The sequence below is a fragment of the Paludisphaera sp. genome, from assembly GCF_037189885.1.
In the GTDB taxonomy this organism is placed as follows: domain Bacteria; phylum Planctomycetota; class Planctomycetia; order Isosphaerales; family Isosphaeraceae; genus Paludisphaera.
The window spans coordinates 1-57343 of sequence record NZ_JBBCIR010000018.1; the positions used below are offsets into that span (position 1 = coordinate 1).

Sequence of the window (57343 nt, forward strand, 5' to 3'; positions counted from 1 at the left end):
CGCGACCTGGCTCAGGCAGGTCTCGCCGGCCCTTTCGCACTTCGAATCCCGTCGGGCCCTCTCGGTACCCGGGCCCGCTCGGTACCCGGGCTCACCCGGTGGAGCCGAGAGGGAGCTGGTAGAGCATCCAGTAAATCACGACGCCCGTGATCGATACGTACAGCCAGACCGGGAACGCGACGCGGGCGGCGCGGGCGTGGCCGGCGTAGTCGCCGCGGATCGCGCGGTAGAGCACGGTCCCCACCAGCGGCAGGGCGGCCAGCGCCGCGAGCAGGCTGTGCGAGGTCAGGATCGTCAGGTAGGCCCACTTCGTGAAGCCCTCGCCTGGGAACCTCTTGCTGCCGGCGAAGGCGTGGTAGGTCAGGTAGCTCCCCAGGAAGATCGCCGAGGCCAGGACGGCCAGCCCCATCGCCAGCACGTGCCCGCGCGCCGCCGGGCTGCCCCAGAGGGCCGCGAGTCGACCGGCGACGGTCGGCCGCGCGTGCGCCTCTTGCTCGGTCGCCGCGAGGTTCGCCGGGCCGGAGGGCCGACGGATCGCTCGCCAGCCGAGCAGCAGCAACACGGTGCAGAGGGCGTTCAGGCTCGCGTTGATCGGCGGCAGCGACCGAACCCACGGGGGGAGCGCCCGCCGCTTCGCCTGGACGATCAGGGCGTCGAGAGCCTGGGGATCGCCGCTCTCGAACAGGCCCACGAGCCGGCCGCGGTCGACGAGCGCCAGCCGGTCGCTGTGGATGACGGCTTCGTCGGAGCCGTCGGCGGCGGGGGACGGGTTCGTCATCGCCGTGACCAGGAAGTTCTTGCGGATCAGCTCCAGCGTCTCGTCCTTCGGCCCGGTCAGGAACCACCAGCGGTCGGGGTCGGCGCCGAAGGTCCGGGCGTACTCCGCCAGCACCTCGGGCGTGTCGTATTCGGGGTCGACGGAGATGCTCACGAGCTTCACGTCGGCGTCGCCCAGCCGGTCCTGCAAGCTCTTCATCACGCTGGTGATTCGCGGGCACGAGAGCTTGCAGCGCGTGAAGATGAACGAGGCGACCCACACACGATCCCGGAGCGTCGCGTCCGTCACCGCTTCCCCTGAACGCTCCACCAGCGAGAACGGGCCGATCGGGTCGCCCGCGTCGCCGAGGTTTTGACCGGCCGGGGATCCGGCCGCGGTCCGGCTTGCGGCTCGCACCCAGGCCAGGCAGAGCGCCCCGGAGAGGAGGATTGCGACGACGACGATCCACGAGCCCAGACGATATCCTGATGCCACGAGTCACCACCTGGCGCCCGCCGCGGTCCGACGCGGCGCCGCCTCTCGAATGAAGGTTGTGGGCGGGGGGAGGTCCGTCTCCGCCGGGGCCCCGGCTTCCACGCCGCGAGCGGATGTCGGCCCGGAGGGACTGCGGGGCGGGGGGGGCGGGGCGAGGTCGGCCTCAACCGTCCCAACCGACCCAACCGACGAGTACATCGTAGGCGGTATGCGCGCCGACGGCGATGCCGAACCCCCGCAGGATGAAGACCCAGGCGAAGAAGACGCCCGCCATCCAGCGGAAGATGAACGCGAACCAGGTGAACGCCTCGCCCGGATGCCCCGCGTGGTGGGCCAGAGAGAACAGCAACGCCGACCCGCTCGCCGCGAACGCCCCCGCCAGCACCTGCGGGGCCTGCATGGCCTTTAACGTGTAGAAGAGCGCCGGGACGAGCAGCAGCCGGAACAGCGCCTCCTCGTACACCCCCGCGCCCAGGAAGCCGATCAGCCGGGCCATCTCGTCGTCGGTCGCGCCGGGGTTCGCCTGGAATAGCGCGGCCGGAGGAGGCGTCCGCTCCATCAGGTCGAAGCCCACGTCGACCAGCCGGCTGACCCCGACCAGCGCGACGGCGAGGACCAGGCTCTCGATCACCATCCCCGCCAGGACCATCGGCGAGAACTTCCACCCCTCGGTCTGGGTCGCCTGCCAGCCGAGAAGCACCAGCACCAGGGACAGAGGCAGCAGCCAGTGGTCGGTGAGGCCGGCGGCGGCCAGGGAATGCCGCAGCCAGGCGTCGGCCCCGGTCCGGAGCGCCTGAGACTCAACCCCCCCCAGCCAGACGACGCCGAACTCGTAGGCCAGGACGATTGGCGCGATCAGCAGCAGCGAGGGGAGGGGCTTGCGCGTGGTCGACCAGTAGCCCGGGGTCGGCTCCTCAACCGGCTCGACGAAGACCAGCCGCCGCATCCGGCACCCGGAGCCGAACCGCCCGCGCCCCGGCTCTTCAAGGTCCGGCGCGTCCTTGGAACGCTTCACGGACGGTCCCTCCCAGGGCGCGCGGGGCCTTGCCACGGGGCGATGCTCCCGTCGGGGGTTCCCGCTTTGTTCGAAAGAATCGGAGCCTTCGAATCGAGCGAAGGGCCCGAAATCGCTGTTCCGCTTGTGGGGGCCGCCGCGGCCGGCTACGATAACCTTACCATACGGACGAGGGAGCGGCCCGACGCGGATCGTGGCCGGGCCGGAATCACACCAATCGCGGCCCCCCGACACGCCGTCCGACCCGTGGGTCGGACGGGCCTCGCCGTCGTGACCCGGCCAGTCCGGCCCGCGCGCGGCGGACGGATCGGGTCGTCCCTGGCAGCCCCGCCCTTCACGCCGCACGACGAAGTCCGGCGCGCCCTGGCCCTGGAGATGTTCGCGTGATCGTGCGACGGCGTCCCGTGTTCGGACCTTGGATCGTGCTGGCGCTGGCGGCCGGATGCTCGGACGCCGACTTCGCCGCCCCGCTCGCCTACGAGGAACAGCCGGGGATGACCCGCGAACTCGAGGGGAAGTCCCACCTGGCCGACAAGCCCAGGATCCGCGAGCGGGCCCGCGCCGTGATGGCCGAACTCTACGGGCCGAACCCGAAGGAGATCCACGTGCCCGAGGGCGCGCCGCTCTCGGCGGACGAATCGGGCGTGGTCGGCGGGCTGCTGGGGAATTTCGTCAGGACGGCCGAGGGGCCCAGGAAGCTGCCCCACGCCGGCGGCTTCGCGCTGTATCGTCGCCACTGCCTCCACTGCCACGGCCTGAGCGGGGCGGGGAACGGCCCCACGGCCCCGTTCGTCTTCCCGCCGCCGCGCGACTTCCGCCGGGGCCTCTTCAAGTTCACCTCCACCCCCACCGGCGCCCGCCCCACCCGCGACGACCTCCGGCGCTCCATCAATGACGGCCTCGAAGGCACGTCGATGCCGGCGTTCAAGGCGCTGCTGACCGAGGAGGAGGTCGAGCAGGTGGTCGACTACGTCACCTTCCTGAGCCTCCGCGGCGAGACCGAGCTGGCGATGATCGAGGAAGGCTTCCTCGGCGAGGACGAGGACCCGGACGCCCTGGAAGACGACATCGTCCAGGACCTCCTCTCCGTCGTGTTCGGCAAGTGGGAAGACGCCGAGGATCGGGTGGTGGACCCGCCGACCCCCCGAACGCCCCCCTCGCCCGAGAGCGTCTTGCGGGGCCGCGAGCTGTTCCTGGGGCGGACCAAGGAGAAGCTCGAATGCGCCGGCTGCCACGGCCCGAAGGGGCGGGGGGACGGCCAGAGCTTCGTCCCGCCGGACGTCTTCAACCGCGTCGTCTTCCGGGGCGACCCGAGCAAGATGGACGAGCGCGTGGCGCTCCTGGACGAGCCCACCCGGGAGCTGTGGAAGCAGAAGCTCGACGAATGGGGCAACCCCCTGCGGCCGGCGAACCTGACGGTGCCGGTCTACAAGGGGGGCCGCCGCCCGATCGACCTTTACTGGCGGATCGCCAAGGGGATCACCGGCGCGCAGATGCCGGCGCACTACCCTGGGATCGATCACGACCAGATCTGGGACCTGGTGAACTTCGTCCTGGCGCTCCCCTATCAGCCCGACCTGCTGGACGGGCCGGGCGTGGCGGCCGAGCCCGAGGCGGTGGCCGAGGCCGAGGCGGCCCGACGATGACGACGGGGCCCGCCGCGAGGGCGGCCGGGCCGGCGATGGGATATGCTGTGACCGAGGATGATGCTCCGGGCCGCCCCCCCGTCACGAGGGGCCGCCCGGGTCGCCGGATCGTGGGAGCCCCTTGATTTGCGATACTGGTCCCTGATCTTCGCCATCGCGGCCCTGTTCAGCGTGGGGGCGTTCGCCTACGCGCCGTTCTCGCCCGACTGGTGGCTCCCGAACCCGGCCGACGAGCCCGGCCACGTCGTCTCCAAGGCGGGCCGCGAGATCGACGCGCTCTTCCTCATCATCCTGTGGCTCAGCGGGATCGTCTTCGTCGCCACCCAGGCGGCCATGGTCTGGGCGCAGTTCCGCTACGCCGACCGCCTGGACGCCGACGGCAAGCCCGTCCGCCCCGCGCACTACTTCCACGGCAGCCAGCGGCTGGAAGTGCTCTGGACGATCGTCCCGGCCGGCATCCTGCTGTTCCTGGCGCTCTATCAGATGGGCACCTGGGCCGACATCAAGTTCCGCTCGGCCGCCCCCAGGACCCCCGTCCTGGCCGAGGTGACCGCGCGGCAGTTCCAGTGGCTGATCAAGTACCCCGGCCCCGACGGCAAGATCGGCACGATGGACGACCTGTTCACGATCAACGACCTCCACTTCGTCAAGGACGAGACGGCGCTGATCCACCTGAAGTCGGCCGACGTCATCCACTCGTTCTTCCTGCCCCAGATGCGGATCAAGCAGGACGCGGTCCCCGGGATGACCATCCCGGTCTGGTTCGACAGCGACCGCGCCGGGCGGTTCGAGCTGGCCTGCGCCGAGCTGTGCGGCTGGGGCCACTACAAGATGCGGGGCGAGGTCGTGGTCCACGAGACCCGAGAGGACTTCGAGGCGTGGCAGGCCGCCAGGCTCGCCGAGCAGGGGCGCAGCCAGGTCGGCGAGCCCGAGGACGATGACGAGACATCGGAGGGGGATCGGCAGTGAGCGACGCGCACGTCCACCCGCGCCCGCGCAACCCGCTGACGCGCTACGTCTTCTCGACCGACCACAAGGTCATCGCGATCCAGTTCCTGTTCACCGGGCTGTTCGCATTCGTGCTCGGCGGCCTGATGGCGATGGTGATCCGCTGGCAGCTCGCCTGGCCCTGGAAGCCGGTGCCGATCCTGTCGAAGTGGCTCTGGTCCGACCCCGCGCTGGGGGGCCAGATGCCGCCGGAGTTCTACAACAAGCTGTTCACGCTGCACGCCACGATCATGATCTTCTTCGTGATCATCCCGCTGCTGACCGGGGCGTTCGGCAACTTCCTGATCCCGCTGATGATCGGCGCGCGGGACATGGCGTTCCCGAAGCTGAACATGTTCAGCTACTGGATCCTCTGGCCGGGGATCGGCTTCCTGCTGGCGTCGTTCTTCGTGGAAGGGGGGGCGTCGGAGGCGGGCTGGACCGGCTATCCGCCCCTCTCGACGCTGGCCCACGCCGCGCCGGGGTCGCTCAACGGCCAGACGTACTGGCTGCTGTCGCTGCTCTGCGCCGGTGTGTCGTCGCTGACCGGGTCGATCAACTACATCACCACCGTGGTCATGCTGCGGGCGCCGGGGATGAAGCTGTTCCGGATGCCGATGACCGTCTGGTCGCTGTTCATCACGGCGTTGCTCCAGGCGGTGGCCCTGCCGGTCCTGACCTCCGCGCTGGTGATGCAGCTGCTCGACCGCCTGGCCGGGACGAACTTCTTCAGCCCGGTGGGCGGCTCGGCGGGCAACGGTCCGGCGGCCGTCGGCGGCGGAGCGCCGCTCTTGTTCCAGCACCTGTTCTGGTTCTACTCGCACCCGGCGGTCTACATCATGATCCTGCCGGGGATGGGGATCGCCTCGGACGTGATCAGCACGTTCTCGCGCAAGCCGCTGTTCGGCTACAAGCCGATGGTGATCGCGCTGGCGGCGATCGCCGGGATGGGCTTCCTGGTCTGGGGCCACCACATGTTCGTCTCGGGCATGAACCCCGCGCTCGGGGCGACGTTCATGGTCTCGACGATGATGATCGCGCTCCCCTCGGCGATCAAGGTCTTCAACTGGATCGGGACGATGTGGGGGGGGCGGATCCAGTACACCACGGCGATGCTCAACGCGATGGCGTTCGTCTCGATGTTCATCATCGGCGGGCTGTCGGGGATCTTCATGGCGGCGACGCCGGTGGACATCCACATCCACGACACCTACTTCATCGTCGGACACATCCACTACGTCCTGTTCGGCGGCAGCACGTTCGCCCTCTTCGCGGGGATCTACTACTGGTTCCCGAAGATGTTCGGCCGCATGATGAACGAGGGGCTGGGGAAGCTCCACTTCCTCCTCACGTTCGTCTTCATGACCGGGACCTTCCTGTTCATGCACATCGTGGGATGGCACGGCCACATGCGGCGCATCCCCGACCCGACCGTCTACGAGTTCCTGCGGGCGCCGGGCGTCGTCTGGATGAACCAGTTCATGACGGTCTGCGCCTTCGTCCTGGGGCTGTCGCAGCTGATCCTCGTAGTCAACTTCTTCCACAGCATCGTGGCCGGCGCCCCCGCGCCTGACAATCCGTGGAAGGCGAACTCGCTGGAATGGGCGACGACCTCGCCGCCGCCGCATCACAACTTCGACGAGCTGCCGCGGGTCTTCCACCCCCCCTATGAGTTCAGCGTCCCGGGGGCCGAGGACGACTACCTGCCGCAGACCTCCCCGCTGCCGCCGAACATCAACCTGGACCCGGTCATGGCCTGACCCGACCCGACCCGACCCGACCGGCCCGAACCGCCCGAACCGGAGGACGACGCCCCGGCGGCACCCGTCGCCGCCCCGCACGCGCAAGCCATGACGAAACTCGACCCCGCGCCGGAACCCGATCGCCAGCCGACCTCCGCCTACCGCGCCGCCCCCCACTGGGCGGCGGTGCTGGCGGCGGTGTTCACGCTCCCCTTGCTGTACGTCGGCGGGTCGGTGACGACCTATCGCGTCGGCATGGCCGTGCCCGACTGGCCGACGACATTCGGCATGAACATGTTCCTCTACAACTTCTGGAACGCCCCGTTCGGCGTCCAGGTCGAGCACTCCCACCGCCTCTACGGCGCGGCGGTCGGGCTGGCGACGATGGCGCTCTGCGTCTGGTTCTTCCTCCACGAGACCCGCGCCTGGATGAAGACGTTCGGCGTGGTGGCGCTGGCGATCGTCATCGTCCAGGGTCTGCTGGGGGGCTTCCGGGTCACCCAGAACTCGACCACGCTGGCCGCCCTGCACGGCTGCCTCGCCCAGGCGTTCTTCGCCATCACCGTCGCCCTCGCGACGTTCACCGGCCGCGACTGGCTCTCCGACGCCCGCCCCACGCCCGACGTCCGCCGGATCCGCGGCCTGGCCGCCTTCACGGTCGTCCTGACCGCCGCGCAGATCGGCGTCGGCGCCTGGGTGCGCCACTTCAGCGGGACGGCCGCCGCGATCTTCCACGGCGTCGTCGGCCTGGCGATCCTGGGCGTGGCCGCTCACCTGTATGTGCGGATCAAGAAGAACCCCGAGCCCAAGCCGTCGCTCAAGTCGGCGGCGCGGGTCGCGGAGGTCCTCGCTGGCGTGCAAATCCTGCTCGGCGTCGCCTCGTTCGTCATGCTCTGGCCGTTCGACGGCATGCCCCGGCCGGTCGGCTTCTACCAGGCCGTGACCCGGACCCTGCACCAGACCAACGGCGCCGTGCTGCTCGCCGCGACTCTGGTCGCGGCGCTACGGGCGTACCGCCACCTCTCCCCGGCGCCCGGCGCCGATCTCCCGGCATCCCATTCGTCCCCGACCGACACGGAGGCCGTCGCTTGAACACCGCCGCCTCGATGGGCGAGCCCGCCCTGAACGTCGCCGCGCCTCCCGCCGAGGCCGCGGCCCTGGAAGCCGTCGAGGGCCGGACCTCCGCGTTCCTCGAGCTGACCAAGCCTCGGATCGTCCTCCTGGTGGTCATCACGGCCGGCGCGGGCTTCCTGATGGGAGCCCGCGGCAGCGCCCACCCGACGACCATGCTGGCGACGCTCCTCGGCACGGCCCTGGTGGCCGGGGCCGCCAGCGTGCTGAACATGGTCTGGGAACGCGACCGCGACGCCCTGATGCGCCGGACCCGACGCCGCCCGCTGCCCACCGGGCGGGTCTCGCCGCGCGAGGCCGCCGCCTTCGGCGTGGCGCTGGGCGCGGCCGGGACGCTGGTCCTGCTGGCGCTCGCGAACGCGACGGCCGCCGCGGTCGCCGTCGCGACGCTCGCCCTCTACGCCTGGGTCTATACCCCGCTCAAGCCCCTGACCACCCTGAACACGGGCGTCGGCGCGATCCCCGGCGCGTTGCCGCCGGTCATCGGCTGGGCGGCGGCGACCGGGACGCTGAGCATCGAGGGCTGGACCCTCTTCCTCATCGTCTTCCTCTGGCAGTTCCCGCACTTCCTGGCGATCGCCTGGGTCCACCGCGAGGACTACGCCCGCGGCGGGATGAAGATGCTGCCGTGCCTCGACCCCGACGGCCGGATGACCGGCCGCCAGTCGACGCTCCACGCCCTGGCCCTGATCCCCGCCAGCCTGCTGCCGACGGTCGTCGGGCTCGCGGGGTCGTTCTACTTCGCCGGGGCCTTGCTGCTGGGGATCTACTACCTCGCCGCCTCGGCCCGGTTCTGGAGCGTCCCCACCGATTCGAACGCCCGGAAGCTGATGGGGGCCTCGTTCCTCTACCTGCCCGCCGTGCTGCTCCTGCTCCTGCTCAACCCCTTGCCCGCCTGACCCGAGGCGACCCGAGGCCCCACAGATATGACGTCCCCGGACGCCCCGACCCACCTCGAAGCCGCCGGGCACCCGCCCCACCGCCTCTCGGCCGACGCCGCCCCCGCGCCGGCGACGCCGGGGAAGGTGGGGATGTGGCTCTTCCTGGCGACCGAGGTCATGTTCTTCACCGGACTGATCGGCTCGTACATCGTCTGCCGAGCCGGCAGCCCGCCGACCTCGTACAGCAACCTGTACGCCCCAGCCACGCGGCTCGACCGCCTAAAGGAGACGCGCGGCGTCGTCTTGACGGACGTCGGCGCCGACGCGACGGCCGCGGCGGGCGCGATCGCCGCGGCCACCGGCAAGCCGGAGGCGGAGGTCGCCCGGATCCTCGCGACCGTCCCCCACGGCGTCGTGAACGGCCTGGACGAGGAGGGCGCCGACGGACTCGTTGCCGCGCTCGGCCAGCTAGGGGCGAAGGCCGAGGCGATCCCGCTCCGGATGTCGAGCTGGCCCCGGCCCTACGACGAGCTGATGAACCCGCTGAGCGTCGACCTGACGACGATCAACACATTCATCCTGATCTGCTCCTCGGCCACGATGGTCCTGGCCGTCTCGGCCATCCAGCGCGGCCGCAAGGGGCTCTGTTCGCTCTACCTGCTGGCCACGCTGGTCCTGGGGAGTTTGTTCCTGGGCGTGCAGGTCTACGAGTATCACGAGTTGCTGGAAGGGCGGACGTACCCGGCGGGCATCAGCCCCACGGGGCATTTCACGCCGGACGTCAGCCTGTTCGCCTCGTGCTTCTTCGCCACCACCGGCTTCCACGGCCTGCACGTCGCCGTCGGGGTCGTCGCGCTGGCGATCGTCTTCCTGGGGTCGCTGCTCGGCCGGTTCTCCGCCCAGAACTTCGCGACGATCGAATACGTGGGGCTCTACTGGCACTTCGTCGACGTGGTGTGGATCCTGCTGTTCACGATCATCTACCTCATCTGACGCCGACCGCCCCGAGGAGCCCGGACATGACCGACGTCGACGCCAGCCCCCCGATCGCGCCCGCGACGCCCGCCGAGGCGGCGGCCGCGGCCTCGGTGGAGGCGCACGCCCCTTACATGAAAGTGCTGCTCGGCCTGTTCCTGCTGACGGTCGGCGAGTACTTCTTCGCCCGCTTCCTCCAGGACTCGCCCGCCCCGCTGATGTTCGGCCTGGTGATGATGGCCGCCGCGAAGGCGGGGCTCGTGGCCTGGTACTTCATGCACCTGAAATTCGAGCGGCTCTGGGTCTTCCTGGTGATCGGCCCGGCCGCGCTGATGGCCGTGATCCTCACCCTCATGCTGTTCCCCGACTTCGTCTGGCAGCCCGACCCGCTGGGCGAGCCGGTCCCCGCGGCCTCGAACGAGCCCCCTCGCCCCGGGCCGTGACGCCGATGCCGCTGGATCTCCCCGCCCCCTCCATCACCCCGGGACACTCCCCTTGGCGGCCTTCCGCATCGCGCACCTGTCGGACATCCACGTCTGGGAATGGACGCTCAACCCCGTCCGCCTGATGAGCAAGCGCGCCGTCGGCATGACGGCCCTGCTCCTCGGGCGGGCGCGGCGGTTTCGCCAGGAGCGCCTGGCGGCCGTCGTCGAGAAGGTGGCCTCGATCCGGCCCGATCACGTCCTCATCACCGGCGACCTGACCACGACCTCCATGCGGGAGGAATTCGCGCGCGCCCACGACGCGCTGCGGCCGCTGCTGCGGACGCCCGAAAGGGCGACCGTGATCCCCGGCAACCATGATCGCTACACGAGGAGGGCGACCCGAGGACGCCACTTCGAACACGCGTTCGGCCGGTTCGCCGGCGGCGTCGAATACCCATGGCTCCGGTTCATCGCCGATCGGACGGCGGTGCTGGCGCTCGACCCCTGCCGCCCGGCCGTCGGCGCGCGGGGGCTCCTACCGGAAGAGCAGCTCGCCGCCGCCCGGGAGTTGTGGGAGGACCATCACGACGAGATCGACCGCCTGATCGTCGCCTGCCATTATCCCGTCGACGCCCCAGAAGGCCTGCGTGACGACCTGGCGTGGAAGCCGCTGGTCAACGCCGACGAGCTGGCCGACTGGCTGGCCACGCTAGGCCCGCACCTGTTCTGCTGTGGGCACGTCCATAACGCCTGGGCCTTCACGCCCCCTCGCGTCCCCGACGAGCTTTGCCTCAACGCGGGCGCGCCGTTGCTGGTCGACCGCGAGGGGGACAGCCCGCCGGGATTCCTCGAGATCACGCTCGACGGGGCGGACGTCGCGGTCGTCCATCATGGATGGGACGGCTCGGCGTGGGTCGAGCGTCCGCTGGCCCATCGGGAAGGGTTCCTCGACCCCACCCGCCGTCGGGTGGGGTTCCCGCTCGGCGAGTGAGGGAGGGGGCGGTTCAGTCCTCCTGAACCTCGGCCTCCTCGCCGATTTCCTCCTCGTCGAACTCCTCGTCGTCGAAGTCGCCTTCGAACGTCACCTCGGCGAGGTCGCCCAGGCGATAGTCCTTCCCCTTGATGGAAAGCGTCAGGTCTTCCATGGCCGGGATGTCCTCGTCGGGGACGTCCTCGCGCATGGCCAGGGCCTCGAGGCCGTCGATGGCCTTGTCGAGGGCGTCGGAGAACTCCTCGGCCGAGATGCCCTCCGCGATCAGGACCTCCTCGCGGGCGGTGTAGACGATCTCGACCATCTCCTCGTCGTCATGCTCGTGGTCGTGGCCGCATCCGCAGGTGTCGTCGTGGACGTGGTCGGCTTCGGGTTCGTGTTCGTGGTCGGACATGAGAATGCTCCGGGTGTGGGGCGGGACGGGACCAGGGAGGATTGGAAAGCAAAATCGGGACCGGACGAAACGGGTGAGCGTTCGTCCGGTCCCGAGGGGAGGGTCGTGGCTGGGCGGGTCAGGCCTTGCGGCTGACGTGCATCATGGCGCGGAGGCGGGCGACGTTCCGGGACTTCTCCTCGGCCTCGGCCTCTGTCGCGGCCCGGACCTTCTGGGCCTCGTCGAGCAGCGCGGCGGTGCCGTTCATCTCGATCTTGGCGGCCGGGACGGCGCGGGAGGTCAGGACGGTGACGACGTCGTCGCGGACCTGGGCGAAGCCGCCGTCGACGAAGTACGACTCGACGGCGTCGCCGGTCTTGATCCGCAGCTCGCCGAAGCCGAGGCGGCCGAGCAGGGGCGCGCGGCCGGGGAGGACGCCCAGCTCGCCGTCGTAGAGCGGCAGGGCGACGAAGTCCACGGTCTTGGCGAAGGCGGTTTTCTCGGGCGTGACCACCTGGCACTGGAGCGACTTCGGCCCGGTCGGGCTCGAGGTCGCGCCGTGGTCGGCGGTCGGGATGGCGTCGGCCATGGGATCAGGGCTCCCCGTCGGGGTGGTGTACCGGTCAGATCGCGCCCATCTTCTTGGCCTGTTCCTCGGCCTGTTCGATGGGGCCGACGTACATGAAGGCCGACTCCGGCAGGTGGTCCCACTTGCCGTCGCAGATCTCCCTGAAGCTGCGGATGGTGTCCGGCAGCTTGGTGTACTCGCCCGGCTTGTTGAGGAAGACCTCGGCCACGAAGAACGGCTGCGACAGGAACCGCTCGATGCGGCGGGCGCGGTGGACGACCAGCTTGTCGTCCTCGGACAGCTCGTCGACGCCGAGGATCGCGATGATGTCGCGGAGTTCCTTGTAGCGCTGGAGGATCTTCAGGACGCGCTGGGCGACCTCGTAATGCTCCTCGCCGACGTACTGCGGGTCCAGGATGCGGGAACTGGAGCCGAGCGGGTCGATGGCCGGGTAGATCCCCTTCTCGGAGATCGACCGCGACAGCACGATGAAGGCGTCGAGGAAGCCGAACGTGGTGGCCGGGGCGGGGTCGGTGAGGTCGTCGGCCGGGACGTACACGGCCTGCACCGACGTGATGGCGCCATTCTTGGTCGAGGTGATCCGCTCCTGGAGCGCGCCCATCTCGGTCGCCAGCGTGGGCTGGTAGCCGACGTTCGACGGCATGCGGCCCAGCAGCGCGGAGACCTCGGAGCCGGCCTGGCTGAACCGGAAGATGTTGTCGATGAACAGCAGGGTGTCGGCCCCGGTGGCGTCGCGGAACCACTCGGCCATCGTCAGGGCGGAGAGGGCCACGCGGAGGCGGGCGCCCGGCGGCTCGTTCATCTGGCCGAACAGCATCACGGTGGAGTCGATGACCGACTTCCCGGTGCTGCCGACCTTGGTCTCCTGCATCTCGAGCCACAGGTCGTTCCCCTCGCGGGTCCGCTCGCCGACGCCGGCGAAGACGGAGTAGCCCGAGTGGACCGACGCGATGCGCGAGATCATCTCCTGGAGGATGACCGTCTTGCCCAGCCCGGCGCCGCCGAACAGGCCGATCTTGCCGCCGCGGACGAACGGCGTCAGCAGGTCGATGACCTTGATGCCGGTCTCGAACTGCTCGGTCTTGGGCGACAGCTCGTCGAACGACGGCGGGTCGCGGTGGATCGGCCAGCTCTCCTCCGAGGGGACCGGGCCGCGGCCGTCGATCGGCTCGCCCAGCAGGTTGAAGACCCGGCCCAGCGAGCCCTTGCCCACCGGCACGCTCACCGGGGCGCCGGTGTCGATGACCGGCATGCCGCGGACCAGGCCGTCGGTGGAGCCCAGGGCCACGCAGCGGACCCGGTTGCCGCCGAGGTGCTGCTGGACCTCGCCGGTCAGGCTGATCTCCACGCCCTTCCGGCCGGCGTCGATCTTCAGCGCGTTGTAGATGTTCGGCAGTTCGCCGTCCTCGAACTCGGCGTCGAACGTCGAGCCGATGACCTGGGCGATCCGTCCGGTCCTCGTAGCAGTCGCCATGTCGGGGGATTCCTCGTCTTCAAATCGCGCCGGGGGCGCGTGGTTCTTCAGCGATATCGCGTTCGGGGGGCGGACGGGTCGGCGGTCATTCCAGGGCGATGGCGGCGCCGACGATGTCGGCCAGGTCGCCCGTGATCTGGGACTGGCGGGCCCGGTTGTACTGGCGGGTCAGCCCCTTCGAGAGGTCGTCGGCGTTCTGAGAGGCCCCCTTCATGGCCACCATCCGGGCGATCTGCTCGCTGACGGCGGCGTCCAGGAAGCACTTGAACAGCCGCGCCTTGAACGAGGCCGGCACCAGCTCCCTGAGGATCCCCTCGGCGTCGGGCAGGTACTCGTAGTCGGCCTTCTCGCGGCCCGGCCCGGCCGACGCCGGCGTCTGGGCCTCGTCTCGCCTCGGCGCGGCGTCGGGGTCGTCGGTCGGGATCGGCAGCAGGGTCCGGACGACGGCCTCCTGACGGGCCGTGTTGATGAACCGGGTGTAGGCGACGTCCAGGCGGTCGATCGTCCCGTCCAGGAACATCCGCGAGTAGCGGTCGGCCAGGGCCTCGACCTCCTGGAACGCCGGACGGTCCTCGAACTGGTTGTAGGAGGCGGTGGTGGGGATCTTGCGGTACTTCAGGAAGTTCTGCCCGCGCTTGCCGGAGACCTCCACGGCCACCTGGGCCCCCTCCGCCTGGAGATCCTGGTAGTCGCGGAGCGCCGCGCGGAGGACGTTGCCGTTGTAGCCGCCGGCGAGGCCGCGGTTGCTGGAGAGGACCAGCAGCAGGGCGTTGGCGACGGGCTCGCGCTTCTCGTAGAGCGGGTGCGGTGTCGACGGCGACGAGCCGCCGAGGTCCGACGCCATCTCGGCGATCTTGCGGGTGTAGGCCTCGGCCTCGACGGCCCGGTCCATCGCCTTGCGGAACCGGGCGGTGGCGATGAGCTCCATCGTCCGGGTGATCTTGCGGATGTTGTCGACCGCCTTGCGGCGTTTGATGATCGCGCGGGCCTTGGCCATCGTGGGGTCTCTCGAATATCGGTCGGTCGACGGGGCCGACGCCGCCCGGCGCGGTGGCGGGGCGCCGCGGCGAGGTCGGTCGATTCGGGCGTCAGGCGGTCGCGGCGGCGGCGGCCGGGGCGGCCTGGGCGGCGCCGGTCGGCCGGAACGTCGCCTTGAAGTCCTTGATCGCCGCCTTGAGGTCGGCGACGATCTGGTCGGTCAGCTTCTGCTCCCGGGTCAGCGCGTCGACCACGGCGGCGCGGTCGGCGTGCATGAACTCCAGGAACTCGCGCTCGAACCGCTGGACGTCGCGGACCGGGATGTCGTCGAGGGCCCCGGTCGTGCCGGCGTAGATGCTCATGGCCTGCTCGATGGCCGAGAGCGGCCGGTACTGCGGCTGCTTCAGCAGCTCGACCATGCGATAGCCGCGGTCGAGCTGGGCCTGCGTCGCCTTGTCCAGGTCGGTGCCGAGCTGGGCGAAGGCCTCCAGCTCGCGGAAGGCGGCCAGGTCGAGGCGGAGGCCGCCGGAGACCTTCCGCATCGCGCCGATCTGGGCCTTGCCGCCGACGCGGGAGACGCTGATGCCGACGTCGATGGCCGGCCGCACGCCCGCGAAGAACAGGTCGGGCTGGAGGTAGATCTGCCCGTCGGTGATCGAGATCACGTTCGTCGGGATGTACGCCGAGACCTCGCCTTCCAGCGTCTCGATGATCGGCAGGGCCGTCAGCGAGCCGCCCGAGGTCGGGGTCTTCGCGACCTTGTGGCCGGTCGAGTAGCCGGCCTTCAGGGCGTGCGCGGCCTCCTCGGCGCCGGGGACGCCGACGTAGACCTTGCCGTCGACCGCCTTGTCCTCGGTCGCGGCCTCGGCCGGGGTCGACTCGGGGACGATGACGTAGCGATTGGCGAGCTTCGCCGACCGCTCCAGCAGGCGGGAGTGGGCGTAGAAGATGTCGCCGGGGTACGCCTCGCGGCCCGGCGGGCGGCGGAGCAGCAGCGACACCTGGCGGTACGCGACGGCCTGCTTCGACAGGTCGTCGTAGATGCACAGCGTCGGCTTGCCCTGCTCGTACATGAAGTACTCGGCCATCGCGCAGCCGGCGTACGGGGCGATGTACTGGAGCGGGGCCGGGGCGCTGGCGCCGGAGGCCACGACGATCGTGTAGTCCATGGCGCCGTGGCGGCGGAGGACGTCCACCAGGCCGGCGGTCGTCGACTCCTTCTGCGCGATCGCCACGTACACGCAGATGACGCCCGTCCCCTTCTGGTTGAGGATGGTGTCGATCGCGATGGCGGTCTTGCCCGTCTTGCGGTCGCCGATGATCAGCTCGCGCTGGCCGCGGCCGATCGGGATCATGGAGTCGATGGCCTTCACGCCCGTCTGCAGCGGCTCGTCGACCGGCTGGCGGTCGGCGATGCCCGGCGCGGGGGACTCGATGGCCCGGCTGAGGCTGGTGATGATCGGCCCGCCGTCGTCCAGGGGGTTGCCCAGAGGGTCGACCACGCGGCCGATCAGGGCGTCGCCCACCGGGACGCGGAGCAGCTGCCCGGTCGCCGTGACCTCGTCGCCTTCCTCGATCTGGGTGAATTCACCCAGGACGATGACGCCGACGGAGCCTTCCTCCAGGTTCAGCGCGATCCCCTTGGCGCCGTTCTTGAACGCGACCATCTCGCCGGCCATGACGCCGGAGAGGCCGTGGACGCGGGCGATGCCGTCGCCGACCTCCAGGACGGTGCCGACTTCGGAGCGGGTGACCTCGGGGGCGAACTGCTCGATCTCACGCTGGATGACAGAACTGATCTCTTCGCTTCGAAATTTCATGCGTCTTCCCTTCGATCAGCCGCTGGCGTATCTGTTCAAGACGGTTGCGCGCCGAGGCGTCGTAGACCTCGTCGCCGATCTGGACGACGAGGCCGGCGATGAGGTCGGGGTCGGTGTCGACCTGGAGCACGGGCGTCCCCGAGACGAGCCCGGCGAGCTTCTTCCGGAGGGCTTCCGCCTGGGCCTCGTCGAGGGGGGCGGCGACCCGGACCTTCACGGCCACCAGCCCGCGCCGGCGGTCCCACTGGCGGCGGGCCTCCTCGGCGACGGCGGCGGCCAGGCCGAGCCGGCCGTGGCGGTTCAGGACGCGGAGGAAGCGGAGGACGACGTCGGCGACCTTGCCTTCCAGCAGCGCCGCGAGCATCCGGTCCTTCTCGGCGGCCGGGACGCGGGGGGCCTCCAGCAGGGCGGCGAACCGGGGGTGGGCCGCCAGGATCTCCGCCCGGAAGGCGTCCAGGTCGTCGAGCGCCGCGGCGACCGCCTCGTCCCCTCCGGCGGCTCCGAGCAGGGCGGCGGCGTAGGATCGGGCGGCCTGGGCGTCGTCCTGGGCCAGCGGGCGGCCGGGCCGCTCGGTGGGGGCCTGGGTCGTCATGACCGGGCGCCTCCGGCCTCGGGGAGCGATCCGATGGCGTCGTTGGTCAGGCGGCGACGCTCGTCCTCGCCGATCTCGCGGGCCAGGACGTTGGCGGCGACCGAGACGGCCACGTCGGCGGTGCGGGTCCAGATCTCGGCGAGGGCCTGGTCGCGGGCCGAGGCGATCTCTCGCTGGGCGCGGTCGCGGGCCGATTCGGCCTCGTCCTGCGCCTGGCGGATCAGCTCGGCGGCGCGGGTCTCGGCCTTGCGCTGGGCCTGGTAGATGAGGTCGCGGGCGCGGTCGTCGGCCTCGGCCATCAGCCGGCGGTGCTCGGCCAGCAGGGAGGCGGCGTCGTCGCGGGCCTTCTCGGTCTGGAGCAGGGTCTGCTCCAGGTGGTGCTCGCGGTTGTGCAGGGCCTCGACCAGGGGCTTCCACGCGTACTTGCCGAGGACGGCCAGGAGGCAGGCGAAGACGACGAGCGTCCAGACCGCCAGGCCCGGCTCGGCCTTCATCGGGTTGGGCTTGGCCTCGCCGTGGGCCCCCGCGTCCGCCGCGTGGGCCGCGTCGGCGTGGGCCGGGGCCGCCGTCGCGGCGTGGACGTCGGTGGCGGCCGGGGGCTGCTCGGCGCCGGCGTGGGCCGGGGCCAGCAGCGCGGCCGCCGCGACGAGCCCGGGCCCCAGGGCGGACTTCAGGAAGCGGAGCATGGGATTGGTTCTCGCGGTCTTGCAATCGGACGGTCGGACGGGCGGGGACGGCTCGAGCGCGGAGGGTCGCCGTCGCGGCGACGCCGCCCGGCCGCGCGCCCCGTGGTATCGGGGCGCGAGGGCCGGGCCGGGTCGTCCCGTCGGCGCGGGGCCCCGGCTCAGGCGATGAGCTGGAGCAGCAGCGCGAAGAACGTGGCGCCTTCGATCAGGGCCGCCGCGATGATCATCGCGGCCTGGATGTTGGCGGCGATCTCCGGCTGGCGGGCCATGCTCTCGACCGCGCTCTTGGCCAGCAGGCCGATGCCCAGGCCGGCGCCGATGATGATGATGCCGGCGCCGATCGGCTTGAGGTCGACCGGCTGGACCGCGACGACGTCGCCGGCGGTCTGGGCCGAGGCGACCCCCTGGGCGGCGAACAGCAGGGCGAACGCGAACATGGCGGACTTGATGAGCTTCATCGAAACCCTCGGGAGACTGTAGGTTGACGACCGCGGCGGGCGGGGGTGACTCGCGGGGCCTCGTGCGCCCCGCCCCCGCCCGATCTTCGGGATACCGTCGCGGACGGATCGATCTCGACCCCGCCGGGCGTCCGCGACGCGCCCGGGGCGGGCCCCTCGACGGCCCGGGATCAGTGCGGGTGCACCGAGGCCCCGATGAACAGCGCCGAGAGGAACGTGAAGATGTACGCCTGGAGGAACGCCACGAACAGCTCCAGGAGGCTCAACGCCACGACCCCGGCGATGCTCGCCGGCGCCACGACGTAGAACAGCCAGCCCTGCGCCGCCACGATGAACCCCAGGATCACCGCCAGCACGACGTGGCCGGCGAACATGTTGGCGAAGAGCCGGACGGCCAGCACCAGGTGCTTGATGAGCAGCCCCAGCAGCTCGATCACGAACATCAGGGGCCAGAAGGCGTAATTCAGCGGCTTCGGGACGTCGACGCTCGGCACCAGGTTCTTGAAGAACCCCGCCACGCCGTACTCCTTCACCCCCGACCAGATCACGACCCCCAGGGTGGAGACCGCCAGCACGCCGGTGACGTTGATGTTCCCGGTCGCCGTGGCGCCGCCGGGGATCGAGCCCAGCAGGTTGTTGAACAGGACGAAGAAGAAGGCCGTCCAGAGGAAGGGGAGGAACTTGTCGGCCCCGTGCCCGCCGATCGCCGGGCGGGCCACCTGGTCCCGGATGAACAGGAGGATCGCCTCGAAGGCGTTGAAGAAGCCCCCCTTGCTCACCGGGCGGCGCCGGATGTGCTGGACCACCGGGATGAGGATCGCGATCATCAGCAGGGCCGCGACCGCCTCCATCACCATGAAGCGGGTGATCTGGAGGCCCAGGATCTTCGGGAGGTGGACCTCCATCTGGTAGGACGGGCCGTTCCACCAGGCGAATTCGAGCGTGTTGTGGTCGACGACGTGGTCGAGGGGGCCGTGTGCTGCCATGTCCGGGATATCTTCTCGTCGATCGGGAATCCGCCTCGGCGGAGGATCAGCGTCGTTCAACCCGCGTCGCGATCCGGGCCGCCATCGGCCTCGCGGCGACGTCGGGCGTCGCGGGCGAGTTCCGCCGGCAGTCGGAAGACGTGGAGCATGCCCATCGTCAGGCCCAGGAGGGCCCCCAGGACGGCAAACCAGGGCTTCGTCCCCAGCCACCCGTCGAGCCCGTACCCCAGGAGGGCGGGGACGACGAACTCCAGGCCGATGCTGGTGACGCGCGAACCCCACTCCAGGCCAACGGAGACGGCCGATCGGGAATCGGGTTCGCGAGCCAAGGCCGTCTCCCGGGGCGCGGGCTGGGATGGACGACGTCCGGCGTTGGCCGGGGACGGTGCGTCGCACGCACGTACCATCAAACAGTCCGCCGCGCCCCCTGTCAACAACCTGGGGCCCCGCTTCGCGAAATATTTCACGAAGTCGCCGGCGTGGGCGGCGCGTCCGGCGTTGTCGCCTTCCCAGGCGTTCCAGGCGTCTTGCCGAGCACGTCTCGGATCAAACCGGAATTGACAGTGTTTGTGTCATTGTGGTATCCCCAATGATGGCGAGCCTTGGAAAGGGCCGGCGTGATCGAGATCGCCGGCGCCCTCCGTCCTGGCAGTAGGGGGAATCGCGATGACGTGGCATTGGCAAGGGCGAGGCGGGCTCGGTTGAGGCGAACGGTCGCGATCCCACGGCGGGATCGACGGCCGTTTTTTTTTGCCCCGACGCCCCCCCGGCCGTGCCGACGCGCAGGCCCACTCCGACGCTCGCAGTCGACCCGCTTCATCCGGGATACAGGGAGTTTTCCGGATCGGTCCACTCACGGACGAACCCCGCAACTCGTCATCCGCCGCGCGGCGCCCGTCGCCGCCGCGGCGCCGGAGCGGCCCCGAATGACCGTCGACGCCCTGAAGGACTGTAACAAGAAGCACCTCTCCCAGATGGCCAAGGAGCGGGGCATCGCGGGATGGCACGCGATGCGGAAGGACCAGTTGATAAGGGCCCTGTCGGCCGTGAGATCGGCGACGCCGCCGAAGTCGCGGAAGGAGCGGCCCGCCCCCCGGTCGCCGAAGAACGTCAAGCGCCCCGCGTCGGTCCCCGCGCCGACCCCCGAGTCGCCGATCAGGCCCATGGCCGTCCCGCACGCGCTGGACCACGCCTCCCAGAAGGACCGGATCATCGTCCTGGCCCGCGACTCGTACTGGCTCCACGCCCACTGGGAGCTGAGCCGGGCGACGCTGGCCCGCGCCAAGGCGGCGCTCGGCCAGGAATGGCACAGCGCCCAGCCGATCCTGCGGGTCCTCGACGTCACCAGCGAGGACACGACCAACGCCGCCGAGCGCCACGTCCGCGACGTCCCGATCCACGGCGGCGTCAGCAACTGGTACATCGACGTGGTCGACCCGCCGCGGTCGTATCGGGTGGACGTCGGGTATCTGTCGAGGCGTGGCAAGTTCTACGTCCTGGCGAGGTCGAACATCGTGACGACCCCCAAGGCGGGCGTGACCGACGCGCTGGAGGAGAACTGGGCCAACGTCCAGCAGCAGTTCGACCGGGTCCAGAACCCCTCGACGATCAACGCCAAGGGAACGCCGGCGTCGGTCGACCTGAACGACCTGTTTGATGAGCGGCTCCGCCGGCCGCTGTCGAGCCAGTCGATGCGGGATCTCTCGCTGGGCGCCCTGCCGGGGCTCGGCCGTCGGTTCCACTTCGAGATCGACGCCGAGCTGATCGTCTACGGCTCGACCGAGCCCGACGCCCAGGTGACGCTCCAGGGCGAGCAGGTCCAGCTCCGGCCCGACGGGACGTTCACCGTCCGCTTCCGCCTGCCCGACTCCCGCCAGATCATCCCCGCGGTGGCCTCCAGCGGCGACGGGGTGGAGGAGCGGACGATCGTGCTGGCCGTCGAGCGGAACACGAAGGAACTGGAGCCGATGATCCACGACAGCAACGAGCTGTGATCATCGCCGTCCGCGCTCCGGTATAATATCGTCGCCCGCGGCCCCTCGGCGACATCGGGGGGCCGCGGGCGATCGTTCGCGCGGGCCGGGCCGAGCCGGCCCGAGGCGGCGGCCCGATCGGGGGAGGGGTTCCTTGAGTCTCGACATCGGTGCGATCCTGGCGGGCTGGGACTTCCAGCCCGACGACCTCCAGGCGCGGCTCGTCGCAGGCGACGACGGCCGCGACAAGATCCAGATGCGCGTCGACCTGGGCGTGCTCCAGATGGAATGCGACGGCCGCCCCGACGGCCGCCGCCCCCACGATCGCGAATCCCTCCTGGAGCATCACGAGGCCCGGCGCGACGCGGCCCTCGCCGTCGGCGAGGAGTTCAAGCTCCTGGCCGACGACTGCGCGGGCCTGATGCGCGAGGGCCTCCAGTATTATCACCGCTACCTCGCGGCCTTCCATCTCCAGCTCTACGACCTGGTGGCCCGCGACACCGAGCGGAACCTCCGCCTCTTCGCGTTCGTCTCCAAGCACGCCGCGCGGAACCGCGACAGGATCGAGTTCGACCAGTACCGCCCCTACGTCGCGATGATGAACGCCCGCGCCCTCGCCCTGAAGGAGCTGGGCCGCGACGACCCCCGCGCGGCCCTGGCTCGCGTCGACGAGGGGATCGCTCGGATCCGCGACTTCCTCCGCGAGTACCGGCAGGACGACCGCGAGGGGGATTGCTCCGAGCTGACGTTCCTCCTCCGCTGGCGAACCGACCTCCAGGTCCAGGCACCCGCCGACCCCGTCGCCCGCCTCGAGGACCAGCTCCGACGCGCCGTCGACGGCGAGGACTACGAGGAGGCCGCCCGGCTCCGGGACCGCATCCGGCTGCTCCAGGAGGAGGGGCCCCGTCAAGAGGCGCGAGGCTGAGCCATCGAGGATGTTCGCATGTCTAGGATATGGCCGGTCCGCCCTTGATTTCCGGCGGCGTTGAGTTACCATGGGGTTGTCCGGTTTCGGCCGGGCATGCCTCTGCCATGTTCGACATGGGGCGGTCCTTTTGGCGAACCAACGTTAGACCCGTCGGGGCCCAAAATCGACCTCTCGAAGCCTGGCTTCTCGTAGGTCTGCGGGCCCCACTTGAACTGCGGGTTCTCAAAAGCGCCTCAACGGCATTGCGGTGGAGGTCTTCAGCCCGCGTCGTCTCGCTTCGGCGGGGAGTCGCGGGCTTCTTTTCGTTTCGAGCGCGAGGTCGGCGCGACATGGCCACGACGCCCCTGAAGCGGCGGCTCCGCGCCGAGACGATCGCGGCGATCCTCGACATCGACGAGGGCGAGCGCGCGGCCCGCCAATCGCGCATCATGGCCGGCCTCCTGGGCCTGCCGTCCTACCTCGACGCGGGGACGGTGCTCCTCTACCTGAAGGCGTTCCCCGAGGAACTCGACGCAGGCCCGCTGCTGGCCGACGCGTTCTCGCGCGGGAAGCGCGTGGTGTGCCCGCGCGTGGCCAGCCGGGCGGCCGGGCTGGTGCTGCACCAGATCCGCGGCCCGTCCGACCTCCGGCCCGGGACGCTGAACATCCCCGAGCCCGCCCCCGACACGCCGATCATCGCGCCGGGAGAACTGGATTGGGTCCTGGCGCCGGGCGTGGCGTTCGATCGGTCGTGTTACCGCATCGGACGCGGGGCGGGGCACTACGATCGCCTGCTCCCCCTCGTCCGGCCCGACGTCGAGGTCTGGGCCGGCGCGTTCGACGTCCAGATCCGCGACGACATCCCCGTCGAACCCCATGACGTCCCGGTCCTCGGGATCGTCACGGAGTCGGGGCGGTTCCGGAGGCCCTGAGCCTCCGGCCGGCGGCTCAGTCCTCGTCCGACTCCCACGACCAGTCCGGGGGGGCGGCGTACAGGGCGAACCGGCGCGGGAGGTCGACGGAGCCGGCGTCCCCCTCGTGGAGGATGACGCGGTAGGCCAACTTGATCGATTCGCCTTCGGCCAATCGATGGTCGCCGTAGCCTTCGACCTTGAAGTCGGGCCCGCCGAACGGGTTGGCCGCGAACAGGCCGTAGGTCCGGACGTGCCAAGTCGTGGGATAGCGGAAGCTCGACGGGTGGTTGAGGATCGCGACGCCGACGGTCTCGCCCGCGACGGGGCCGGAGTAGTCGACCCATGCCGACGGCTTGCCCCAGGCCTCGGCGTCCTCGACCCCCTCGGCGTTGCGGATCTTGCCCCCCGTCTTCTTGTCTACGTCCATCGACGAGGCGACCCGGACGCCGAACGAGCCCTCCTTGGTCGCGCCCAGGACCACCGGGCCGGCCGTGGCCTTCAGCGTGACCTCGAAGTCGAGCACGCGGACGCCCCGGGTGGCGTAAACGGTCAGCACTCGTTCATCCTCGCACACCTTGCTCCCGTCGGGGGCGAGCCAGTCGTCGGTGGTCTTGAGCCGGCCGAGGACGGGGCCGGACGCGACGATCTGGCGCGAGGTCTCGCGGATGACGCCCGCCTTGACGGTCCAGAAATCGACGTCGTTGACGCGGCCGTGGGTGAACCAGAACGACTCGTGGTGGGGATGGTCGATGTCCTCCCCCTCGACCTCCTCCATCGGGTAGGAGCGGGTCATCGCCTTGCCGGTGGGGCCGATCAGCGGGAAGAGGAACGGCTTGTACGGGCCGTCAACCCGGTGGACCGTCAGCGGGCCCCTCGCGCCAATCTTGAGGTTGGGCCCATCGGGCGTGAACGTCACGACCTCGTCCTCGCCCGGCGCGCGGATGGAGAGCGCGGCGTGGAAGGTGGTCGGCTCGGCCAGCTCTGGCGCGATGAAGGCGAACGTCTTGACCGCGCCGTCGGCCACGACGACGGCGTCGATGGGGGCGGAGTCCGTCGACGATCGCAGCGAGTAGAGGCCCGGGTCGAGGTCGTCGGGGGCCGGGAGGAGGATCGGAGAGTCGGCCGGCACGCCCTGGGCGGGGCGGATCGTCAGCCGCCGGTCCTGGGCGTCCGCCGTGGAGGCTGCCAGCGCGAGGAGCAGGGCGGCGAGCCCGGGCGGTCGCCATTTCGATCGATTTCGCGTCATGTCCCGTCGGCCTCTTGGATGGTGGTCGTGGCGTGAGCGCTTCAATGTGCGTCACCACGGGGAGACTTGCAAGCGCGAAGCTCCCCCCACGCGAGGGGGCGGCCCGGGGCCCGGGCGATCCCTCCTCTTTTTTTGTTGAACCCTTCGAACCGACCGGATACATTGCCAGACGCTCCAGGATCAGGCGGCGAAGGTCCGGGGTCGGCCGACAGGCCAGCCGCCCATCCCGGAGTGGCGAAGTCCCGCCGGCTTCTCGTCGCGAGAGAGGCGCCGGGGCTCGCGCTGACTGGCACGTTTCGGTCGATCGGTGGAGAGCCTGGCAGCGGGCGATTTCGATGGCGAAGAGGCTATACGTCGGCAACCTCAAGTACACGGTCACGTCCGAGCAGCTTCAGGAGCTGTTCGAGCAGTTCGGCGCCGTCTCGTCGGCCCAGGTCCTCAGCGATCGGGAGACCGGTCGGAGCCGAGGCTTCGGGTTCGTCGAGATGCCGAACGACGACGAGGCCCAGGCCGCGATCGAGACCCTCGACGGCCAGGACAACGACGGCCGCCGCCTGACGGTGAACGAGGCCCGGCCTCGCACCCCCGGCGGGGGTGGCGGCGGTGGCGGCGGCTACCGCGGCGGCGGTGGTTATGGCGGCGGCGGCGGCTACGGCGGCGGCGGCTATCGCGACGATTATTGAGGACGCGGCCTCGCCGCGACTCGACCTGGGACGTACACTTAAGATGTAGGTCCCGAGCAGGGGGACGACGGCACGCCCGACGGGCCCGTCGTCCCCTCGCCGTGGATGGCTTCGAGGGGAGCACGCCGATGCGCGTCCCCTCATCGCACCGCCCCGCGCGAGTCCCGCCGATGAACGCCCACGCCCCGAAGGGGGCGTCGTCCCACGACGCCCGCTCCCAACGACTGGAACGCATCCGGCAGGTCGTCGACGCCCAGGTCCGACCCGACCTCGTGGCCGACGGCGGCGACGTCGAGATCGTCGGGATCGACGAGGACGACATCGTCCAGATCCGGCTGCTCGGCGCGTGCCAGGGTTGCGTCTCCTCCGTGCACACCACCACGATGCTCGTGGAGAAGGCCGTCAAGGCCGAGATCCCCGAGGTCCGCTTCCTGGAAGCCATCCCCTGATCGGCCCAACCGCCACCCGCGATCGCCGGGCCGACGCCCCCCCCTGGCTCCATCCCAGGGCGGCCTACGTCCACGTCCCGTTCTGCGCGCACAAGTGCGGCTACTGCGACTTCGCCTCGCTGGCCGGGTCCGACCACCTGGCCGACCGCTACCTTGACGCCCTGGAATGCGAGACGGCGGCGAAGCTGCGGGAGCCCCGCGAGGTCGACGCGATCTTCGTGGGCGGAGGGACGCCGACGCGGCTCGACGCCCCCCAGCTCGAACGGCTGACGTCCATGATCCGCCGCTGGCTCCCGCTGGCCGGCGGCGGCGAGTGGACCGTCGAGGCCAACCCCGGCACGCTCGACGAGGCCAAGGCCGACGTGCTGGCCTCGGCCGGCGTCGACCGGATCAGCCTGGGGGCGCAGTCGTTCCAGCCGCGCCTCCTGCGGGCGCTGGAGCGGAACCACGCCCCCGAGGAGGTCCCCCGCGCGGTGGGGATCGTCCGCGACCGCTTCCCGCGTTGGTCGCTCGACCTGATTTTCGGCGTCCCCGGCTCGACCGCCGACGACTGGCGGGCCGACCTGGACGCCGCGATGGCGCTCGAACCCTCGCATCTCTCCTGCTACGGGCTGGTGTACGAGAAGGGGACCGCCCTCTGGAAGCAGCTCCAGCGCGGGGACGTCGATCCCGTGGCGGAGGAGGAGGAGCGGCGGATGTACGAGCTGGTGATGGACCGGCTCGAATCCGCGGGGTTGTTGATGTACGAAATATCCAACTACGCCCGCCCCGGCCACGAGTCGCGGCATAACCTCGTCTACTGGGCCAACGACGCCTACTGGGGCCTCGGACTGGGCGCGGCGCAGTACGTCGACGGACTCCGCACGGTCAACACCCGCGACCTGCCGGCCTACCTCAAGCGGATCGAGGCTGGCGAGTCGGCCGTCGGCCCGACCGAGCGCCTGGGGCATGAGGAGCACGCCCGCGAGACGGCCATGCTGATGCTGCGCCGGACGCAAATCGGCATCGATCGCGACGACTTCCGGTATCGCACCGACTTCGACCTCGACGCGCTGCTCGGCCCGGTTATCGCCCGCTTCGTCGCCGAGGGCCTGCTGGAAGACGACGGCCGCCGCGTCCGCCTCACCCGCGAGGGCCGCTTCCTCGCCGACCGGGTGCTGTGCGAGGTGGTCTGACTCGACTCTCGGTCACGCCCCGCGAAGTTCGTCGGCGCGGGTGACGAGCTGGGCGACGGCGGCGTGGAAGGCGTCGCGGGCCCTGGCGGAGGCTTGGGCGTAGGTCTCGTTGAAGCCTTCCGACTCGGTCCAGGATACGATCTCGGCGACCTGCGCCGCCATGACTTCGAGGAGTTCGTCGATGGAAGGGGCGTCGACGGCGATCGGCGGGGACTTGGCGATGATTCGGGGGTCGACGCCGCCGGCGAAGTGGACTTCCTCGGCGATCGGCGGGCCGGAGGGGGCTCGCGCGGGGCCCTCGTCTTCCCAGGGGGGCGTGGCGCCGCCGGACATCCCGCGTCGGCCGCGTTCGGCGGGCTCGGCGACCTCGCGCGAGGCGCCGCCGTCCTCGTTGGTGCGCGGGCGGTTCTCGTTGGGATCCTTCGGCAGCCCGGCGGTGGCGTAGAGCTTGCCGTCGGCGCCGACGCGGCCGGGGCTGTCGGGGATCTGGTTGCCTTCGATCAGCTGCTTGCGGACCTTCGCGACCAGCTCGCGCGAGACGCCCAGCTCCTCGGCGGTGCGGCGGTCGGACCAGTCGTGATGGAGCTTGAGCTTCACCTCGACGGCCCGCCGGCGCTCGGCCCTCGAGAGGGGCAGGCCGTGGAACAGGTTGGCGCCGGCGACGTGGTCGAGCGCCTCGTGGAAGGTGCCGGGGCGGACCTCGGCCGGGAGGGTCCGCTTGCCGAGCATGATGGCGGCGGCGTGGCGGTGGAAGCCGTCGGCCAGCAGCCAGCGGTCGTCGACCTCGAAGACGGTGACGGGGGGGAGGCGGTCCCACGCCTCGGCGTAGCGCTCGACGGTGAAGTCGTCCAGGCGGTCGCGCAGGTTGAGGTTGGGGTCCAGAACCAGGTCGTCGAGCGCCACGTTGCGGATGTCCATATCGGCCGCCCCCTCCTCGCGCGGCGGGATCGCGCGTCGTCGCCCCGTCATTCCTTTCGACGGTTCCATCGCCTATCATCGGCCGGGGGAGGACGGGGCTTGCGGGGCCCCGACCCGGCCTCGGTCTCGCCAGGGAGGACGCGCCGGTCATGCGGATCGTATTGACGGGGGCGACGGGTCGGATCGGGTCGTACTTGCGCGAGCCGCTGATCGGACGCGGATGGGAGGTCGCCCCCTGGTCGGCCGCGGCCGGGGCGACCTGGGGCGGGGCGGCCGCGGCCGCCGTGGACCTGGCCGACCCGGACGCGATCGCCGACGGGCTGACCCGGGCCGACCCCGACGCCGTGGTCCACCTGGCGGCGATGAGCGACGCGGAGGCGGTCCGTCGCGACCCCGACCGCGCCCGCGTCGTCAACGTGGAGGCCGTGGCGTCCGTCGCCGAGTGGTGCGAGCGGAACGGCCGCCGGCTGGTCTTCACGTCGACCGACATGGTCTTCCCGGGGACCAGGGCCTTCTCGACCGAGGCCGACGAGCCGGGCCCCGTCCTGGCCTACGGCGAGTCCAAGCGCGCCGCGGAGCGCGCCGCGCTGGCGGCGTCGGATTCGGTCGTCGCGAGGATCTGCCTGTTGTACGGCCCGACGCGGAACGGCCGCGAGACGTTCTTCGACCACGCCGTCGCCGCACTCCGGGCGGGGGAGCCGCGGACGTTCTTCGACGACGAGTTCCGCACCCCGCTGGACTACGCGACCGCGGCGGAAGTCCTCGCGCGGCTGGTCGAGTCCCCCTATCGCGGCCTGCTCCACGTCGGGGGCCCGGATCGGATGAGTCGCCACGAGTTGATGACCCGCGTGGCCCGAGGGCTGAGGCTGGACGAATCCCTCGTCCGCCCCAACAGCCGGGCGGACGCCTCGTTCGCCGAGCCCCGGCCCGCCGACGTCTCGCTCGAAACCTCGCGGCTCGTCGCGCTCTTCCCCGACCTCGAACGGCCCCCGGTGGAGGAGGCCGTCCGGAGGATGTCGCGGTGAGCGTCTCGGGCTACTCGGTCGCGGAGGTCTCGGCGTCGGCCCCGGTCTCGCCGTCGCGCCGGAGGAGGTAGTAGGCGGGGACGCCCAGCAGGATCAGCACCCCGCCGCCGAGGGCCTGCATCCGGGTCTCGGGGGCCGCGAGCATCGATCCCAGCAGCAGGATCGACGCGGCCACGAAGAGCAGGGGGGTGAACGGGTAGCCCAGGGTCCGGTACGGCCGGGGGGCGTCCGACCGCTTGCGGCGGAGGACGAAGACGCTGGTGACCGCCAGCATGTAGAAGACGGTCGCGCCGAACATGACGTAGTCCAGCAACAGGTCGTACAGGTGCTTCTTGTTCAGCGCGGTCCAGGCCGTCGTGACGAAGCCCGGCAGCCACGTCGAGGACGTCGGGGGGGGCACGAGGATCAGGACGGTCCCCGCCACGGTCAGGCCGACGGCCCAGATGGCCTGGGAGAGGATCGCGTTCGCCGGCGTCTGGTACCGGGGGTGGATGCGGACGAACCACTCGGGGAGCAGGCCGTCGCGGGCCATGGCGAAATAAGACCGGGGGCCGGTCAGGGTGTTGCCGTTCAGCGAGATGAACGTCGAGCACATCACCAGGGCGGAGATCGCCAGCACGCCGCCGGCGCCCAGCAGGGCCTTGCAGTAGACGGCCGCCACCGCGTTGGCGATGTTGGACCCGCTGGCGTTGTGGGCGGCGGCCACGGCGTCCATCGGCAGGACGTAGTGGTAGGCCAGCGTCATCGCCAGGTAGATCGCCACCAGGATCGACATCCCCAGGATGAGGGCGCGGGGGATGTTGCGGCCGGGCTCGCGGATCTCCTCGGCCAGAGGGGTGACGCTCATCCAGCCGTCGTACGCCCAGAGGACGCCGACCATGGCGACCATCGCGCCGGCGAACAGGCCGCCCGCGTGGCCGTCCGACAGGAGCCAGGGCGAGAAGTTCTCCGTCGACCCGCCGCCGACCGCGAACGGCAGGGCGATCAGGGCGAGCACGCCGCCGACCTTAAGCGCGGTCCCGACGACCTGGAGGCCGCCGCCGCCCCGGGTCCCCATCACGTTGACGGCCGTGACGATCCCGATGGCCGAGCACGCCGCGATCGCCTGCCACCCCGCCGCTCCGATGGCCTCCGGGGCGGGGAAGACCTGGGCGAAGTACCGCGCGAACGCCGCGGCGAGCGTCGCCATCGACCCGGCCCGCGAGACGGTCAACTCCGACCAGCCGAACAGGAACGCCGGCAGCCGGCCGTAGGCCTCGCGGAGATAGACGTAAGGCCCCCCCGCCTGCGGGAGCATCGCGGCGAGTTCCGCGAGCGTCAGCGCCCCGGCCGTCGTGAACGCCCCCGCCAGGACCCACACCGCCAGGATGCCCGCCAGGAACGGCAACTCGTGCGCGACCCGCGCCGGCACGATGAAGATCCCCGAGCCGATCACCGACCCGACCACCACGCTGAGCGCCGTGAGGGGCCCCAGCACGCGGGGCAGGACCACCCGGTCGGGACGCGAGGCTGAGGCGGCTGATTCCGTCGACATGCGGCGTGTCCTCGGGCTCGGGATGCGGCGGATTCGTCCCATTGATGAGGGGAGCGGAGTATTCCACCATACATCACGACCCGGCGATACCTCCGATCGTGCCGCTCCCTCGCCGTTCGACCCCACCCCACCAATCCGACCGCCCCAGGCCGAGGCCCCGACGATGTCGCGTGCTTGGCTTCGTTCGCGCGCCCGTCTCTCGCGGAGTATGTACTTAAGTGTTTGTGATCATGTGGGTTGAGGCGAAATCTCGTTGGCTTCGTTCGTCGTGTTCGATGAGGTTTTTCTTGCCTTCAGGAGTCGGGCCCGCGTCCGCATCGCCCGCCCGCGGGGATTCGCCCGAAGGGCCGGCGGGGCCTCCACGTCTCGGGGATCGCGACGGGTCAAGGCCCACGCCGCCGGCGCGATCCCCAAGTCGTCGCTCCCCCCTGGAGCTTGGGTTCGTTCGCGCGCGGGCGTAACGCCGATGGGCGATGCAAGTCATTTCGCGATGGATGTTTAATCCGTTTTCGCGTTGGCTTCGTTCGTCGTCTTCGAAGTGGTTTTATCGCCGCCGAACATGCCACTCACGTCCGGTCCGCCGCGGGAGCGGGTGGCTCGGAGGGCCGGGCGGGCGTCGGGAGTCGAGGATTGCGGCGGTTCGTCGTCCGCGCGGGCGGCACCGTCTCCGATCCGCGCGGCCGCCCTCGCGCGCCGCTCACGCGGCCGCGTTCTTCCGGAGGCGGAAGTGACCTCGCCGGGCCGTAGCCCTGCGACGCTTGCGACGCGGGCTCGTCCGTGGCACCCTCGCCGCCGTTCGCCGATTCCGGGATGTCAAAGAGCATGGTCATCAATCGGCCGTATACTCCGCGGCGGGCGGCGTGGGATTTCAGGTTTCTCGATATTTTTCGCGAGCCGGCCCGGCCGCGCGACGACGGGGCCGAGAGGGCTCGCGGGGGAGTTCCGATCGTCGACCCTCGCGCGAGGCCGTCGCCAGGGAGCCGACGGCCTCGGCGACGCCTCAAGGCGCGGAGGGCTCGCGGGAGGCGAACCCTTCCACCGGGCCATTGACGGCTTCCTCTTCCTCCTCGCTGAGGATGTGTCGCGGGGTGATGGCGATGAGCGTCCGGAGTGAGGGGCCGGACGGATCGTCGTCGGCGCCGATGGCGTCGACGCCGGAGTCGAGCAGGATGCTGAAGCCGTCCGGGACGTTGACCCTGGCGAGTCGCCCGAAGGCCTTCGGGGCGGCCTCGGCGCCGGCCGCGCCGTCGTGGACGGTCGCGAGGGTACGGGCTTCGATCGCATGGCCCCACGGCTTGCGGATCGCCGTCAACTGGACGCGAAGGGCGCCGTGGAGTTGATCGGTGACGACCAGACCCTGGAGGTCTTCGGGTCCCGGGAGCGCGCCGTCGAGGCGGGCGACGACACGCGGCTGGTCGCCTTCGCGGTCGCCGGCCGTCGTCAACGCCCGCTCCGTCTCCTCGTCCAACGGCTCGCCGCCCGTGAAGATCAGCGCCGAGGCCCCCTCGAAGGTGGTGACCTTCGGCGCCTGCAACGCGGATCCGGGCGAATCCCCGACGAAGTCCTCGACGAGTTTTTGGAGCACCGCCGCCGGCAGGGGCTGGGCTGCCTGGGCCTGGTCCCCAAGGGGCGCGGGCGGGACAAGCTCGGGGTCGTGACGCGCCTGAAGGAACCTCACCTCGAAGCTGACCTGGTGGGGATCGGCGAGTCGCAGCAACTCCTCCCGCGACAGCTTCGCCGAGTCGCCCAGGCCGTGGGGGATCGTCCGGACCAGCGTGACGAGATCCTCGCGAGAGAGCCGCGCGGGACGGGTCGAAGCCAGCCGGATGACGTCCTCCTCCGTCAGCTGCTCGATCGGCAACTCGGGGGGCGTGACGTTCGCGGCCCGGCGAGGGTTGCCGGGGACGAGCCGGAAGAGGGCGCTCATCGCGTATCGGTCGGACTCGGGCTCCTTGATCTTGCCGCGCAGCTCGTGGACGCGAGCCAACCAGGCGGCCTGGGCGGCTTCCGACGCCTCGTCGGCGGGGGGCGGGGCGACGAGGGAGCCCCCCGCGCCGGAGGCTCCGATCAATCCCTGGGCGGGGGCCGTCGAGGCGGCGACGGACGCGATCACCGCGGCCACGGGCAGCGCGGCGAGGGCGCGGAACGGGAATCGAGGACGCGAGGGCTCCATGCCGAGCAGCTCCTGAATGCGGGGGATCAGGGCCGAGCGATCGCCGCCGACGGCGAGCCCGGCCCGAGCGGATCGGGGACGTGAAGGGAGCGAGCGCGCCACGGATTCGAGCGCGCGGGCGAGGGACAGCGCGTCGCCGGTCAGGCGTACGGCCAGGGCGTCGGCGGCGCGCTCGGCCTCGCGGCGGGCGAGCCGGGACGCGCGGCGGACGCCGGGGTGGAACCAGAAGGCGGCCTCGATCGCCCGCAGGAGGGCGTTCGCGCGGTGGTCGAGCCGTCGCGCGTGGGCCAGCTCGTGGGCGAGGACCGCGTCGACCTCGGCGGCCGGGGCCGTCGCCAGCCATCGCGACGGCAGCAATACCAGCGGCCGGAGCCCGCCGGTCAGGCACGGCTCGACGATCCGGGGATGCACGCGCGTCGCGGGCGTCCGGCGAAGGCGAAGCGCCCGGCCGAGGGCGCGGGCGCGTCGGTCCAGCGCGGGGCAGGGGACCGCCTCGCGCCCGAGGCGGCGCAGCGACAGGGCCCCGACGACCAGCATCGCCCCGTACGCGAGGACGCCGACGGCCCATCCGGCCAGCAGGTACGGCCGCGTCGCGCCGAGGCCGGCGGCGGCTCCGGCGATCATCCCCCGGAGCCTCGCGGCCCGGCCGGCGGCCGTCGAGGCTCGCGGGGCCGTGACGGGTTTCGCCGTGAGCTTGCGGGCCGAACCCGAGGCCGCCGCCGGGGCGGCCCCGATCGTCGCCCGGACGGTCGCCGGCGCGATCCCTTGTTGATGCGACCAGCGCTGCGCGAGGGCCGCCGCCGGCGCGAGGGTCGCGACGGCGACGAGCGCCGCCACTATCAGCGCGTGGCGGGCGCGGGGCGTCGCGGGGCGGCCGAGCGCGACCGCCAGCGAGGCGAGCGAGCCGGCCACGAGGCCGAGCCATGCCGAGTGCGGCAGCATGAGCCAGGCCAGGTCGATCAGCCCTTGCGGCGACGGGGTCGCGGCGTCGAGCACGATTCGCCTCCTTCCGGCTCGGCCGCCGGCGTTCGGGACGCGTAGTCGTCGAGGAGCGACCGGATCGCGTCCAGCTCCTCGGGCGACGGGGACGACTGGTCGAGTAGGTGGGCCACGAGCAGCCGGGCCGAGCCGTCGTAGGCCCGCCGCAGCGTCTCGCCGAGCATGGAGCGCAGGGTCGGCTCGCGGCCCTCCGCCGGCTCGTAGACGAACGCCCGCCCCATCGGCTCGCGCCGGAGCAGGCCCTTATCCGTCATCACGTTCATCAGGCTCATCGCCGACGTGTACGCCCTGGGCCTCTCGGCACCGGCGTTCAGGATCTCCAGCACCTCCCGCACCGTCGCCGGCCGGGAGAGCTCCCAGAGGACCTTCAAGACCTCCAGCTCGCCGGGCGTCGGCTGCTCCGCTCGGGGTCGCGCCATCGCGATCAAGGCTCCTTTCCAAGGGTGGCGTGGCGAGGAATCGCGATCGTCGACCGCGCCGCCAGTCTACTGTTTTTGCCGTAGCCGTCAACGGTTAAAACCGTAGATGCGCCGAGCCTCCTCCCCATGCTCGGCCGGCATGGGTATAATTGAACAGTTGGGGGCACGTCGGAGGGGAGGTGGGGCGTTGGCCGCGAATCGGTCGCTGGCGCTGGTGGTGCGCACGGTGGACGTCTTCGAGACGAGCACGGTGGCCACGCTGTTCACGCGCGAGATGGGGAAGGTCTCGGGGCTGGCGAAGGGGGGGAGGCGGCTGAAATCGGCGTTCCATGGTGGGCTTGACCTGCTGGGGGTATCCGATATCGTGCTCATTCCCAAGGCGTCGGAGTCCCTCGATCTGCTGACCGAGGCCGCGCCGGTGGAGCGGTTCCCATGTCTTCGCCGCGATCTCGCGGCCCTGTATGCCGGCTACTACATCGCCGAACTGTTGACCGACCTGACGGACTTCCACGACCCGCATCCCAAGCTGTTCGACGCGGCGAGGATCACCTTGCGGCATCTGGGCGACGCGGGGCTGCGGCCTCGGAGGGTACTTCGGTTCGAGCTGGCCTGCCTGCGCGAGATCGGCCTGATGCCGACGCTCGACCGGTGCAGCCAGTGCGGGGAGCCGACGACGGAGGGGGAGGCGGTGGCGTTCGGCCCGGCGACGGGGGGGACCCTGTGCCCGGCGTGCCGCCCCGGCCAGCCCCACGTCGCGGTGCTATCGCGCCGGACGATCGACTCGGTTCGGGCGCTCGCCAGCCCCGGGAACGAGTGGCGGGAGCGGGAGATGGCCGGGTCGGAGCTCGCGAGCGTCCGGCAGGCCGTGGGGGCCGTCGTCAGTCACGTCCTGGGCCGCCGGCCGCGAGTCCAGCCCTACCTGGGAGCCTGAGAGGAACCATGACCCCATCGTCACGGACGACGACAACCCTCGCCAGGATCGCCGCCCTCGCGCTGGCGGTCGCCTCCGCGACGGGCTGCCAGGGACTGAGCGGCTCGTTCGCCCAGTGGCGCTCGGCCTACGACTCGGGCCTCGCGCGGCCGCTCAGCGCCGACGAGCTGGCCCGCTCGAAGACCCACAAGGACGCCGAGACCGACAACCTCCTCAAGCGGTGGCTGAGCCCCCGCGACCCCTCCGCCGGGGCCGACCCCGACCCGACCTCGGGCGCCGCGCGGAATCCCGACGGCAAGATCCTGGGCTCCGACGGCTGGGGCAAGTTCGTCAAGCAGCCGGTCGACGAGGACGCCCAGAAGGAGCTGGACGCCGCCTTCGCCCACTACGAGGAAGGGCGGCTCTCGCAGGCGGAGTCCGCGTTCTCCAGGATCGCCAGGGCCCGCAAGGGGACGGCCTACGCCGAGAAGGCCCTCTTCTACCTGGCCGAGACCCAGTTCAGGCGCAAGAAGTACGTCGCCGCCCACGAGACGTACGACCGCCTGTTCGCCGAGCACCCCGGCACGCTGCACCTGGACGAGCTGGTGAGCCGCGAATACGAGATCGCCCAGATCTGGCTGGCCCAGTCCGACCCCGAGGCCAAGCCGGACCAGAAGCTCCCCTGGTACACCCACTTCACCGGCGAGCAGCCCGTGCTGGACGCCTCCGGCATGGCGCTGAAGGCGCTGGAGCACGTCCGGCACCGGCGCTCCGACGGCCCGCTCGCCGACGACGCGCTGATGCATATCGCCGATTTTCACATGAAGAGCGCCGACTACGAGTCGGCCGCGCTCTACTACGACGAGATGATCGAGGGCCACCCCAAGAGCCCGTTCGCCTACAGGGCGTACCAGGGGGCGATCGACGCCCGGATGAAGGCGTACCTCGGCCCCGACTACGACGGCGAGGGGCTGGAGCAGGCGCGGGACCTGGTCCTCCGCGCGATGCGGGACTTCCCCGAGGAGCAGGCCAACAACGAGAAGCTGTTCCACACGCTCGACCTGATCAACGACCAGGACGCCGAGCGGACGTTCAACACCGGGGCGTATTACAAGAAGATCGGCCAGGTCCCCTCGGCCGAGTATTACTTCGGCAAGATCCCCCGCCGCTGGGCCGACAGCCCCTGGGCCGTGAAGGCCAAGGCCGAGCTGGAGACGCTGGCCAAGGCGCCGCGCCGGGGCCCCACGCTCCCCAGCAAGATCCTGGTCCAGCCCCACGCCACCGATCCCTACTACAGCGCCGGCATGGGCGGCATGGGGGCGATGACCGGCATGGGCGGCATGGGCGGCGGCATGGGCGGCTCGCCGGGGGGCATGTTGTGATCGAAGGCCACGGAAGGTCCCAGGAAGAGGCGGCCATGGACGGAAATCGCCCCCGATCGATCATGCCGGCGCCCTCGCGGCGGCGGGCCCTGGCCGCCCTGGCCGCGCTGGCGGCGACGGGCTGCGGATACTCGTTCCGCGCCCCCTACGACAAGAGCGTCCAGACGGTCTACGTCCCGATGTTCAAGTCGCAGTCGTTCACCCGCGACGTGGAGAAGATGCTGACGGAGCTGGTCCACAAGGAGATCATGCGCCGGACGCCTTACCGGCTGGTCGACGACGTCGAGAACGCCGACACGATCCTGACCGGCTCGGTGAATTTCGTCGACAAGAACGTCCTGGTCGAGAACCCGTTCAACCTCCCGCGCCAGCTCACGCGGACCATCAACGCCAGCGTCAACTGGGTCCACAACCCGCCGACGGAGGCCGAGAAGAGGCGCGAGCCGACCATCATCTCCGAGACGCTCAACTTCGTCCCGGAGGTCGGCGAGACCGCCCTGACGTCCACCTACCAGACCTGCCAGCGACTCGCCGCCCAGATCGTGGATATGATGGAGCAGCCCTGGTACACCGAGGAAGACCTGCAATGACGCGGGCGAGCTAGCCAGCCGCCAGAGAGCGCCGGAGACCGCCTTGTCCACCATCTGGGAATCGAGAGACCGCGTGCTGGTCGACGGCCCGACCCCTCGGGTCATGGGGATCGTCAACGTCACGCCCGACAGCTTCTCCGACGGCGGCCGATGGGCCGAGCATGACGCCGCCGTCGCGCACGGCGAGCGCCTGGCCGCCGAGGGGGCCGACATCCTGGACGTCGGCGGAGAGTCCACCCGCCCCGGCTCCGAGGTCGTGCCGGTCGCCGAGGAGATCCGGCGCGTCGCGCCGGTGATCGAGCGGCTGGCGCGCCTGGGCGTGGCGATCTCCATCGACACGATGAAGCCCGAGGTGGCCCGCGAGGCCCTCGCGGCGGGCGCCTGCGTCATCAACGACGTCTCCGGCCTCCGCGACGATCGGATGGCCGAGGTCGCCGCCGAGGCCGGCGCGGCGGTCGTCGTGATGCACATGCAAGGCACCCCCCAGACGATGCAGGACGACCCCCGGTACGACGACGTCGTCGGCGAGGTCTTCGATTACCTCGCGGGGCGGATCCGCTGGTGCGAGTCGCGCGGGATCCCGCGGAGTCGGATCGCGATCGATCCGGGGATCGGGTTCGGCAAGACGTACGAGCACAATCGGGATCTCTTGCGGCGGCTGGATCGATTCGCCACGCTGGACCGGGCGCTGCTGCTGGGGATCTCGCGGAAGGGGCTCCTCAAGACGATGACCGGCAAGGGGATGGCCGAGCGGCTGACGGCGTCGGTCGTCTCTTCGCTCGCGGGCTGCACCCTGGGGGCGAACGTCGTGAGGGTCCACGACGTCGGCCCGATGGTCGACGCGATCAAGGTCTGGAACGAGATCCGGGGCTGGGAGTAAGCGATGGCGACCGAGGCGAAGGGGACGGGCGTGACGATCGAAGGCGGGGCGGAGGCGGGCGACGTGGACGCCCTATGTCGCGACATGGCCGCGAAGGCGAAACGGGCGGCGAGGTCGCTGGCCACCGCCGGCCCCGGCGCCAAGGACGCCTGGCTCGCCGCGTCGGCCCGCGCGCTGGAGGCCCGCGCCGACGAGCTGCTGGAGGCCAACGCCCTCGACGTGGCCGCCGCGCCGGGGCTGGGGCTCAACGCCGCGGCGATCGACCGGCTGACGCTCAACCCGAGGCGGATCGGCGAGATGGCGAAAAGCCTGCTGGAGGTCGCCGCGCTGCCCGACCCGATCGGCGAGGTCGTGCGGTCCAGCCGCCGGCCCGTCGGCATCGAGGCCGTGCAGATCCGCGTCCCGCTGGGCGTGGTCTTCATGATCTACGAGAGCCGGCCGAACGTGACGGTGGACGCCGCCGCCATCTGCGTCAAGAGCGGCAACGCGGCCATCCTCCGCGGCGGCAAGGAGGCCATCCACTCCAACCGCGCCCTCCATCGCGTGCTGGCCGACGAGTTGGCCCCGAACGGCCTGCCGGAGCACGCCGTCCAACTGGTCTCGACCACCGATCGCGCGGCCGTCGGCGCGCTGCTGGGGCTGCCCGAGTTCATCGACCTGGCCATCCCGCGCGGCGGCGAGAGCCTCATCCGGCGCGTGGTGGCCGAGGCCCGGATGCCCGTCATGAAGCATTACGACGGCATCTGCGCCGTGTACGTGGACGAGGCCGCCGACCCCGACGTCGCCACCCGGATCATCGTCAACGCCAAGGCCCAGCGCCCGGGGGTTTGCAACGCCGCCGAGACGCTGCTGGTCCACGCGGCCGTCGCCAAGGGTTGGCTCCCCGGGGCCGCGAAGGCGCTGAGGGCCGCCGGCGTCTCGCTCCGGGCCGACGAGAAGGCCCGCGCGATCGTCCCCGACGCCGACGCCGCCTCGCCCGAGGACTGGGACACCGAGTTCCTCGACAAGATCCTCGCGGTGAAGGTCGTCGACTCGATCGACGAGGCGATGGACCACATCGCGAGGCACGGCTCGGCCCATACCGACGCGATCGTCACCCGCGACCTCGCCGCGGCGCGCCGCTTCGTCGCCGGCGTGGACAGCTCGGCCGTGATGGTCAACGCCTCGACCCGCTTCAACGACGGCGGGCAGCTCGGCCTCGGCGCGGAGATCGGCATCAGCACCGACAAGTACCACGCCCGCGGCCCCTGCGGCCTCCGCGAGCTGACCTCCACCAAGTGGGTCGTCCACGGCGACGGCCACGTCCGCGAATAATCCGGGATTGGCCCTCGTCGGCGCGCCCCTCGGCGCGAGAAAATCGGGTTGCGTTCGACATCCACGCGAGGCGCGGCAAGACTTGCTGGATGTTGACCCCACGACGCGACACCGAGACGACGAGGGCGGACCGATGAAGGCGCGACGATCCCGGACGTTCCGACCCTGGGGCGAGACGATGGAGGAGCGGCTGCCGCCCGCCGCGTTCCCCTCGATGCGGGCGATCCTCGCCGAGCGGGCCGCGGCGCTCCGCGCCCGTCGCGTCGAGAACCCGGCCCTGCGCGGGAACAACAACGCCCTGCGCCCGGTCCCCACCCGGACCCCCGGCGTCACCGCCCCCGGCCCTCGGGGGCCGTTGACCCCGGGCGTTGGCGCGGGCTTCCTTGGCAACCAGGGGGGTAGGCTCAACTGGCGCCCCGCGCCGCCGGCCGTGAACGTCAACTACGGCCTGATCACCATCAAGAACGCGACCCTGGCGACCATCACGTTCAGCGTGTCGGCGTCGACCTATCAGAACGGGGCGTTCTCCAACTTCACCCTGGCGCCGGGCCAGAGCCAGGTCTACTACGCCCGCTACGGCGGCCCGCTCGACAGCGCCCCGTCGTTCCAGGTGAGCTTCGACATCGTCGAGCGCCGGGACGTCATCCAGATCACCGACGTCAACAGCGTCTACGCCTCGTCGCGTTGGGCGCCGACCGACGACTCCCAGGGGAAGCCCTATGAGATCGTCTCCCAGGCCGGGCGGCTGACGGTCGTGCCGGCGAACTGACGCGGCCGGGAGGGGGGCGATGCTGGAAGCCTGGTCCCGCGAATTTCCCGGCCGCGATCCGGTGGCGCACCGCCTGCGATCGGCGTTCCCCTCGCGGTGGGTCCGGTTCCACGCCCTGCCGGAGTCGAAACGCTACCCCGCCGACGAGGAGGAACTCGCAATCGTCCTGGGCCGAAAGAACCGCGTCCTTGGCGAGTTGCTCGGCTCGGGGTCGCAAGCCGTCCTCCTCACGACTTGCCACTCCGGCCCCGGTGGCGCCATCGAGCTGGGCCGCGACGAGGAATCGACGCGGGAGTTCGACCGGGAAGCGCGGCCGTGGCGAGACGTCGCGATGCACGATCTGGACGAGGGCTTCATCGAGCCGACCCGCTGGCACGTCCGCGCGAGTCGATGGAGCTGGAGGCCGGGCCTCTTCGACCCTCTCCTCCGGCTGGCGGCGCTGGGCGAGGTCGCCAACGTCATGATCGTGCCGCCCGACTGTCGGTGGCTCTTCCACCCCTACGACGGGGGGATGGACGTGATCCTGGAATCCACCCGAGCCCGCGACGCCCTCAAGGCGAAATATGCCGGATGGTTGTCCTCTCGTCCCGATGGTCTGTGAAGGGACCTGGCAACCCCGGGGGATACGCGAAGGGCCGACCGTCCCATGGTCGGACGATCGGCCCGTCGGCTTTCCGGGTGGTTGCCCCGATCTCTCAGGGGCTCGGCGGGGCGGCGAGCTGAGGCGTCTGGATGTCGCGGGCCCGCTCGACCAGGGTCAGGAACTCGCGGCGGTAGCCGGAGGGGTCGTGGGCGAGGGTCGGGGAGGCCAGCTCCAGCACGCCGGGGAGCGTGAGCGAGCCGACCGACGGCGAGTGCCGCAGGATCATGCCGAAGCCGGCGACGGCCGAGGCGAACTTGAAGTCGTTCGAGGCGTCGGCGTAGTCGACGCCCCGGTCGACGACGGGCCGCTCGATCTCCGTCGCGGCGTCCCCCTCGGGTTGCTTGTAGCGGAGCCGCGCCGTGAACGACGCGGGCGACGGGCCGCCGCCGGCCGGCGGGGCGGGGGCGGCCTCGGCGGGGACGTACTCGTAGAGCGCCGTGACGTGGTGCCCCGCGCCGATCTCGCCGCCGTCCTTGCGGTCGTCGCGGAAGTCCTGGTTGGGCATCACGCGGTTCTCGTAGCCGATCAGGCGATAGGCCTTCACCCGCTCGGGATTGAATTCGACCTGGATCTTCACGTCCTTGGCGATCACGTCGAGCGTCGCCCCCATCTCCTCGACCAGCACCTTATGGGCCTCCTCCGGGCGGTCGATGTAGGCGTAGTGGCCGTTCCCCTTGTCGGCCAGCTTCTCCAGCGTGCCGTCCTTCAGGTTGTCCATGCCGAAGCCGAGGACCGTCAGGAAGATCGGCTTCTGGCCCTTGGCCTTCGACTCCACGAGCCGGACGAGGTCATTCTGGTCCGTGAGGCCGACGTTGAAGTCGCCGTCGGTGGCCAGGATGACGCGGTTGATCCCGTTGTTGATGAAGCCGGCCGCGGCCTGGTCGTAGGCGAGCTGGATCCCCTCGCCGCCGTTGGTCGAGCCGCCGGCGCGAAGCTCCTCGATCCTGGAGAGGATCATCGGCTTGTTCATCGCCGAGGTCGAAGGCAGGACCAGGCCCGACGAGCCGGCGTAGACGACGATCGCCACGCGGTCGTTCTCGCCCAGCTGCTCCACCAGCTTCTGGAGGCCCCACTGCACCAGCGGCAGCTTGTTGGGCTGGTCCATGGAGCCGGAGACGTCGACCAGGAAGACGAGGTTGCTCGGCTTGCGCGCCTCGTCGCCGATCGGCCGGCCCATGATCCCGACGCGGGCCAGGCGGTTGGCGGCGTTCCAGGGGCAGCGGGCCGCCTCGACGTGGATCGCGAACGGGTCGGGGCTCCCGGCCGGCGGCGGGGCGTCCTGGTAGGGGAAGTAGTTGATCATCTCCTCGATCCTCACCTCGGCCGGCGACGGAAGCCGGTTCTGCTCCATCAGCGACCGCCTGACGATCGAATACGACGCCGTGTCGACGTCGATCGCGAAGGTCGAGGCCGCCTCGCGGCTCGTCGGGACGAAGGGGTTCTCCTCCACGACCGGGGCCGGCTCGGCCGCGACGTCCAACGCCGGTCGCTTCGCCGCTTGCTCCAGCTTCCGCTCGGCGTCGACCACGGCGAGACTGTCGGCGGGCAGCGTCTCGCTCTCGAATTCCCCGTCCCGATCCTTCAGGGCGAGGGCGACGGCGGCGGGGGGGGCGGACTCGGCGACGCTCATGGCGCGCGATTCGGCCTCTCGCCGCGACGGCGTCGCGTCCCGGAACCTCGCGGCGGCCGCCGGCTGGTTCCGGGCGATCGGGTTCCTCACCGCGACGGCGGGCATCCCCCCGGCCGTCCGCTGTCCCGGCTGGAGCGCGAATCCGCCCATCATGGCCTGGCCGGCCTGGTTGGCCGAGGCCGGCCCCGTTTGCATTCCTCCGGCGCCCATCATGCCCCCCATGCCCCCCCCGAACATGGGCTGGTCCCCTTGGCCTGGAGCCTGGGCGCCGCCCATCATCCCACGCGTCTGGGCCTGGTCATGGTAGGCGAGGGCGGGGAGCTGGGGCGCCTCCGCCGCCGGGCTCGCCGGCTGGACGCCATCCCGACGAGCGAGGACCGGGGCGGACGCGACGACCTTGGGGGCGGGCTCGGCCGGGCGGCCGGCCGGTTCGCCGAACAATTGCGGCTGGCGGGCCGCCCTCGCGAACCTCTCCCCGGCGTCGCCGTCCGGTTCGATCCGCTGGGCGACGCCCCGCGAAGTCAAGCGCGATTGATTCACGAACACGACGGCCGTCAGCAGGCTCGTCGAGAAGCCGAGGACCGCCAGCGCGGCGACTCCCGTCATCCACGGATAACGCCGCCAGAAGCGAGCCTTGCGGGGCGCTTCGGAGACCAGTTTGAGCGGGGGGGCGGCGACGGCCTCGCGGGCCTGCTCGTCGTGGAGTTTTTCGGTCAGCAGGAGGGCGGTCTGGCGGATCTCCTCGACCTCGCGGGCGAGGTCCGGGCGCTCGGCCAGGGCCTTCTCGATCTCGGGGCGCTCGGTATCGGGCAGTTCGCCGAGCGCGAACGCGGTCAGCCGGGGGTCGTCCAGGTCGAAGTTCATGTCCGGTCTCTCCTATCTATATTGAAGGCGGGCCGTTCAGGCTTCCGCGCCGGCGGCGCGGTTGTCGAACAGGCGGCCTCTGAGGGTCTTGATGCCGGCGTGGATCAGGTAGCCGACGTTGGAGACGCTGTGGCCGCTGATGCGGCTGATCTCCTGGTAGGAGAAACCGTTCTGGAACTTCAGGCGGATGACCTCGCGCTGGTTGGGGGGGAGGGTCTCCAGGAGCGTCAGCACGAGCGCCCCGAGGTCGTGGCGCTCGGCGACGTCGTGCGGCCCGGGGGCCGGGCTGAGGCAGCGATCGACTTGCTCGTCGTGCAATCGGGTCATGCGATGCTCCTTCCGCAGGACGTCCAGCGCCCGATTCCGGCAGACGGTGAACAACCACTCGGCCAGATGGCCGTCGACGCGTTCGCGGCGCTGGGAGCAGAGGCGCAGGAAGACGTCCTGCACCACGTCGCGGGCCGCCTCGGCGTCGTTGTTGAGGAGGCGTCGCGCGTAGAGCGACAGGGGCCCCTGGAATCGGGAGACCGCGTCGCGCGCCCACGCGTCGTCGTCCGGGTCGCGTTCACCTGCCATCGGCGTGCTCGATAAGAAGGACGTGTTCCCGTACATACCAGACCACGATCCAGCCCGTGGTTTCTTAGGGGGAACCCCGGGAAGGCGTCGAAAACCTCGACTCACAGCCGACCAGCATGACCCCGCCCGCCTCCGCCCGCCAGCGCCGTCCGTGGCTTCGTTCGTCGCGCGCGGTTTCCGCGAGAATTGCGGCAAGGCCATCCCGAGGATTGCATTTACGTCGAATTCGAGTTGGCTTCGTTCGTCGTTTTCGAATCGAGTTTTCGCCACGGTCGACGCCCGGCGGTCGCCGCGTCGGCGGGGCGAGACGATCATGAACGTCGGCCCTCGGGGCGGCGGTCGCATGCCGACGGGCGCGCGGCGGCCCTGGCTTTTTCCGACGGTCGAATTGTCAAGGAGCCCCGTCACCTCATCCGGATACGATCGCGCGGGGGCCTCGTCGGATTTCAGGAATCCGAAGGAAGTGGCGAAATTGATGGGGAGTCCAGGCGGAGGACAAAGTCGTGGCGGACCTGGCCAACGACGATCTTCCCCCCTGGAGGGGGAAGACAGACCGCGAAGCGGTCAGATGAGGGGGGGCTTGCCCACGGAGTTTCGCGGTTCGCGGCACCGCGCGAGCCGTCGGAGGCGGATATGCCCCCGCGAACCCCGGCGGCCGACTTGCTCGTCCCCCCCTCATCCGGCCCTTCGGGCCACCTTCCCCCTCAAGGGGGGAAGGCCGTTATGATCGTCTTCCCCCCTCGCGGGGGAGGACAGACCGCGAGGCGGTCAGGAGAGGGGGACGGCGAGCGGAGGCGCTACTGGAATTCGGCGGCCCGCCCGAGCGGCCGTCGCGAATCCCGGGGCCCCGCCTGCTTGGCTTCCCCTTCATCCGGCCCTTCGGGCCACCTTCCCCCGCAAGGGGGGAAGGACGTCATGGCGACGGCCTCAGGCGATCGGGGCGGGCGAATCCGACTCGCGATCGTCCGGGACGAGGGGGCGGCTCGGGTCGATGAGGAGCCAGCAGGAGGCGGCGATGACGAAGGCGGCGACGTAGGTCACGAAGGCGGACTCGTAGCCGGCGATCGCGGCGACCCGCTTCTCGGCCTCGGCGAGGCCGGCGGGGGCGACCTGGAGCGAGGCGGCCCTGGCGGCGATGGAGCCCTCCACCAGCGTCCCCGTGAGCCAGCCGGCCAGGGCGTTGCCCAGCGTGCCGACCGTGTTCATGCAGGCGGCCGTCGTCGCGGCGTGACCCCGGCCCAGATCCTGGCACGAAGCCCAGCAGGCGCCCAGCGTCAGGTCGATGGTGAAGGCGGCGAGCGCGGTCAGGATGCAGTAGGAGTGGACGTCCTTCGCCCCGAGCGCGCCCCACCAGCAGGCCGCGCCGAGCGAGAGGGCCGAAACCCCCAGCGCCCGTCGGGCGCGGCGGCGGTCGCCCAGCAGCCGGGCGAGCCCGTTGACCGCCGGCCCTCCCAGCAGGCAGCCGAGCGCCCCCACCCAGAGCGGCGCCCCCTTGTAGATCGCGCCGATCCGGTCGTCGGCGCCGATCCCGAAGCGTTGCTCGACGTACGTCGGCAGGTAGCTCAGGTTGAACGCCCAGGCGTAATTGACCAGCAGGTACATGACGCAGAGCGCCCAGAGGGTCCGGCTCGTCGCCAGGGCCTTCCAGGGGACGCCCGAATGGTGGGACGGCCGGGCCTCGACCTCGCGTCCGGCGACCTTCGCCGGCCGGTCGGGGAAGCCATAACGGAAGGCGATCGCCCAGGCGACGCCGATCGCCCCGAACAGCAGGAAGGCCCCGCGCCAGGTGAGCCACGGCGCCGCCGACGCGGTCCCGCCGACGAGCAGGGCCCAGAGCAGGGGGGTCAGGCCCCCCGCCAGCCTGCCGGACATGAAGACGAGCCCCTGCGCCGTCTCCCAGCTCCGGGCGGGGAGCCGGTCGTGCAGGGCGCGGGTGATGTTCGGGTACGCGCCGGCCTCGCCGGCGCCGAACAGGAAGCGGAGGACGATCAGCGTCCCCACGCCCCCCATCACCGCGCCGCCGACCTTCAGGCCGACCAGCCCGGTCAGCGCCGTGCAGGCGGACCACCAGATGACGATGCGGATGAGCATCGGCTTGGCGCCGTGGCGGTCGCCCATGGCGCCGGCGGGGATCTCGAAGGCGGCGTAGGCGATCGCGAAGGCCGTGATCGCCCACTTGAGCTGCGAGGGATCGGTCAGGCCCAGCTCGCCGGCGATGGGCCCGAGCGCCATGCTGAAGCAGGCCCTGTCGAGATAGGTGATCATCGACAGGGTGCAGACGAAGCCCAGCACCCGGAGGTTCCGCCGCCGCTCGTCCGAGGGCGAGTCGACGGCGGGGGTCGCCGCCGCCGTCACTTGGACTCGCTCACGAGCGTGGAGCGGACGAAGTCCTCGTTGATGGTGACGCCCAGGCCGGGGCCGTCGGGGACGGTGATCCAGCCGTCGACGGCCTGGATCTTCTCGTGGGTCAGCTCGTGCCGCAGCGGCGAGTCCTCCACGCAGTCCTCGAACAGGAAGGCGTCGCGGCAGGTCGACAGCCAGTGCAGGCTCGCCGCCACGGTGACCGGGCTGGTGTAGCAGTGGTTGCAGAGCCGGGCGCCGATCTCCTCGACCCGCTGGCGGATGTAGGCGGCGTCGGTGAACCCGTTGCGCGACAGGTCGACCTGGTAGACGTCCAGGCAGCGGCCGTCGATGTAGGGGCGGAACGACTGCCGGCCGCACTCCTCCTCGCCCGAGGCGATCGGCACCGGCGAGCGGTCGCGGAGCCAGCGGTAGCCCTCGTAGTCGTCCGGGTGGAGAGGCTCCTCAAGCCAGCCGATCCGCTGCTGCTCGAACGCCTTCGCCCGGTCGAGCGCCGTGCGGGCGTCCCAGACGCAGCCGGCGTCGATCAGCAGCTCGGCGTCGTCCCCCAGCCCCTTCCGGGCGCCGACGACCAGGTCGCGGTCGACGGCCTCGCTCTGGCCCATCGGCTCCCAGCCGAACTTCACCGCCGTGTAGCCGGCGTCGATCCAGCGCCTGCCGATGTCGGCGGTCTGGTCGCCGTCCTTGCCGAAGAGGATCGAGGCGTAGGCGCGGAAGCGGTCGTGCCGCTTGCCGCCGAGGAGCCGGTGGATCGGCTCGCCGTACTTCTTCCCCTTGATGTCCCACAGCGCCATATCGATGGCGGCCATGGCGGTGATGGTCGTGGAGCTTCGGCCGCAGTACATGGTGCGGCGGTACATCTTCTGCCAGACGCGATCGGTCTCCAGCGGGTTCTCGCCGATCAGCAGGTGGCGCAGCCCGGTGGCGACGTTGTGGCTGAACGGGGCGTCGATGACCGCCTTGACCATCTCGGGCGAGGAGTCGGCCTCGCCGATGCCCTCGATCCCCTCGTCCGTGCGCACTCGAACGAGCACGGAATCCTGGCTGCTGGCCGTCTTGGCCTCCACGTTCTTGATGCGGAGGATCTGGCAGACGATCTCGGTGATCTTCATGGACGGGTCCGTTCGGTCCTTCGTGTCGGGATCGGGGAGAGGGAAGGGAAAGGGTAAAGGGAACGGGAGAGGATGGTTCGATTCGACGCGGCTCAGCCGACGACTCGGGCGACCACCACGATGTGCTGGCCACGCGGGACCGGGGCGGCCCACGCCTGGGCGAGCACCACGCCGTCGACGCCGGCGACGGCCGGCCAGGGCTCCATGTCGATGTGGTCGAAGTCGTGCAGCAGGCCGACCGTGTCGCCGCGCCTCACGACGGTCCCGCACTCCACCAGCGGCTCGTAATGGCCGTCGAACGGGGCGACGGTGAAGCACTCGCGGTCGACCATCTCCACGACCTTCTGGGTGCCGTCGCGGTGGTGGGCGATCGGCTCGATCTCGCCCCGGAGCTGGCCGTGGCGGATCGCCGCGGCGAGGACGCCGTGCTTGCCGTATCGCACGCCCTCCAGGTTCACGGCGCGGCCCCAGCCCAGCTCGGTGCCGACGGTGATCTTGCCGAGCCGCTCGGCCTCGCTCGGCAGCAGGCCGGGCGTCTGGTTCTGGTAGACCATGATGCTGGGCGTCCCGAACCAGCGCGCCGTCTCGTCGATCTCGCGGGCGAGGTCCGGGTCTTCGACAGGGTGGTAGCTGGCGCACGGCGAGAAGCGGGCCACGTCCCCCCCGGAGTGGAGGTCGATCACGACGTGGACGCGGGGCCAGATGTGGGCCCGCACGAACGCCGCGATCCGGTGGGTGATCCCGGCCAGCGCCGGCGTCGTCCCCGCGCCGTCGACGAACGCCCGGTTCAGGTTCACGCCGTCGTCGGGCTTGCTCTCGCGCGTCCCGGAGCGAAAGGCCGAGGGGTTGAGCACCGGGACGAGGATGATCCGCCCGCGGACGTCCTCGGTCCGGATCTGGCGGGTCAGGTGCTTGAGGGCGACGGGCCCCTCGTACTCGTTGCCGTGGTTGGAGCCGAAGGCGACGAGACCGCGGCCCTCGGCGGACTCCGGGCCGACCCAGACCGTCAGCGGGATCAGGTGATCGCCCCAGATGCTGTCGTGCTCCAGCGCGACCCAGTAGTCGCGGCGGCCGGGGGAGTCCAGGTCCAGCTTGTCGGGGCGGGCGACGACGCGCGTCATGGTCGGGTCGGCTTCCTTTCGGGTCGGGTCGAGTCGGGTCGGGGGGATCAGGCGAGGATCGGCCGCACGACGTTCCCGTGGACGTCGGTCAGGCGGAAGTCGCGGCCGGCGTAGCGATAGGTCAGGCGCTCGTGGTCGAAGCCGAGGAGGTGCAGCATCGTCGCGTGGAGGTCGTGGACCGTCACCGTGTCCTCGACGGCCTGGAAGCCGAAATCGTCGGTCGCCCCGTGGACCGTCCCCCCCTTGACCCCGCCGCCGGCCATCCAGACGGTGAAGCCGTAGTGGTTGTGGTCTCGCCCGAGCGCCGACTTGCCGCCGCCGTCCAGCTCCACCGTCGGAGTCCGGCCGAACTCGCCGCCCCACACCACCAGGGTGTCGTCGAGCATGCCCAGCCGCTTCAGGTCGGTCAAGAGCGCGGCGATCGGGCCGTCGATCTCCCCGGCCAGCTTGCGATGGTTGGCGACGATGTTGGCGTGGTCGTCCCACGGCTGGCCGGCGCCGTGCCAGAGCTGGACGTAGCGCACGCCGCGCTCCAGCAGCCGGCGCGCGATGAGCGTCTGGCGGCCGTGGACGGTGTCGCCGTACATCTCGCGGACGGGGAGCGGCTCGCGGGCCACGTCGAAGGCGTCGGCCGCCTCGACCTGCATCCGGAAGGCGGTCTCGAACGACTGGATGCGCGCGTCGAGCCGGGCGTCGGGCCGCTCGCGGCGGTGCTCCGAGGCCAGCCGACGGAGCAGGTCGAGCTGCTTGCGCTGGGTGGCGGACGAGGCGTGAGGGCTTCGGATGTTCTCGATCAGCTTGTCGACGTCCGCGAACTGGGGGTCGACGAACGTCCCCTGGTAGGCCCCGGGCAGGAAGCCGGAGGCCCAGTTCTCGGCGTCCTTCACCGGGTAGCCGCTCGGGCACATGGCGACGAAGCCGGGGAGGTTCTGGTTCTCGGTCCCCAGGCCGTAGAGCACCCACGCCCCGACGCTCGGCCGGGGGAGGACCGAGTCGCCGCAGTTCATGAGCATCAATGACGGCTCGTGATTCGGCACCTGGGCGACCATCGAGCGGATCACGGCGATGTCGTCGGCGAACTCGGCCGTGCGGGCGAACAGCTCGGAGACCTCCAGGCCGCTCTCGCCGTACCGCTTGAACTTGAACGGCGAGCCGAACGCCGCGCCGGTCTTGCGCTCGGTGGGGAGGTCGAGCGGGATCGCCCGGCCGTCGTACTTCGTCAGGGCCGGCTTGGGGTCGAAGGTGTCGACGTGGCTGGGGCCGCCGTTGAGGAAGAAGTGGACGACGCGCTTCGCCCTGGCGGGGAAGTGCGGCTTGCGCGGCGAGAGGTCGCCGGCGTCGGCCCCGGAGGCGGCCGGCCCCCCCAGGGCGTCTCGCGCCCCGAGGAGGTCCACCAGCCCCAGGGCGCCCAGGCCCATCGCCGAGCGCTGGAGCATCTCGCGGCGGCTGGTCGGCGTGCGGAAGAGGGCGTCGTCAGGCATGTCGTGGCTCCCACCCAGGGTCGCGATCAGTCGACGAACAGGAATTCATTGGACATCAGGAGGACCTGGGCGAGCAACTCGCGCGGGCCCAGGCCGGACGCGGCCGGACCGTGGAAGTCGCGGGCCGCGTCCCAGACGCCCCCCGAGGGCATGGGCCCGGCGTCGATCCGGGTCGGCCGGATCTTCGGGGCCCAGAGGTGCTGGTCGCTGTTCAGGGCGTCGCGGACGTCGACCACGAAGTCGATCGCGTCGCCGGGCTCGACCTCGATCGCGTCGGCGTGGAAGTCCACCCTCGCCGCGTGGACCGGGGCCGACTTGAGGACGCCGCGACGGCTCGACACGAGCCACCCGCGCACTCCGTCGCCGACCTCGGGGGCGTGCTCCAGGGTCGACTCCACGGCGACCACGCCCCGGATGGGCGAGGTCCAGCGGCGGACGATCGAGCGGGCCAGGTCGTCGCCGGGGTGGCCCCCCTCGGCGGTGATGCGCGCCCAGCCGAGCTTCGGGTCGGGCCAGTTCGGTCCGCCGCCCCACCCCTTGCCGTCGAAGGCGGGCATCGGGCGGAAGTCCTTCGACGGCCCCGAGGCCGGGTCGACGGCGGCGACGCCGTAGGACCACGCCAGGGTCTCCTCGGGGGGAGACGGGGGGGGCGTCGCGGCGGCGTCGGCCAGGAACTCCCGCGCGGCGGCCGTCTCGTCGTCGGTCGGGTCGCGCTGGAAGGCGGCCTGGAAGGCGTCGCGGATGGCGTCGTCGTCCCCCTCCGGGAGCCGGGCGGCCAGGGCCCGCGCGCGGGCGGCGGGGAACGGGTGGTTCATGGCGAAGAGGGCCTGCTGCGGGACGGTCGTCTCGCTCCGCGAGGGGATGTGCAGGTCCGGGTTGGCGAAGTCGAAGACGCGGAACACGCCGGGGAGGAACTGGCGGTCGACCACGCCGTAGAGCGTGCGCCTGAGGTTCTCCGGGCCGTCGAAGAGGGGTGTCCCCCGGCCGCCGAGCCGGGCGTCGAGCTCGCCGGTCGCGGCGAGGGCGGAGTCGCGGGCCTCCTCGAACGTCAGGCGATGCGGGTTCATCCTCCAGAGGAGCCGATTCTCCGGATCCTTGAGCGCCGCCGCCTCGTCGTCGGGGCCGCCGCCGTTCGACCGCTGGCGGTAGGTCGAGGAGAGCAGGATCAGGCGGTGGATCTCCTTGGTCCGCCAGCCGCCGTCGATCAGCCGGCGGGCCAGCCAGTCGAGCAGCTCGGGGTGGCTGGGGGGCTCGGACCGGACGCCGAAGTCGCTCGGCGTGCGGACCAACCCCGCGCCGAAGTGGTGGGCCCAGATCCGGTTGACCCAGACGCGCGCCGTGAGCGGGTTCTCCGGGTCGACGATGGCGCGGGCCAATTCCAGCCGGCCGCTGCCGCGCTCGAAGTCCGGGGCGTCCGGGCCGGCGACGACCTGGAGGAACCGCCGCGGGACGAGGTCGCCGGGGTTGGCGGCGTTGCCCCGCTTGAAGACGCGGGGCTCGCGGATCTCGGCCCGGTCCACCAGCGCCGAGGCGTACGGCGGGGCGCTCGGCGATTGCATCAGCCAGCGGTCGACCTCGCCCTGGAGGTTCCAGAGCTTGACGTCCTGGTTGTTGTCCAGGAACGCCTCGATGGTCACGATCGGCTCGTCGGGGATCCAGCAGGGGGACCGGTCGGGCTCGTGCAGGACCAGGCGAAGGGCCTCGGCGTCGGGGTCGGCCAGCGCGGTCGCGGCGGGGTCGGCCTTGAGCGCCTCCTCCCACTCGCGATCGACGTCGCCGAGGAGCCGGGCGTAGCGCTCGACGACCTCGGCCATGGAGGCCGGCGGCGAGGCGAACGCGGCGGCGACGCGGGCGTTCGTGGGGGTCGCGCCGGGGGCGTCGGGCTCGGCGAGCGCCGCGGCGGCCCTGGCGGCGAAGTCGGCCTCGGGGAGCGCGATCAGGCGGCGCCAGGGGCGGAAGATGGGGTCGTCGGCCTCGGCCGCGGCGGCGAGGTACGCCTGCCAGCGGCGGATCGACGCCGGCACGATGTCGTCCGCGTAGAGGATCACGTCGAAGCCGTCGGGGGGGACCGCGGAGAGGTCGAGCTGCGCCGAGAGGTAGTCCGCGACCCGCGCCCGGATCCGCTGGGATGCCTCCTCCCGCGCGAAGGCCACGCCCGCCTCCAGGGCGTCCACCCGCTTCTTCAGCTCGGCCTCGAACGCCGCTCGCTCCGCCTCGCTCCCCGAGGGCTCGTCGAGCGGCGTGAGTCGCTCGGTGCAATTCATGAAGACGCCGTAGAGCGAGTAATAGTCGGCGGTGGGGATCGGGTCGAACTTGTGGTCGTGGCAGCGCGAGCAGGAGACGGTCAGGCCCATCGTCCCCCGCGTCACCACATCGATCCGGTCGTCGATGATGTCGTGCGTGATCCCCAGGAACCGCCGGCCGAGCGTCACGAACCCGAGCGCCGCCAGCGAGGACGGGTCCTCGGGCTCGGCCTGGTCGGCGGCGATCTGGTTCATGAGGAACCGGTCATACGGCATGTCGTCGTTGAACGCGTCCACGACCCAGTCGCGATAGGCCGGCGCGTGGACGAAGAAGCGTTCCTCGCGGCCGTAGACGTAGCCCTTGGTGTCGGCGTAGCGGGCCACGTCGAGCCAGTGGCGGGCCCACTGCTCGCCATACTGTTTCGAGGAGAGCAGGCGGTCGACGAGCTTCTCGTAGGCCGTCGGGTCGGTGTCGGCGACGAACGCGGCGACCTCCGCGGGGGTCGGCGGCAGGCCGGTGAGGGTGTAGGAGAGGCGCCGGATCAACGCGCGACGATCGGCCTCGGGGGAGGGGGAAAGACCCTCCTCGGCGTGCCTGGCGGCGACGAAGGCGTCGACCGGGGTCCGGATCCACGACGACTCGCCCGCGGCGGGGGGCTCGGGCCGGGCCATCGGCCGGAAGGCCCAGTGCCGCGCCCAGAGTTCCTTGCGGGTCTCGACGGCCGGCGCGCCGTCGTCCGGCCAGGGGGCGCCGGCGGCGACCCAGCGCTCCAGCGCGTCGACCTGCTCGGGCGAGAGGGGGGCGTCGGGGGGCATCTCCAGCCCTCCTTCCCGCCGGATCGCCTCGATCAGCAGGCTCTCCTCCAGGTTTCCCGGGACGACGGCCGGCCCCAGGTCGCCTCCTTCCAGGAGGGTCGCCAGCGAGTCCACCCGGAGGTTGCCCCGCTGCTTCTCGGGGCCGTGGCAGGACTGGCACTTCTCCACCAGCAGCGGGCGGATGTGCGTCTCGAAGTCCTCGACGGCGGCGGGGGACTGGCCCCGAGCGGGCGCGAGGGCCAGGCCCAGCGCCAGGACGAGGGCGGCCCCGATCGGCGGGACGAGGCGATGATGGGACATGGGTTCCTCCCGTCCTTGAAGCCTCTGGAGGCCGTCGCCGGCCCGTCACGTCGCCGCGATTGTAGACAATCCCAAGAATTATGTCTACAAAAACCGGCGCCGGGGTCGATTATATTGTAGACAATCCGGGGACGATCGCCTACATTCCAGGCCGTCGCCGCAGGCGGCGTCGCCACTCGCCAGATCTTTCGCAAGACCGGCCCATCTCATCGCGAGCCCCGAACCATGACGGCCGAAGCCGACGACCACTCCGAATCCATGGTCAGCCGCACCCTGCGGGAAGAGATCCTCACGGGCCGGCTCGCGGCCGGGTCGCGGCTCACCGAGGCCGGCCTGTCCAGCCGGTTCGGCGTCGGCCGCGGCCTGGTGCGCGAGGCCTTCCAGAAGCTCTCGTCCCAGGGCCTGGTCATCAGCCGTCCCCGCCGCGGCGCGGTGGTCGCCCCCGAGGCACCCCGCGAGATCCGCAACCTGATCATCCCCATCCGCCGCACGGTCGAGGTGTACGCGCTGCGGCTCGTCTTCGACGAGCTGGACGCCGCCGACTTCGCCGCCTGGGGCGAGATCCTCGACCGCATGCGCGACGCCTGCGCCCGGCTGGACTACCACGCCATCGCCGAGGCCGACCTCGCGTTCCACCGCCGCCTCCTGGAGCGGGCCGGCCAGCCCGACCTGATCATCATCTGGGAGACCCTGGTCGGCCGCATCCGCTCCCACTTCCGCAAGACGCAGAAGCTCAGCGCCGACGCGATGGAGATCCACGAGGAGCACCGGGCCCTCGTCGAATCGTTCCGCGGCCGCGACCTGGCCGCGGCGGTCCGCCTTCTCAAGGAGAAGATCACCTGACGCGGGGTCGCGCCGTCCCGCCTCGACTCGCCTCGCCTCGTCCGCCCCTTGACCGTCATCCGGCCCCGCCGGCGCGGCGGGCGCCCTCTCAGCCATCCGATCAGACCCGCGCGGACCCCCGCGCCGGGGCGGTCGCCGCGCGGCCACGCGCCGGCGGCGGCCCCCCCTCGTCGCCTCGCTTCCCTCGTCATCCCCTTCTTTACCCGAAGGAGTCCTTCATGCCCGGAAGAGCGACCGAAGCCCGACGCGGCTTCACCCTGATCGAGCTGCTGGTGGTGATCGCGATCATCGCCGTCCTCATCGCCCTCCTCCTGCCGGCCGTCCAGGCGGCGCGCGAGGCCGCCCGGCGCTCGCAGTGCGTCAACAACCTGAAGCAGATCGGCCTGGCCATGCACAACTACCACGACACCGTCGGCAGCTTCCCGCCGGGGTCGCTGGTCGAGGCCGGCACCTGGACGGGCTCGTGGTGGGCCTGGTCGGCGATGATCCTGCCCCAGATGGAGCAGGTGAACATCCACAACGCCGCCAACTTCTCGATCGGCAACGGCGGGAACGCCAGCCCGCAGAACTCGACCGTCTACCGGTCGATCATCGCGACGTACCTCTGCCCGTCCGACGACTCGAACCGGCTGTTCGACGACCGCAAGTGGACGAACATCAACGACCTGGGCTCGGCGTACGTGGCCGCGCCGCTGAACTACGTCGCCAGCTGGGGCGACCAGAAGACGGGCAACCCGCTGTTCGACGTCTACTCGACGCAGGCCGCGGGGACCTACTGGGGCTGCAACAACACCTTCACCGGCATGTTCGGCGATTGCAGCTCGGGGGCCGTCACCACCCTGGCCAGCTGCACCGACGGCACGAGCAACACCATGCTGGCCGGCGAGAACTCGCCGAACTACAACGGCCAGCTCATGTGGACCAACGGCCACGGGGCCTACGGCGGGACCATCATCCCCCTGAACTGGAAGACCAACCTGAAGGACGGCCAGCTCGACCCGACCGACGGCACGGTCTGCGGCGTGGAGTACATCACGTCGGTCGTCGCGACCCACTGCTTCCGCAACCAGGTCTACAACTTCGCGTTCAAGAGCAAGCACCCGGGCGGGGCCAACTTCGCCTTCGCCGACGGCTCCGTCAAGTTCATCAAGCAGTCGATCAACCCGCGCACCTACGCCGCGGCCAGCACCCGCAACCGCGGCGAGGTCATCTCGGCCGACGCCTTCTGACCCCCGATCGGACTCCTCCGGCCCGCCCCCGGCCCCGAGGGGAGGGGCGGGCCGGCGACCCCGACCCCACCCACGGCAAACGAACGGAGCCCGACAACATGCGAATCCAGCCCCTCGCGACCGCCGCGGCCCTGCTGGCGACCGCCGCGATCGCGTTGGCGACGACCGGCTGCGGATCCGGCAACGGCCTCAGCCTGGCCAAGGTCCGCGGCAAGGTCACCTACAAGGGCGAGCCGGTGACGTTCGGGACGATCATGTTCCAGCCCGAGAACCCGGACGCGCCGCCGGCCGCCGGCTCGATCGGCAAGGACGGCGACTTCGTCCTCTCCACGGAGGACCCGGGCGACGGGGCCGTCATCGGGGCGCATCGCGTCGCGATCATCGGCCTTGAGGAGCTCGCCCAGGCCGACCAGGCGGCGATGCCCGACCCGGAGAAGTCGCCGCGAGAGTACATGATGGCGAAGGCCAAGGCCGGGACCACGCCCCCCCGCGCCAAGAAGGAAGACGACTCGACCTACACCGACAAGTCCGGCAAGGTCTTCCGCATCACGATCCCGACGAAGCTGAACCAGACCTCCACCTCGGATCTCAAGGTCGACGTGACCTCGGGGTCCAATTACGTCGAGATCGCCATCGACGAGGACGGGACCACCCAGGTCAAGTCCTGATGGCCCCCGGCTCGCCTCGCCCCGATCGCGCCGCCTCGGCGGGGGCGCGATCGGGGCGGCGGGTTCGTCGCGGAGCGGGCCCCTCGCCCGCGCCCGGCTTTCATGCCTCCTGCTCGATCCTCGTGAATAGCAGCAGGCTGGCCTGCTCGTCGAAGACGGGGGGCGGCGTGTCGTCGATCACCTTGCGGTACCCGAGGTTGACGGCGACCTTGATGACCTCGGCGTAGGTCGGGAATGACTTGCCGGAGAGTTCCTTGAACCGCTGCATGGCGTTCATGAACTCCAGCTCGTCGTCGGTGTACTGCTTTTCGAAGGTCGTCGGGTCGATCCGCTTCCGCCGCTCCTTCTTCTCCCGGCGCTCGACGACGCGGGGGGGCCGGGCGTCGACGGGCGCCTCGACGAGCTTGGCGGCCCGTCCCTTCGCGTCGCGGCGGTCCTTCCCCTCCCGGCGTTCGTGGAAGACCGTGTTGGGGGGGTAGGCGGAGAAATCGAACGAGCCGGCCGGGGGCTTGGGGTCGTTCTGGGCGTCGTCCATCATCAATCACCTCCACCGCGGGGGCGGCGGCCTCTTTGCGCCCGTCGGGCCCGCGACCGCCTTCGGCCGCGTTACGTCCGGTTGCTCAACCACTAGGACGCCCCGCGACGATTGTCAAAATCGGGGAGGGGGGGGAGGCCTGGCGAAATTCGCGGGCGGGCCGAAGAAATCCGGCGCGGCGAGCGTCTAGGGTGGGGACGCCCCTTCGGGCCGGCCGCGCCGGGTCGCCTCCCGGTTTGGCCGCGGCCGAAACCGTGTGGCATAATAGCTGTCGACGATCCGATCCGAATCGAGCCGGCATCGAACCGCCCATGGAATGCGTGGATACACCGAGGAACGGCAACCCCCGGGGACACCCCCGCCGCGAGACGCCCCGCGTCGCGCGGCCGGGCGGCGCCGGCCGGCCCAGGCTCATCACCGGATCGCCCCGCGCCGGCGTTCGCCGGCGGCCGGGCGAATCCGCCACTTGCGAAGACTTGACGCCCGCGCGCCCAGGCCGGTCCAGGCGCCGGTGACCACCTCTGCTGGAGATCCTCGAACATGCCCCGAACCGCGAGACTGTGGAAAGGCGCCGGGCTGCTGACCCTGGGCGGCGTATTGCTGTCCGGGGCCGCGGCGCGAGGCGACGACGTCGCCCCGCCCCTCCACGAACAACTGACGAACACCGGCCGGCAGGCGCTGGCCAACGGCTCCGTCGGCATGGCCCGCTCCTTCTTCCAGAAGGCGCTGGAGCTCTCCCCCGGCGACGCGGACGCGGCCCGGGGCCTGGAGGAGGCCGAGGCCGCGGGGAGGCGGCTCGTCGAGCGGATCGCGCTGCAGGAGCCGGCGGCCCCCGCCGACGACGACCTCGGCCAGCCGGCCCCGCCGGAGGCCGTCGACCCCGCCCAGGCGACCCCCCCGGCGATCCCCGACGCCGGCCCCGCCCCCGCCCCCGGGCCCCGGGCCACGCTCGAGGAATCCCAGCGGATCGACGACATCGCCCGGCAGCAGCTCACCAGCGACATCCGCCAGCGGATGACGGCGGCGCGCCAGCAGGCCGACCAGGGGCGCATCGAGGCCGCCCTCGACGCCAACCGGCTCGCCCGGAACGTCGTCAAGTCGGCCGGGAACGTCCCGCAGTCCGTCCGCGACTCCCTCCAGCGCGAGCTGCAGGCGCAGTACATCGACCTGCTCCGCAACGAGGAGCGGATCGTCAACGAGCGGATCGAGCGCCAGCGGATCGCTTCGGCCGCCGAGCAGCGCAACCGCGGGCTGTCGCAGCTCGAGCGCAACGAAGAGACCATCAAGGCGATGATGGATCAGTTCGACGCGCTGATGGGCGAGGGGGTCTACAACACCCTCTACAACGGCGGCATGGGGAACATCACCCTGGCCACCGCGCCGTTCTACGAGGCCCGCATGATGGCGCAGCACGCCCGCTCGCTGATGCACCGCGGGACCCTGCCGTACAGCGACGAGGATCCGGCCCCCTACGCCGGCATGTTCGTCTCCACGACGATGGGCTTCCTCTCGCAGGAGACCCAGTTCGAGGAGCTGAAGGAATACCGCTTCATGATGACCATGCAGGACGTCGCCCGCGCGGCCGTCCCGTTCCCGGACAACAAGGTCATCGAGTATCCCGACGCCAGCCTCTTCCGCACCATGTCGGAGCGCCGGATCG

General features: G+C 71.1%; 51 protein-coding genes (1 of these 51 cut by a window edge). 26 read left to right on the forward strand and 25 right to left on the reverse strand.

Annotated features, from left to right (window positions below):
* Window positions 1-91 precede the first annotated feature (91 nt).
* Window positions 92-1252 (reverse strand): DUF420 domain-containing protein, encoded by a 1161-nt coding sequence (locus WG209_RS07425; protein WP_337174390.1) that lies wholly within the window; start codon window positions 1250-1252, stop codon window positions 92-94.
* 163 nt (window positions 1253-1415) lie between these two features.
* Window positions 1416-2267, reverse strand: coding sequence for a CPBP family intramembrane glutamic endopeptidase (locus WG209_RS07430; protein WP_337174391.1), 852 nt, complete (start codon window positions 2265-2267; stop codon window positions 1416-1418).
* 404 nt (window positions 2268-2671) lie between these two features.
* Between WG209_RS07430 and WG209_RS07435 the strand changes: the two genes are divergently transcribed.
* The 8 genes from WG209_RS07435 (at window position 2672) to WG209_RS07470 (ending at window position 11045) form a co-directional block, all read left to right on the forward strand.
* The gene (locus tag WG209_RS07435) at window positions 2672-3913 is read left to right on the forward strand and encodes a c-type cytochrome (protein ID WP_337174392.1); all 1242 of its coding nucleotides are present in this window, start codon (window positions 2672-2674) and stop codon (window positions 3911-3913) included.
* A gap of 126 nt (window positions 3914-4039) precedes the next feature.
* Entirely contained in the window at window positions 4040-4882 is an 843-nt protein-coding gene (locus WG209_RS07440; RefSeq protein ID WP_337174393.1) for a cytochrome c oxidase subunit II, read from the forward strand.
* The gene (locus WG209_RS07445) at window positions 4879-6660 is read left to right on the forward strand and encodes a cbb3-type cytochrome c oxidase subunit I (RefSeq protein WP_337174394.1); all 1782 of its coding nucleotides are present in this window, start codon (window positions 4879-4881) and stop codon (window positions 6658-6660) included. Before WG209_RS07440 ends, WG209_RS07445 begins: the two co-directional genes overlap by 4 nt.
* Window positions 6661-6750: 90 nt before the next feature.
* Window positions 6751-7734: a COX15/CtaA family protein gene (locus tag WG209_RS07450; protein ID WP_337174395.1), complete on the forward strand. Its 984-nt coding sequence runs from the start codon at window positions 6751-6753 to the stop codon at window positions 7732-7734.
* Entirely contained in the window at window positions 7731-8672 is a 942-nt protein-coding gene (gene cyoE, locus WG209_RS07455) for a heme o synthase (protein ID WP_337174396.1), read from the forward strand. The genes WG209_RS07450 and cyoE overlap by 4 nt, the downstream gene beginning before the upstream one ends.
* Before the next feature lie 27 nt (window positions 8673-8699).
* On the forward strand, window positions 8700-9647 hold the full coding sequence (locus WG209_RS07460) for a cytochrome c oxidase subunit 3 (RefSeq protein WP_337174397.1): 948 nt from the start codon (window positions 8700-8702) through the stop codon (window positions 9645-9647).
* Between the two features lie 26 nt (window positions 9648-9673).
* Complete coding sequence (locus WG209_RS07465) at window positions 9674-10072, forward strand: cytochrome C oxidase subunit IV family protein (RefSeq protein WP_337174398.1); 399 nt, start codon at window positions 9674-9676, stop codon at window positions 10070-10072.
* A gap of 52 nt (window positions 10073-10124) precedes the next feature.
* Entirely contained in the window at window positions 10125-11045 is a 921-nt protein-coding gene (locus tag WG209_RS07470) for a metallophosphoesterase (protein ID WP_337174399.1), read from the forward strand.
* Between the two features lie 13 nt (window positions 11046-11058).
* Here WG209_RS07470 and WG209_RS07475 read toward each other — a convergent pair whose 3' ends face one another.
* From WG209_RS07475 to WG209_RS07520, 10 genes are all read right to left on the reverse strand, one after another.
* Window positions 11059-11439 carry a hypothetical protein gene (locus WG209_RS07475; protein WP_337174400.1) on the reverse strand — a complete coding sequence of 127 codons (381 nt, stop codon included), beginning with the start codon at window positions 11437-11439 and terminating at the stop codon, window positions 11059-11061.
* A 118-nt stretch (window positions 11440-11557) separates the two neighbouring features.
* Window positions 11558-12007: an ATP synthase F1 subunit epsilon gene (gene atpC, locus WG209_RS07480; RefSeq protein ID WP_337174401.1), complete on the reverse strand. Its 450-nt coding sequence runs from the start codon at window positions 12005-12007 to the stop codon at window positions 11558-11560.
* Window positions 12008-12041: 34 nt separating this feature from the next.
* Window positions 12042-13481: a F0F1 ATP synthase subunit beta gene (atpD, locus tag WG209_RS07485; protein ID WP_337174402.1), complete on the reverse strand. Its 1440-nt coding sequence runs from the start codon at window positions 13479-13481 to the stop codon at window positions 12042-12044.
* An 85-nt stretch (window positions 13482-13566) separates the two neighbouring features.
* Window positions 13567-14478, reverse strand: a complete 912-nt coding sequence (atpG, locus tag WG209_RS07490; protein ID WP_337174403.1) for an ATP synthase F1 subunit gamma — start codon at window positions 14476-14478, stop codon at window positions 13567-13569.
* 91 nt (window positions 14479-14569) lie between these two features.
* The gene (atpA, locus tag WG209_RS07495; RefSeq protein WP_337174404.1) at window positions 14570-16279 is read right to left on the reverse strand and encodes a F0F1 ATP synthase subunit alpha; all 1710 of its coding nucleotides are present in this window, start codon (window positions 16277-16279) and stop codon (window positions 14570-14572) included.
* The gene (gene atpH, locus WG209_RS07500; protein WP_337174405.1) at window positions 16236-16871 is read right to left on the reverse strand and encodes an ATP synthase F1 subunit delta; all 636 of its coding nucleotides are present in this window, start codon (window positions 16869-16871) and stop codon (window positions 16236-16238) included. The genes atpA and atpH overlap by 44 nt, the downstream gene beginning before the upstream one ends.
* Window positions 16868-17557 carry a F0F1 ATP synthase subunit B gene (gene atpF / locus WG209_RS07505; RefSeq protein ID WP_337174406.1) on the reverse strand — a complete coding sequence of 230 codons (690 nt, stop codon included), beginning with the start codon at window positions 17555-17557 and terminating at the stop codon, window positions 16868-16870. The genes atpH and atpF overlap by 4 nt, the downstream gene beginning before the upstream one ends.
* Before the next feature lie 158 nt (window positions 17558-17715).
* Window positions 17716-18015 carry an ATP synthase F0 subunit C gene (gene atpE, locus WG209_RS07510; protein WP_337174407.1) on the reverse strand — a complete coding sequence of 100 codons (300 nt, stop codon included), beginning with the start codon at window positions 18013-18015 and terminating at the stop codon, window positions 17716-17718.
* Window positions 18016-18185: 170 nt separating this feature from the next.
* Window positions 18186-19001 carry a F0F1 ATP synthase subunit A gene (gene atpB / locus WG209_RS07515; protein WP_337174408.1) on the reverse strand — a complete coding sequence of 272 codons (816 nt, stop codon included), beginning with the start codon at window positions 18999-19001 and terminating at the stop codon, window positions 18186-18188.
* A gap of 56 nt (window positions 19002-19057) precedes the next feature.
* Window positions 19058-19330: an AtpZ/AtpI family protein gene (locus tag WG209_RS07520; RefSeq protein WP_337174409.1), complete on the reverse strand. Its 273-nt coding sequence runs from the start codon at window positions 19328-19330 to the stop codon at window positions 19058-19060.
* 597 nt (window positions 19331-19927) lie between these two features.
* On the opposite strand from WG209_RS07520, the gene WG209_RS07525 reads away from it, so the two are divergent.
* The 3 genes from WG209_RS07525 (at window position 19928) to WG209_RS07535 (ending at window position 22813) form a co-directional block, all read left to right on the forward strand.
* Window positions 19928-20995, forward strand: coding sequence for a DUF4912 domain-containing protein (locus WG209_RS07525; RefSeq protein ID WP_337174410.1), 1068 nt, complete (start codon window positions 19928-19930; stop codon window positions 20993-20995).
* A gap of 133 nt (window positions 20996-21128) precedes the next feature.
* On the forward strand, window positions 21129-21899 hold the full coding sequence (locus WG209_RS07530) for a UvrB/UvrC motif-containing protein (RefSeq protein WP_337174411.1): 771 nt from the start codon (window positions 21129-21131) through the stop codon (window positions 21897-21899).
* Window positions 21900-22231: 332 nt separating this feature from the next.
* Entirely contained in the window at window positions 22232-22813 is a 582-nt protein-coding gene (locus WG209_RS07535; protein ID WP_337174412.1) for a 5-formyltetrahydrofolate cyclo-ligase, read from the forward strand.
* A gap of 16 nt (window positions 22814-22829) precedes the next feature.
* Here the strand turns inward: WG209_RS07535 and WG209_RS07540 are convergent, their stop codons facing one another.
* A complete protein-coding gene (locus WG209_RS07540) occupies window positions 22830-24041 on the reverse strand; it encodes a PmoA family protein (protein WP_337174413.1) in 1212 nt (403 codons plus the stop codon).
* A 335-nt stretch (window positions 24042-24376) separates the two neighbouring features.
* Here WG209_RS07540 and WG209_RS07545 point away from each other — a divergent pair, with 335 nt between their 5' ends.
* From WG209_RS07545 to hemW, 3 genes are all read left to right on the forward strand, one after another.
* A complete protein-coding gene (locus WG209_RS07545; RefSeq protein WP_337174414.1) occupies window positions 24377-24724 on the forward strand; it encodes an RNA-binding protein in 348 nt (115 codons plus the stop codon).
* A 170-nt stretch (window positions 24725-24894) separates the two neighbouring features.
* A complete protein-coding gene (locus tag WG209_RS07550) occupies window positions 24895-25173 on the forward strand; it encodes a NifU family protein (RefSeq protein WP_337174415.1) in 279 nt (92 codons plus the stop codon).
* On the forward strand, window positions 25080-26348 hold the full coding sequence (gene hemW / locus WG209_RS07555; RefSeq protein WP_337174416.1) for a radical SAM family heme chaperone HemW: 1269 nt from the start codon (window positions 25080-25082) through the stop codon (window positions 26346-26348). The genes WG209_RS07550 and hemW overlap by 94 nt, the downstream gene beginning before the upstream one ends.
* A gap of 12 nt (window positions 26349-26360) precedes the next feature.
* Here hemW and WG209_RS07560 read toward each other — a convergent pair whose 3' ends face one another.
* Entirely contained in the window at window positions 26361-27266 is a 906-nt protein-coding gene (locus WG209_RS07560) for a ParB/RepB/Spo0J family partition protein (RefSeq protein ID WP_337174417.1), read from the reverse strand.
* Window positions 27267-27415: 149 nt separating this feature from the next.
* Here WG209_RS07560 and WG209_RS07565 point away from each other — a divergent pair, with 149 nt between their 5' ends.
* Window positions 27416-28291, forward strand: a complete 876-nt coding sequence (locus WG209_RS07565; protein WP_337174418.1) for a sugar nucleotide-binding protein — start codon at window positions 27416-27418, stop codon at window positions 28289-28291.
* Window positions 28292-28301: 10 nt separating this feature from the next.
* Here WG209_RS07565 and WG209_RS07570 read toward each other — a convergent pair whose 3' ends face one another.
* The 3 genes from WG209_RS07570 to WG209_RS07580 form a co-directional block, all read right to left on the reverse strand.
* Window positions 28302-29825, reverse strand: coding sequence for an amino acid permease (locus WG209_RS07570; RefSeq protein WP_337174419.1), 1524 nt, complete (start codon window positions 29823-29825; stop codon window positions 28302-28304).
* Between the two features lie 1000 nt (window positions 29826-30825).
* Window positions 30826-32994, reverse strand: coding sequence for a M56 family metallopeptidase (locus WG209_RS07575; protein WP_337174420.1), 2169 nt, complete (start codon window positions 32992-32994; stop codon window positions 30826-30828).
* Window positions 32958-33416 carry a BlaI/MecI/CopY family transcriptional regulator gene (locus WG209_RS07580; protein ID WP_337174421.1) on the reverse strand — a complete coding sequence of 153 codons (459 nt, stop codon included), beginning with the start codon at window positions 33414-33416 and terminating at the stop codon, window positions 32958-32960. The genes WG209_RS07575 and WG209_RS07580 overlap by 37 nt, the downstream gene beginning before the upstream one ends.
* Before the next feature lie 187 nt (window positions 33417-33603).
* Between WG209_RS07580 and recO the strand changes: the two genes are divergently transcribed.
* The 7 genes from recO to WG209_RS07615 all read left to right on the forward strand — a co-directional run bounded on the left by recO (window position 33604) and on the right by WG209_RS07615 (window position 39862).
* Complete coding sequence (gene recO, locus WG209_RS07585) at window positions 33604-34347, forward strand: DNA repair protein RecO (RefSeq protein ID WP_337174422.1); 744 nt, start codon at window positions 33604-33606, stop codon at window positions 34345-34347.
* Window positions 34348-34355: 8 nt separating this feature from the next.
* Window positions 34356-35708 carry a tetratricopeptide repeat protein gene (locus WG209_RS07590; RefSeq protein WP_337174423.1) on the forward strand — a complete coding sequence of 451 codons (1353 nt, stop codon included), beginning with the start codon at window positions 34356-34358 and terminating at the stop codon, window positions 35706-35708.
* Window positions 35709-35743: 35 nt separating this feature from the next.
* Complete coding sequence (gene lptE, locus WG209_RS07595; protein WP_337174424.1) at window positions 35744-36298, forward strand: LPS assembly lipoprotein LptE; 555 nt, start codon at window positions 35744-35746, stop codon at window positions 36296-36298.
* 43 nt (window positions 36299-36341) lie between these two features.
* The gene (folP, locus tag WG209_RS07600) at window positions 36342-37178 is read left to right on the forward strand and encodes a dihydropteroate synthase (RefSeq protein ID WP_337174425.1); all 837 of its coding nucleotides are present in this window, start codon (window positions 36342-36344) and stop codon (window positions 37176-37178) included.
* A gap of 3 nt (window positions 37179-37181) precedes the next feature.
* Complete coding sequence (locus tag WG209_RS07605; protein ID WP_337174426.1) at window positions 37182-38492, forward strand: glutamate-5-semialdehyde dehydrogenase; 1311 nt, start codon at window positions 37182-37184, stop codon at window positions 38490-38492.
* A gap of 133 nt (window positions 38493-38625) precedes the next feature.
* Window positions 38626-39261, forward strand: coding sequence for a hypothetical protein (locus tag WG209_RS07610; protein ID WP_337174427.1), 636 nt, complete (start codon window positions 38626-38628; stop codon window positions 39259-39261).
* 19 nt (window positions 39262-39280) lie between these two features.
* Complete coding sequence (locus tag WG209_RS07615; RefSeq protein ID WP_337174428.1) at window positions 39281-39862, forward strand: hypothetical protein; 582 nt, start codon at window positions 39281-39283, stop codon at window positions 39860-39862.
* Window positions 39863-39956: 94 nt separating this feature from the next.
* Here the strand turns inward: WG209_RS07615 and WG209_RS07620 are convergent, their stop codons facing one another.
* The 7 genes from WG209_RS07620 to WG209_RS07650 all read right to left on the reverse strand — a co-directional run bounded on the left by WG209_RS07620 (window position 39957) and on the right by WG209_RS07650 (window position 52408).
* Window positions 39957-42398 carry a von Willebrand factor type A domain-containing protein gene (locus WG209_RS07620; RefSeq protein ID WP_337174429.1) on the reverse strand — a complete coding sequence of 814 codons (2442 nt, stop codon included), beginning with the start codon at window positions 42396-42398 and terminating at the stop codon, window positions 39957-39959.
* A gap of 36 nt (window positions 42399-42434) precedes the next feature.
* Window positions 42435-42974, reverse strand: a complete 540-nt coding sequence (locus tag WG209_RS07625; RefSeq protein WP_337174430.1) for a sigma-70 family RNA polymerase sigma factor — start codon at window positions 42972-42974, stop codon at window positions 42435-42437.
* A 927-nt stretch (window positions 42975-43901) separates the two neighbouring features.
* Window positions 43902-45329, reverse strand: coding sequence for an MFS transporter (locus WG209_RS07630; protein WP_337174431.1), 1428 nt, complete (start codon window positions 45327-45329; stop codon window positions 43902-43904).
* A complete protein-coding gene (locus tag WG209_RS07635) occupies window positions 45326-46447 on the reverse strand; it encodes a mandelate racemase/muconate lactonizing enzyme family protein (RefSeq protein WP_337174432.1) in 1122 nt (373 codons plus the stop codon). Before WG209_RS07635 ends, WG209_RS07630 begins: the two co-directional genes overlap by 4 nt.
* Window positions 46448-46539: 92 nt before the next feature.
* On the reverse strand, window positions 46540-47568 hold the full coding sequence (locus WG209_RS07640) for a succinylglutamate desuccinylase/aspartoacylase family protein (RefSeq protein WP_337174433.1): 1029 nt from the start codon (window positions 47566-47568) through the stop codon (window positions 46540-46542).
* 47 nt (window positions 47569-47615) lie between these two features.
* Window positions 47616-49049: a DUF1501 domain-containing protein gene (locus WG209_RS07645; protein ID WP_337174434.1), complete on the reverse strand. Its 1434-nt coding sequence runs from the start codon at window positions 49047-49049 to the stop codon at window positions 47616-47618.
* Between the two features lie 26 nt (window positions 49050-49075).
* Window positions 49076-52408 (reverse strand): PSD1 and planctomycete cytochrome C domain-containing protein, encoded by a 3333-nt coding sequence (locus WG209_RS07650; protein WP_337174435.1) that lies wholly within the window; start codon window positions 52406-52408, stop codon window positions 49076-49078.
* Window positions 52409-52633: 225 nt separating this feature from the next.
* Between WG209_RS07650 and WG209_RS07655 the strand changes: the two genes are divergently transcribed.
* From WG209_RS07655 to WG209_RS07665, 3 genes are all read left to right on the forward strand, one after another.
* Window positions 52634-53251 (forward strand): GntR family transcriptional regulator, encoded by a 618-nt coding sequence (locus WG209_RS07655; protein ID WP_337174436.1) that lies wholly within the window; start codon window positions 52634-52636, stop codon window positions 53249-53251.
* 218 nt (window positions 53252-53469) lie between these two features.
* A complete protein-coding gene (locus tag WG209_RS07660; protein ID WP_337174437.1) occupies window positions 53470-54480 on the forward strand; it encodes a DUF1559 domain-containing protein in 1011 nt (336 codons plus the stop codon).
* A gap of 98 nt (window positions 54481-54578) precedes the next feature.
* Complete coding sequence (locus tag WG209_RS07665) at window positions 54579-55148, forward strand: hypothetical protein (protein ID WP_337174438.1); 570 nt, start codon at window positions 54579-54581, stop codon at window positions 55146-55148.
* Between the two features lie 100 nt (window positions 55149-55248).
* Here the strand turns inward: WG209_RS07665 and WG209_RS07670 are convergent, their stop codons facing one another.
* The gene (locus tag WG209_RS07670; RefSeq protein ID WP_337174439.1) at window positions 55249-55686 is read right to left on the reverse strand and encodes a hypothetical protein; all 438 of its coding nucleotides are present in this window, start codon (window positions 55684-55686) and stop codon (window positions 55249-55251) included.
* Window positions 55687-56223: 537 nt separating this feature from the next.
* Here WG209_RS07670 and WG209_RS07675 point away from each other — a divergent pair.
* Window positions 56224-57343 carry the 5' portion of a hypothetical protein gene (locus WG209_RS07675; RefSeq protein ID WP_337174440.1) on the forward strand. It continues 620 nt past the right edge of the window, so only the first 1120 of its 1740 coding nucleotides appear in the window; the start codon lies at window positions 56224-56226; its stop codon lies beyond the right edge, outside the window.

Excerpts from the sequence above, each read along its gene's own strand:
- atpB (WP_337174408.1), bottom strand. The coding sequence starts at position 19,001 with ATGGCAGCACACGGCCCCCTCGACCACGTCGTCGACCACAACACGCTC.
- WG209_RS07580 (WP_337174421.1), bottom strand. The coding sequence starts at position 33,416 with ATGGCGCGACCCCGAGCGGAGCAGCCGACGCCCGGCGAGCTGGAGGTC.
- WG209_RS07465 (WP_337174398.1), top strand. The coding sequence starts at position 9,674 with ATGACCGACGTCGACGCCAGCCCCCCGATCGCGCCCGCGACGCCCGCC.
- atpG (WP_337174403.1), bottom strand. The coding sequence starts at position 14,478 with ATGGCCAAGGCCCGCGCGATCATCAAACGCCGCAAGGCGGTCGACAAC.
- WG209_RS07610 (WP_337174427.1), top strand. The coding sequence starts at position 38,626 with ATGAAGGCGCGACGATCCCGGACGTTCCGACCCTGGGGCGAGACGATG.
- WG209_RS07570 (WP_337174419.1), bottom strand. The coding sequence starts at position 29,825 with ATGTCGACGGAATCAGCCGCCTCAGCCTCGCGTCCCGACCGGGTGGTC.
- WG209_RS07615 (WP_337174428.1), top strand. The coding sequence starts at position 39,281 with ATGCTGGAAGCCTGGTCCCGCGAATTTCCCGGCCGCGATCCGGTGGCG.
- WG209_RS07540 (WP_337174413.1), bottom strand. The coding sequence starts at position 24,041 with ATGACGCGAAATCGATCGAAATGGCGACCGCCCGGGCTCGCCGCCCTG.
- WG209_RS07645 (WP_337174434.1), bottom strand. The coding sequence starts at position 49,049 with ATGCCTGACGACGCCCTCTTCCGCACGCCGACCAGCCGCCGCGAGATG.
- WG209_RS07635 (WP_337174432.1), bottom strand. The coding sequence starts at position 46,447 with ATGAAGATCACCGAGATCGTCTGCCAGATCCTCCGCATCAAGAACGTG.
- WG209_RS07620 (WP_337174429.1), bottom strand. The coding sequence starts at position 42,398 with ATGAACTTCGACCTGGACGACCCCCGGCTGACCGCGTTCGCGCTCGGC.
- WG209_RS07565 (WP_337174418.1), top strand. The coding sequence starts at position 27,416 with ATGCGGATCGTATTGACGGGGGCGACGGGTCGGATCGGGTCGTACTTG.
- atpC (WP_337174401.1), bottom strand. The coding sequence starts at position 12,007 with ATGGCCGACGCCATCCCGACCGCCGACCACGGCGCGACCTCGAGCCCG.
- WG209_RS07655 (WP_337174436.1), top strand. The coding sequence starts at position 52,634 with ATGACGGCCGAAGCCGACGACCACTCCGAATCCATGGTCAGCCGCACC.
- WG209_RS07650 (WP_337174435.1), bottom strand. The coding sequence starts at position 52,408 with ATGTCCCATCATCGCCTCGTCCCGCCGATCGGGGCCGCCCTCGTCCTG.
- WG209_RS07545 (WP_337174414.1), top strand. The coding sequence starts at position 24,377 with ATGGCGAAGAGGCTATACGTCGGCAACCTCAAGTACACGGTCACGTCC.
- WG209_RS07660 (WP_337174437.1), top strand. The coding sequence starts at position 53,470 with ATGCCCGGAAGAGCGACCGAAGCCCGACGCGGCTTCACCCTGATCGAG.
- atpF (WP_337174406.1), bottom strand. The coding sequence starts at position 17,557 with ATGCTCCGCTTCCTGAAGTCCGCCCTGGGGCCCGGGCTCGTCGCGGCG.
- atpH (WP_337174405.1), bottom strand. The coding sequence starts at position 16,871 with ATGACGACCCAGGCCCCCACCGAGCGGCCCGGCCGCCCGCTGGCCCAG.
- WG209_RS07665 (WP_337174438.1), top strand. The coding sequence starts at position 54,579 with ATGCGAATCCAGCCCCTCGCGACCGCCGCGGCCCTGCTGGCGACCGCC.
- lptE (WP_337174424.1), top strand. The coding sequence starts at position 35,744 with ATGGACGGAAATCGCCCCCGATCGATCATGCCGGCGCCCTCGCGGCGG.
- WG209_RS07550 (WP_337174415.1), top strand. The coding sequence starts at position 24,895 with ATGAACGCCCACGCCCCGAAGGGGGCGTCGTCCCACGACGCCCGCTCC.
- atpE (WP_337174407.1), bottom strand. The coding sequence starts at position 18,015 with ATGAAGCTCATCAAGTCCGCCATGTTCGCGTTCGCCCTGCTGTTCGCC.
- WG209_RS07640 (WP_337174433.1), bottom strand. The coding sequence starts at position 47,568 with ATGACGCGCGTCGTCGCCCGCCCCGACAAGCTGGACCTGGACTCCCCC.
- WG209_RS07525 (WP_337174410.1), top strand. The coding sequence starts at position 19,928 with ATGACCGTCGACGCCCTGAAGGACTGTAACAAGAAGCACCTCTCCCAG.
- WG209_RS07670 (WP_337174439.1), bottom strand. The coding sequence starts at position 55,686 with ATGATGGACGACGCCCAGAACGACCCCAAGCCCCCGGCCGGCTCGTTC.
- WG209_RS07560 (WP_337174417.1), bottom strand. The coding sequence starts at position 27,266 with ATGGACATCCGCAACGTGGCGCTCGACGACCTGGTTCTGGACCCCAAC.
- WG209_RS07460 (WP_337174397.1), top strand. The coding sequence starts at position 8,700 with ATGACGTCCCCGGACGCCCCGACCCACCTCGAAGCCGCCGGGCACCCG.
- atpA (WP_337174404.1), bottom strand. The coding sequence starts at position 16,279 with ATGAAATTTCGAAGCGAAGAGATCAGTTCTGTCATCCAGCGTGAGATC.
- WG209_RS07535 (WP_337174412.1), top strand. The coding sequence starts at position 22,232 with ATGGCCACGACGCCCCTGAAGCGGCGGCTCCGCGCCGAGACGATCGCG.
- WG209_RS07590 (WP_337174423.1), top strand. The coding sequence starts at position 34,356 with ATGACCCCATCGTCACGGACGACGACAACCCTCGCCAGGATCGCCGCC.
- WG209_RS07475 (WP_337174400.1), bottom strand. The coding sequence starts at position 11,439 with ATGTCCGACCACGAACACGAACCCGAAGCCGACCACGTCCACGACGAC.
- WG209_RS07625 (WP_337174430.1), bottom strand. The coding sequence starts at position 42,974 with ATGGCAGGTGAACGCGACCCGGACGACGACGCGTGGGCGCGCGACGCG.
- WG209_RS07450 (WP_337174395.1), top strand. The coding sequence starts at position 6,751 with ATGACGAAACTCGACCCCGCGCCGGAACCCGATCGCCAGCCGACCTCC.
- WG209_RS07605 (WP_337174426.1), top strand. The coding sequence starts at position 37,182 with ATGGCGACCGAGGCGAAGGGGACGGGCGTGACGATCGAAGGCGGGGCG.
- atpD (WP_337174402.1), bottom strand. The coding sequence starts at position 13,481 with ATGGCGACTGCTACGAGGACCGGACGGATCGCCCAGGTCATCGGCTCG.